The organism is Janibacter corallicola NBRC 107790 (genome assembly GCF_001570965.1).
GTDB lineage: Bacteria > Actinomycetota > Actinomycetes > Actinomycetales > Dermatophilaceae > Janibacter > Janibacter corallicola.
Window position 1 is genome coordinate 56,116 of sequence record NZ_BCSR01000004.1, and the last position, 54,810, is coordinate 110,925.

Consider the following 54,810-nt stretch of genomic DNA (forward strand, 5'->3'; position numbering starts at 1 on the left):
GCTCGATCGCGCGCAGCAGCGTGGACTTGCCGTGGTAGCCGCCCCCGACGATGGCGGTGACGCCCTCGGGCACGCCCATGCCGGTCACCGTGCGACCGCTCGGCAGACCGAACTCGACGCGCATCGACTCCGGGCTCTCGAAGGGCACCGCGCCACGGGTCATCGGCAGGTCGGAGTCCCCGGAGCGCCGCGGCAGGATCGCGCCGTCGCCGACGAAGGCCACGAGGCCCGCCTCCCGCAGCCGCTCACGCAGGTGGAGCTGGTCGCGGTGGAGGATGACGTGCTCGCGCAGCACCGCCGGGTCGAGCGCCTCGTGCCGCAGCGCCTCCTCGGCGATCGCCGGGAGCACGCGGGTGAGCAGCCGGGCCGCCTGCCGGCCGCGCACCCGCCGACCGGAGGCGGGCAGTCCCACGGCCAGGCGTGCCTCGACCCGATCGGGGGCGATGAGGACGTGGGTGCGCTCGAGGACCTCCTGGCCGGGCCGACCGATGCTAACGATCCCGCCGTTGCCCGTGCCCGAGGGCTCCGGCGCGAGGCGGGTGGCTGCGGCCGCGAAGGCCCGGGTGAGGAAGTCGGCCGTCGCCACCCTGCCGGCGTGGTCGGCGACGAGGTCCTCGGGCAGGCCGGCGGCATCGCGGCCGATGACCACCCGCACGAGCGAGGGCGGCGCGAAGGGGTCGGTCTGGACGTGGTCGACGACGAGCCGGCAACGGCCGAGGTCGTGGCTGCCGGCGATCCGCTTGTAGGAGCCGAAGCCGCGCCCGTCGACGGACTCCAGGAGGGTCGTGAGGTCGTGGTGCTCTGGCATCCCGACCATTCTCACTCCCCGGTCGGCTCACCACCGATTCGCCGGGTGGCCGCCAGGAGCAGCGGCACCGAACCCTCGACGTCGAGGTCCTCGAAGGCGACGAGGCCGACGCTCGCCTCCGGACCCGACGGCAGGCGGAGGGGGGCGGCCACACCGACCGCTCCGCGCTGCAGCTCGCCACGGGTGACGCTCACGCCGTCCCGGCGGGCCGCGGTCACGGCGGCGGGCTCGTCGTCGGTGGCGGGGCGCCCGGCGAGGATCGCGATGCCCGCGGCCCCCCGCCCGAGCGGGTGCCGGCTACCGACCCGGTAGCCGACGCGCAGCACGTGGGCGCCGCTCGGGTCGATCGACAGGGCCGCGACGGCCTCCTCCCCCTCGGCGACGGAGAGGTGGGCGGTGGCACCGGTGTCGTCGGCGAGCTCCTGCAGCACCGGGGTCGCCAGGGAGAGGACCCCGGGCAGGTATCCGGCGGCGAGCGCCGGCACCCCGGCCCCGAGGAAGACGCGCCCCTCGGCGTCGCGGGTGAGCAGCGAGTGCTCGACGAGGGTCGAGACGATCCGGTAGGCGATGGCCCGGGCGATCCCGAGCTCGCCGGCCAGCTCGGCCACGGTCGTGCCGCCGGGCCGGCTCCCGATGACGACGAGGGCCCGGACGCCGCGGTCGAGGGTCTGCAAGGTACTCATGGTGTCTCGATAATAGTGCGTAGGTGTACGGTATGAGTAACCGCAAAGCCGCGAGGAGTGTCATGCCCTACTACCGCTCCGCGGGAACCGTCCCGCCGAAACGTCACACCCAGCACCGGGCCCCGGACGGGACCCTGTACTTCGAGGAGCTCATGGGTGAGGAGGGCTTCTCCTCCGACTCCTCGCTGCTCTACCACCGCACCATTCCCTCGACGATCCGCGAGTACCGCGTGTGGGAGCTGCCCGACCAGGGCCGCACGCCGAACCACCCACTCGTGCCGATCCACCTCTCGACGCACGCCCTCTTCCCCGACGGGACGAGCGGCATCGACGCCGTCACCGGGCGGCGGGTGCTCCTGGGCAATGCCGACGTGCGGCTGTCCTATGTCCTCGCGGACACGACGAGCCCCTACTACCGCAACGCGATCGGCGACGAGTGCCTGTACTTCGAGGACGGGGAGGCCGTCGTCGAGACCGTCTTCGGCGACATCGAGGCGGCCACCGGCGACTACGTCATCGTCCCGCGGGCCACGACCCACCGCATCGTCCCGAAGCGCCCCAGCCGCGTCTACGCCATCGAGGGCAACAGCCACATCACCCCGCCGAAGCGCTACCTCTCCCGCTTCGGCCAGCTGCTCGAGCACGCCCCCTACTGCGAGCGCGACCTGCGGGGCCCCTCGGAGCCGCGCGTCGTCGAGGGCACCGACGTCGAGGTCTTCATCAAGCACCGCGGCAACGGCCCGGGCGGCGTCGTCGGCACGGTGCACGTGCTGCCGCACCACCCCTTCGACGTCGTCGGCTGGGACGGGTGCCTCTACCCCTTCGCCTTCAACGTCGAGGACTTCATGCCGATCACCGGCAAGGTGCACCAGCCGCCGCCGGTCCACCAGGTCTTCGAAGGAAACAACTTCGTCATCTGCAACTTCGTGCCGCGCAAGGTCGACTACCACGAGCTCTCGATCCCGGTGCCCTACTACCACTCGAACGTCGACTCCGACGAGGTGATGTTCTACTGCGGCGGCGACTACGAGGCGCGCAAGGGCTCCGGCATCGGACAGGGCTCGATCAGCCTGCACCCGGGCGGCCACCCGCACGGTCCGCAGCCGGGCGCCTACGAGCGCTCGATCGGTGCGGAGTACTTCGACGAGCTCGCGGTCATGGTCGACACCTTCCGCCCGCTCGAGATCGGCGAGGGCGGCCGGGCCGCCGACGACGGGGTCTACGCCTACTCCTGGGACCGTGCCTCCGCCGACGACAGGGGGGCTGCCGACCGATGAGCGCCCTGACGCCCGAGCACCCGCTGCTGGCCGGCCTGTGCGACGACGCCGCGGTCTTCCCTCCCGGCAACCTCCCTCTCGCGGAGGCGGTTCCGGCCCATCTGGACCACGCGTTGGGAGCCCACGCCGCCCTCGTCGGCCCCTTCGTCCTCGCGGCGAAGGATCTCCCGTCGCTCGCCGACATCACCGCCGGCCTGCCCGAGGCGGGCCTCGAGCTGGCACTCACCTCACCCCTGCCCGACCTCGCCGGCGCCCTCGAGCACGCCGGCACGCTGCCTGCCGTCCGGGTGGTGGCCCTCGAGATCGCGCTGCCGGAGGACGCCGCCCCCGGCGAGGTCGTGCCGACGCTGGACACCGTGCTCGCCGGCCGCGAGCGCCTCTCCGTCGCCGTCGAGGTGCCGCGCGACGGGCGCCGGGCCGAGGTCATCGCGGCCCTGGCCGGCACCCCGTACACCGCGAAGCTGCGCACCGGTGGCGTGCGTGCCGAGCTCTACCCCGACGAGGCGGAGCTGGCCGCGGCCGTCGCCGCGCTCGTCGCCGCCGGCGTGCCCTTCAAGGCCACGGCCGGGCTGCACCACGCGCTGCGCAACACCGACCCGGACACCGGCTTCGAGCAGCACGGGTACCTGAACCTGCTCGCCGCGACCGGTGCCGCCCTGACCGGGGCCGACGCCGACGAGCTCGCCCGGCTGCTCGGCGAACGTGACGGTGCCACCGTCACCGAGCGGGTGCGCGCGCTCGAGCCGGGAGTGCGCGAAACGTTCCGCTCCTTCGGCACCTGCTCCATCACCGACCCGACCACCGAGCTGGTCGACCTCGGACTCCTGACCCCCGACGCGAAGAAGGACCTGCCATGAGAACCCTGTCCGTGCCCGACGAGCACCTCTTCGGCCTGCACAACCTCCCCTACGGCGTCTACTCCACCGCCGACTCGGCCCCGCGCGTCGCGGTCCGCTACGGCGACCACGTGATCGACCTGGCGGTGCTGCTCGGGGACGAGGACACCTTCGCCCGCGGGTCGCTCAACACCTTCATGGCGCAGGGACACGACCGGTGGGTCGCGGTGCGCGAGGCGATCACACGCGCCCTTCGCTCGGAGGTGCCGGACGAGGCGGTGCACGCCCTGGCCGAGGTGACCCTGCACCTGCCCGTCGAGGTCGCCGACTACGTGGACTTCTACGCCAGCGAGCACCATGCCTCCAACCTCGGCCGGCTCTTCCGGCCGGACAACCCCAGCCCGCTCATGCCGAACTGGAAGCACCTGCCGGTCGGGTACCACGGCCGCGCGTCCTCCATCGTCGTCTCCGGCACCGACATCGTGCGGCCGAGTGGGCAGCGCAAGGGGCCGCAGGACGAGGCGCCGGTCTTCGGGCCGTCGACCCGGCTGGACATCGAGGCGGAGGTCGGCTTCGTCGTCGGCACCGGCAACACGATGGGTGATCAGATCGGCGTCGGGCAGGCCGAGGAACACCTCTTCGGCGTCGTCCTCTTCAACGACTGGTCCGCGCGGGACATCCAGGCGTGGGAGTACGTGCCGCTCGGGCCGAACCTCGGCAAGTCCTTCGCCTCGACGATCTCCCCGTGGGTCGTGCCGATGCTCGCGCTGGAGGGGGCCCGCGTCGACACCCCCACGCAGGACCCGAGGCCGATGGAGTACCTGCGGGGCGGCCCGTCGGCGGGGCTGGACATCGACCTCGAGGTCAGCTGGAACGGTCAGGTCGTCTCGCGCCCGCCGTACCGGGAGATGTACTGGTCGCCGGCGCAGATGCTCGCCCACCTGACCGTGAACGGCGCGCCCGCCCGCACCGGTGACGTCTTCGCCTCGGGCACCGTCTCGGGCCCGGCAAAGGAGCAGCGGGGCGCCTTCATCGAACTCACCTGGGGCGGAGCGGAGCCGGTGACCGTGGCCGGTGAGGAGCGCACCTTCCTTCAGGACGGCGACGAGGTCGTCCTCTCCGCCACCGCCCCTGCTCCCGGCGGCAAGCGCCTGGGCTTCGGCGAGGCCCGCGGGACGATCCTCCCCTCGCGCGACTGAGCGACGCGTCGGGCTGAGCAATCGGACTGCGGGTCGACGTCAGGGCGACGAGATCATGGGCCCGCGAGGACCATCCACCTGCTACTTTCGGTCCGCTTGCTCACGCTCAGGCACGCGCGAAGCCGACCACCACGTCGAGGCACTCGCTCGGCGCCTCCCAGAGGTTCCCGTGCTCGCGGCCCTCGATGACCACGCGGCGGGCGCCCGGGATCTGCTGGGCGAGAGCCTCGCTCATCGAAGGGGGCACCAGCCCGTCGCGGGAGCCGTGCACGAGCAGCGTGGGCACCGTGATCCGCGCCACGACGCGATCGGTCTCCCAGCGGTCCGGGACGAGGCGGCGCGGGAAGACCCGCACCACCTGGCGCACCATCGCCGTCATCGAGGTGAAGGGTGAGATGAGCACCAGCCGCCCCTGACCGTCGTCCCCGGACAGCACCCCCTCGGCGGCGAGCTGGGCCGCCACCGCGGAGCCGAGCGACTCCCCGACGAGCACCGTCTCCGACCGCCCCAGCCCCCCGTCGAAGAGGTGCGCCAGCCCGTCCCGAGCAGCGGCGAGGATGGACGGTTGGCTGATGCGTTCACGTCCGGCCGGACCGTAGCCGGGGTACTCGACCGCGGCGAATCCCAGCCCGACGGAGGCGAAGAGCCGCGCCAGCGGACCGATCGACGCCAGGTCAGAGCCGTTGCCGTGCAGGTAGGCGACGGTGCGCGCGCCCTCCGGCGCCGGCCGGTGCAGGAGGTGGGCACCTCCCTTCGCCCGCTCGATGTGCAGGCCCTCGGCTCCGGGCCACCTCGGCACCGGGTAGATCAGTCGACGCAGCATCTACAGCTCCGGCACGTCCTCGAGCTCCCGACCGTCACCCGGGTCGGGGCTCGGCAGCACGTCCTCGCCCTCGGCCAGGAAGACCTCGTGCCCGTCCTCCCGCAGGCGTCGCGTGGCCTCGAGCAGCATCCGGCGCGCGATCCCGGAGATGGAGTGCACCCCGGTCATGTCCAGGGCCAGGCGGCGTTCGTGCGGCGGGTGCTCGGTGAGCCGGGTGACCACGCGCTCGGCGCCGGTGAAGCCGATCGTCCCGGCGAGGTGGTAGATCCGCACCGCCTCCTCCCCCTCGCCGAGGACGGTCGTGGAGTGGATGACCGAGCGGGCCGGCGGGGCCACCCGCATCAGGTGCAGACCGAGGTCCTTGGAGAGCCGCTCGAAGGCAGCGACCCCGCGCACGCTGTTGCCGTGCCGGTCCAGCCGCGGCGAGAAGGTCGAGATCCCGACCTGCCCGGGCAGCGCGCCGATGATCCCGCCCCCGACGCCGCTCTTGGCCGGGATGCCGACCGAGGAGACCCAGTCGCCGGCGGAGTCGTACATGCCGCAGGTGAGCATGACCGAGAGCAGGTGCCGGACCTGGTCCCCGTCGAAGACCCGCTTGCCCGTCACCGGCTGCACGCCCGCGTTGGCCAGCGTCGCCGCCATGACCGCGAGGTCGCGGGCGGTGACGAGCACCGAACACTGCCGCGAGTAGGCGTCGACGACGTCCTCGGCGGAGTCGGTGATGATGCCGTGGCTGCGCAGCATGTGGGCGATGGCCAGGTTGCGATCGCTCGCGGCCATCTCGGAGTGCCAGACCTGCTCGTCGACCGAGAGCTCGCGCCCGGCCAAGTCGGAGAGCAGCTGGATGATCTGCTCGACGCGCCCCTGCGGGCTGGTCGTGTCATCGCCGACGAGGGTGTGGGCGGTGATCGCCCCGGCATTGATCATCGGGTTCAGCGGCCGTCCGGAGCCCTCCTCGAGGGAGATCTCGTCGAAAGGCTCGCCGGAGGGCTCGACGTCGATCTTCTCCAGCACGTGGGAGAGGCCGCGCTCCCGCACCGCCAGCCCGTAGGCGAAGGCCTTCGAGATGGACTGGATCGTGAACTCCCGCTCCGCGTCACCGACGGCGTAGACCTCGCCGTCCACGGTGGCCACCGCCAGGCCGAAGCGGTCCGGGTCGACCTTGGCCAGCTCGGGGATGTACGAGGCCGGCTCGCCCCGCAGGTTCGGTGCGCAGGCGGTCACGACCTCGTCGAGGTAGTCGGGGACCGGGTTCTCCATGGCTGCGATCCTCGCATGCCGCCTCGCCGGCCGATCAGGACGAAGGGGGGACGCTCAGGCGAGCGGCATGCACACCTCGGTCACCAGGTCCTCCGGCGCGATCGTTGTCGGGTCGGAGAGGTACCGGTTGGAGCCGAGCACCTCGATCGGGTCATCGCGGCCGTTGCGGGGTGCCGGCGTGAGCCTCTTGTCTCGCACGAACTCGTCGATACGGGCGTGCGCCTCGGTGATCAGGCTGTAGGGCCCTTCGACCCGGGCCATGACGACCCGCTGCTCGGGGACCTCGTGGACCTCGACGGGCTCGGTCGCGGAGGTGCCGGTCGGCACCGGCACCCACACCGAGATGTCCGGGTCGGACTCGCGGTAGTCGGGGTCGTGCTCGAGCGCGCCGCCCGGGCCGATCGGGGCGATCCCCTGCTGACCGAGCAAGGGCATCAGTTGGCCCCACAGCACCCCTTCCTGGTCGTAGGCGGGGATCACTCCGCGGAGCGCGACGATGGTACGTGCGGGGACGACCTCGGCGGTGACGGTGATGGGCATGGCGGATCCTTCCTGATCCAGGAGCTGGTCGATGAGGGCCAGTCGCTCCCGGGCGGCACGCAGCTCATTCCCGAGGGACTCCCGTTGCAGGACCAGGGCCTGCCGGTAGCTCTCGGTGCCGCGCGCGGAGAGGAGGACCGATATGGCCGAGACGGTGAAGCCGACGTCGCGCAGCCGTCGCACGTGCGCGGCCTCGGCGAGCTGCTCCTCGGCGTAGCGGCGGTAGCCACTCGTCGGGTCGACCTCGGCGGGCACGAGGACGCCGTGCTCGCCGTAGTGGCGCAGCATCCGCACGCTGAGGCGACTCCTGGAGGAGAACTCCCCGATCGACATGAGCCTGACGGTCCCGGTCATGGGGACCACCCTGTCGCCTCACACCGTGTGAGGGTCAATACGGGCCCTTCGTCTCGCCGAAGGGGGGCCCACCGGATCAGGCGTGCGCCGCCTCCACGAAGAGGGTGGCCTCCAGCTCCTTGACCGCGGCGCGCAGGTCCTCGATCCACTCCAGCACCTTCGCGCCGCTGGTCCCGCGCGGCAGCTGGGCGAGCCTGAGCATGCGACACGGCCGACCATCGGGGTCGTGGACGGTGGCGACGAGCATGCCGACGTCGTACTCCTGCTCGGCCACGATGTCCCGCATCCGATAGCTCACCGAGACCTCGGCGATGGACTGCTTGATCTCCCGCTGGGTCGTCGGGGTGACCCGGTCGTCCGCGTAGCGGTGTGTCGCGGCATGCAGCTCCCGGTACGGGTCGAGCTTGCCGGACGGCAGGAAGGACATGAGGTACCCGTGCTCGCGTGCGAACTCCAACCGGTCCCGGAAGGTGGCGCGGGTCTCGTCGTCGATGGCCCCCTTCGCCAGCCACTCCTCCTGGGCCTCCTTGGACAGCTCGGCGACCCACACGTCCGCGATCGGTGGGATGATCGGTACCCGGGTGCCCAGCCCGTCACGCGGGTTGACACCGTCACCGACGGCGGTGGCGACCGCGGCGAGCTCGACCTGGTCGACGACCGTGAGCAGCGATGCCTCGCACCGGTGTTTCGTCGCGATCGAGGCGAGCAGGTGACGGCCGCGGCTCGCCTGCTGCACGGCCCCGATGATGTCGTTGTCGTGGTCGATGCGCGCCAGCAGCGGGGGGACCGCGAAACCGCCGTAGCCGCCCTGGAAGAAGATCAGCGGGGCCTTGGGATTGTTGACCGCCATGTCGTCGATGGCGCAGAGGGCGATGTAGTGGTCGCCCGCGTCGATGACCCGGTCCAGGTGCACGTCGAGCCAGGCGAGCGAGCCGTGCAGCATCGGCGCACCGGAGGAACAGGGGGACCAGTTGATCCCCGCGAGCTTGTCGTGCCGGCGACTGGCGATCGTGCGCCCGATCGCTTCCTGCTCGTCCGTGAGGACGTTGATGCACAGGCTCTCGCACTCGCGGAGCCTGGCGAAGGTGTACGAGGAACACATCGGGAGGAAGGCCACGAGTGGTGGCTCCATCGAGACCGACGTGAAGGTCCCGACGATCATCGCCAGGGCCTCGCCATCCGGATGCACGCCCGTCACGATGACGACACCCGTCGGGTAGTGGCCCATGACCTCGCGAAACGTCGAGGGTTCAAAACAGGTGGCTGCAGCCATTGAGCCTGCCTCCTTCTCGTGGCTTCATTGCCCGTCCACGCCCCCTGCCGGCGCGGTGGATCGCCCAGAAACTAGGCAACAAAAGACTGCGTCGACAGTGGAGAAACCTTTACTTGATTGCGTGATGGTGAAGCGGCAATCTGAGGGCGATCGCAGAAGGAGGGTCCAACGGTGGACCGTGGCAGGACATGTGTCGGCGGGTTGCTGGACGACCTGGAGGAGGTCCATTCGGGACGACGGGGGGCGGGCGAGCTCGTCGCCGCCGCGCAGCAACGCATCGAGACGCACGACTCGCAGGTCCGGGCCTGGGCCCAGTTGTCGCAGAACGCGTCCCGTGACGCCGAGGCGGTGGACGCCCGGACCGACTCGCCACCGCTGAGGGGCGCCGTCGTCGGCGTCAAGGACATCATCGACGTCGCCGGCCTGCCGACCCGCTGCGGATCCCCCGCGACGACGTCGCCGGACCCCGCGGCGGCCAGCGCCACGATCGTCCGCCGGATCGAGGAGCTCGGTGCGGTGTCGCTCGGCAAGACGGAGACGACCGAGTACGCGTACTTCGCTCCTGCACCGACCATCAACCCGGTCGCCCCGGACCGCACCCCCGGTGGGTCCTCCAGCGGCTCGGCTGCGGCCGTGGCCGCGGGGATGGTGCCGCTGGCCCTGGGGTCACAGACCGCGGGTTCGACGACGCGACCAGCGTCCTACTGCGGCGTGGTCGGGATGGTCCTCGCGCACGGCTCGGTCGACCTCGCAGGCATCGCCGGGCTGAGCCCCTCGCTGGACTCGCTGGGCCTGCTCACCCGCACCGTCTCCGACGTCGCCCACGTGCACCAGCTCCTGGTGGGGTCGGGAGCACCCGCCGACCCGTCCGGGCGCACCCCGGTCCACGTCTGGCGCGGCCACGACCTGGCGGTCGGGACGTCCATGTCCGCAGCGGTCGAGGCAGCGGCGGCGGGGCTCTCCGACGAGGGGTGTCCGGTCACCGAGCTGGACTGGGACGACCACGTCTTCACCCTCGTGCGGGACCACCCGATCGTCATGGCCCACGAGGCCGCCGCATCCCGGCCCGACCTGCTCCAGCGCTCGTCGGACATCAGCCTCCAGCTCACCCAGCTGCTCGAGCAGGGACGCGGGATCGGCGAGGAGACCTACCAGCAGGCGCTCGTGCGCTGCGCCACGTCGCGGAGCCGCCTCGAGCAGTTCCTCGACGAGAACGGAGGAGTCATCATCGGGCCGGCTGCGCAGGGCCCGGCGCCCGAGAGGTCGACCGGCACCGGCTCCCCCGAGCTCAGTCGTCCCTGGCAGGCGATGGGCCTGCCCGTCGTCACCGTGCCGGGCGCCCGCACCGCCGAGGGACTGCCCCTTGGCATCCAGGTCGTCGGGATCCCCGGGCAGGAGTCCCGGATCTTCGCCGTCGCCCGGACACTCGAGCGCGTCCTGGCACAGACATCGACGACCACACCGTCGGGAAAGGCGTGACATGGAGACCCTGATCGAGAACGACCACATGTTCCTCGTCTGCTACGAGGACACCTTCGGCTACGGCTGGCGACACGTGGACCTCTTCGTCCACGACGAGCAGGGGCGCGAGGTCAACTGGGTCCACTGGGCTGTCGACGCCGACGGCCCGGAGGCGGCAGATGCCTCCATCGCCCGGGTGGAGCCCACCCTGCGCCGCACCACCGACTGGCAGCACGCCGTGAGCGCCGCTGGCATGAACTACTGGACGGCGGACGCCGCGTGGGCCACGTGAGCCCCGATGGGTCCGGCGACCCCGATCCCGATGACGTCCCCGACACCGTCGTGTACGTCATCGACGACGACGCGGCCGTGTGCGAGTCGGTCTCGTGGCTCCTGGGGAGCATCGACATCACGCCCGAGGTGCACCACCGGGCGGACACCTTCCTCGAGGCCTACGACGGGTCGCACCCGGCCTGCCTGATCCTCGACATGCGGATGCCGCGGATGAGCGGCGCCCGGCTGCAGACGGAGCTGAACGAGAGCGCCCCTCATGCGGCGATCATCTTCGTCTCCGCCCACGGGGACATCAAGATGTCGGTGACCGCGATGCAGGAGGGCGCGCTGCACTTCCTCGAGAAGCCCTACGAGCCCCAGCAGCTGCTCGACCTCGTGCAGGAGGGGATCGTCGTCGCGCGGGAGCAGTTCGTCGAGCACGCCACCCGCCTCGACGTCCAGCGGCGGATCGACTCCCTGACCCGGCGGGAGAAGGAGATCCTGCAGCTGGTCATCGAGGGCCTGCCGAGCCAGAACATCGCTCGCCAGCTCGGGATGAGCGTGAAGACCGTCGACGTCCACCGGGCCCGCATCAAGGCCAAGACCGGCGCCGACAGCATCAACACCCTGGTCCGGGACGTCCTGCGGTACCACGCCACCGTCTGATGCCGGTGACGTGAGGCTCAGTAGTAGTCGAGCCGCAGCAGCGGCGAGGTGCACCGCGAGACGCAGACGGTGATCAGCTCACCGGACTCCTTCTCACTCTTGGTGAGCACGCTGTCGCGGTGGTCGACATCCCCTTCGAGGACCTCCATGATGCACGTGCCGCAGATTCCCTCCTGGCACGAGGTGTCGACGTCCGCGCCCCCTTCGCGCAGGACCTCGACGATGGTGCGGTCCGCGGGCACGTGGAAGGTCTCGCCCTCGAGCTCGACGTCGAAGGCGGAGTCCTCGCCGGTGGTCTCCTGCTCCGCAGGGCGGAAGTTCTCCTTGTGGACGCGTTCCTCGTCCACGTACTCCAGGGCCACGTGCATGACCATGTCCATGAAGGGCTCGGGGCCACACATGTACAGGTGGGTGTCCTCCGGGAGGTCCGCGAGCGCCTCCCGCAGCAGGGCGTCGTGCTCCTCGAGTGGTGTCCCCAGGTGCGGGTGCAGCTTCTGCGGGCACTTCTCCTGCAGCAGTCCGAGGAAGGCGGCCTCCTCGGAGCTGCGCGCGAAGTAGTGCAGGTCGAAGTCGCCGTCGTGCACATCGAGGTACCTGGCGATGCTCAGCATCGGCGTGATCCCGATCCCGGCGGCCATGAGCACGTGGTGCTTGGCCTCGGGCACGATCTGCAGCAGGTTGCGCGGGCTGCTGATCTGGATGACGTCCCCGACCTGCAGTGCGTGCAGCGCCTCGGACCCACCGCGCGAGTGTGGCTCACACTTGACCGCGACCGTGTACGAGTCCGGGTCCTCGGGCCGGCTGCACAACGAGTACTGCCGCGTGATGGCCGTCGGGCCCACGACGTCGACGTGGGCCCCGGCCTCGTACACGCCGAGCGGCTCGCCGTCGACGCGCACGAGGCGCAGTGACTTCACCTGCGCCGACTCCTCGATGATCTCCGCGACGCGGACATCGATGAGACTCATGCCTATTCCCTCCCGAGGGTGCTGCGCTCAGCGCAGGTACAGACCACCGTTGATGTCCCAGCAGGCGCCGGTGACGAAGCCCGCGTTCTCCTGCGCGAACAACGACACCGTGTCCGCGATGAACGAGGCGTCACCGAGGCGGCCGACGGGGATCGAGGACACCACGGCGGCCAGCTTGTCCTCGGGGACCGTGTCGTGCACGACCGGCAGGTCGTGCGGGCCCGGCGAGATCGCGTTGACCGTGACCCCGGAGGCGGCCAGCTGCCGCGCGAAGACCTTCGTCAGGGTGATGATCCCGCCCTTGGAGGTCGCGTAGTGGGCGCCGGTTGCCGTCCCACCGTTCTCCCCCGCGAGCGAGGCCATGTTGATGATGCGTCCGTGGCCCTGCTCTGCCATGGCGACGCCGAAGACCTGGCACCCGAAGAAGACGCTGCCGCTGTTGACGGACAGCACTCCGAGGAACTCCTCGGCGTCGAGGGTCATCGTGTCCGCGGCCCGGGTGAGGGCGGCGTTGTTGACGAGCACGGTCGGCTCGCCCCACGCGTCCCGCAGGTGCTCCAGTGCCGCCTCGAAGTCCGGCTTTCGGGAGACGTCGAGCCTGCGGAAGTCACTGGTGGTGCCGTCGGGCGAGAGGTCCTCGGCCAGCCGGTGGCCGGCCGCCTCGTCGACGTCGGTGACGAGCACGCGGAAGCCGTCGCGGTGCAGGCGCCGGCTGATCGCCTCACCCATGCCGCCCGCGGCGCCGGTCACGACGGCGACGGGCGCCCCCTTCGACACTGACTCGGTCATGGCCACCCCTTCAGAGCAGGAATCCCGCGGCGGGCACGTGCTCGTCGCTGTTGAGCAGGCGGACGACCTTCTCCGCGATCCGGTCGCCGGACTCGTCCAGCACGATGCGGTGGGTCACCGTCGCACCGAGCGTGAGGGTGTTGCCCCGCTTGTACGCCACGAGGACCTGGACCGAGCGAAGGGAGACGTGCGAGTCGTCGACGTCCGTCACCGTGAAGCGGGAGACGGTCCGGACAGTTCGGGCGGCCGCGACCGCCGACTGCGAGTAGCCCCCGACCATGCGCTCCACGCGCATCCGGCGCATCCGCGCGTCGTCGTAGACCATGTTGAGCGAGGACGCGTGGTCATCACCCTCCTGGTCGATCGGGATGACGTACATCGCGTCGTCGGTGTACAGCTTCTCCCACGTCTCGTACTGCTTGTCGTCGAGCAGCTCGGCCTCGTGCCAGACCAGCTCGATCGCCCGGGCGACCCGGGTGTCCGTCAGCACCGCCTCAGTCATCGCTCATCATCTTCTTCCACATCGCGTAGGCACCGCGCATGCCCGTCTCGTCGGTGACCTGGGACGTGCGCTGCCCGTCCACGTCGGTCTCCCTCTCGAGCCCGCGGTTGAGCAGGATCGGCATGTCGGGGTCGCCGGCGGCACCCATCTGGACCCGCTCCCACCCCTCCGAGTCGTCCGGGCTCCCGAAACCGAAGGGCCCCTGGAAGTGCTCGTGGATGCGCAGCCGCTCCTGGTTGACCACCTCGGGGCCCCCGTCCATTCCGAGGGACATGTGCCAGATCTCGGTCTCGTCGACGGAGATCGGAACGAGCACCCGCAGGAAGGAGATCGACATCGAGACATTGGGAAAGGTGTTGAGGTTGAACCCCGCACCGTGGATCGAGCGGACGAAGCGCCGGATCTGCTCCTCGGAGTACTCCCCGCTCTCCCGCAGCTCGGCGACGACGTGGTCGAAGCGCGGCTGCAGCGGGGCGCCGTCGTCGACGTCCAGGTCCGAGTTGCCCGGCGCCATGATCGCGACCGCGTGACCGTTGCCCAGGTCGTGGGTCACGGCCTCCGGGTCGTTCATGAAGGACATCATGTCCGCGGTCTCGGCGTCGACGGAGGCCATCCACGACTTGTGCACCATCGGGAAGTGGTATCCGTCGGTGGTGTTCTCCAGCTGGATCTTCCAGTTGCCCCTGAAGCGGAACTTGTGGATCCCGGTGACCTTCGTCGGGTAACCGTTGCTCTGCTTGAAGAAGCGCTCCATCCACGGCTTCGCGTCACCGAGGAAGTCCTCGAGCGGTTCGGCGTCCTCGTTGAAGGTCGCGAAGATCATGCCCAGGTAGCTCTCCGTGCGCAGCCGGTGGAGCGGGAAGTCGCTCTTCTCGACGACACCCTCGTACCCCTCGGGGTAGGGGATCCCGCGCAGTCGGCCGTCCAGGGCGTAGGACCAGTTGTGGTATGGGCAGGTGAACCCGTTGGCCTTGCCCTTGGGCAGGTCGCACACCGTGGAGCCGCGGTGACGACACCGGTTGACCAGGGTGTGGAACTGGTGCTTGCGATCGCGAGAGACGATGACCGGCTGCTGCCCGACCCGGGTGGTCTTGAAGGATCCCTTCTCCGGCAGCTCGCTCTCGTGCGCGACCCACACCCAGGTGCGGTAGAAGATCTTCTCCATCTCCTCCGCGAAGATCTCCGGGTCCGTGTACGCACGACCGGCGATGCGGTCGCCCTCCAGCAGGCTCGCGTAGTCGCTCCTGGCGGTCTCGGCGATGGTCATGACTTCACACTCCTTCTGTACGGCACCGGCTCAGACGTCGTCTCGGATCGTGAGGGCACGGCCCATGCGGGCCTCGATCTTGGCGTAACGCCACAGCGCGTGCTCCTCGTCGACCATCGTCGTGCGGAAGAGGTTGCAGGCGGCCTTGACCGTCTCCTGGTCGCGGACGTCGGCGAGGACGTAGCAGGTCCAGGGCCAGCCGTCGCTCGGGCCGACGACGTGGGCGTCGTCGTCCATGTTCCCGAGGACGGTGACGCCGTCCATGTCCTCCATGTCGCGCAGCATCCCGGCGAAGGCGGTCCAGACGGTGCCGATCTGCGCCTTGGGCAGGTCGAAGAAGTTCTGGTTGATGCCCATGCAGAAGAGCACGCGCAGCGGGTCAGCCATGGTCAGTCCTTTCGTGCGATCACGGTCAGTGGTCAGGGGAAGCTCGGGATGCCGGCCTCGGCGCCGAGGAGCAGGGCGCCGGAGGCCTCGTAGGTCCCGCCCTGGAGCATCGCGTGCTGCGGCGGCACGAGGGCGTCGCGCAGGTAGCGCTGCAACGGGTGCTTGTTGTAGATCGCCCCGGTCCCCGCGAGGTCGAAGGCGGCCAGCACGACCGCGCGGCTCTCGTGGGCCGCGTGGGACGTCGCGAGGCGGAGCAGCACCTTCTGCTCATCGCTCACCGCGTCGCCGGCGAGCACGGTCTGCCAGGCCTCGTCGGTCGTCTCGTAGAACCAGGCACGCGCCGAGCGCAGTCGGGCCTCGGCCCTGGCCAGACCGAGCTGGAAGGTGCCGGTCGTGCCCCGGCGGTTCCCGCCGGTGATGCTCGTGCGCTGGCTGCCGACCTCACGGACGTAGTCGAGGGCGCCGCGGGCGGCACCGACGCCGGTGACCGCGAGCACCTGCGCCGCGTAGGCCAGGGCGGGGTACCGGTAGAGGGGCTCGTCCACGTTGGACTCACCGCCGCGGATGAAGGTGCGCTCGTGCGGGACGAAGACACCGTCGAGCTTGATGTCGTTCGAGCCCGTGGCACGCATCCCGGAGACGTCCCAGTTCTCGATGATCTCGGCCTCGTCCGGGAAGATCACCGCGTTGCGCGGCCGCGGATCGCTGGGGTCCTTCAGACCGACCCCCAGGATGTCCGCGCCGGCGGAACCGCTGGCGAACTGCCACCGACCGGTGCAGCGGAAGCCCCCTTCGACGACCTCGGCCTCGAGCATGGGGAAGAGCGCACCGGCGTAGACGACGTCGGGGCCGTCGGCGTAGAGCTCGGCCTGGACCTCGAGCGGCAGCGCCGTGAGGTACGTGAGCGAGGACCCGAAGCTCGCGACCCACCCGGTGGCCGGATCGACCGCCGAGATCTGCTCGATGCGGTCCAGGAAGTCGGTCGGCGCCATCGGCTCGCCGCCGAATGTGCTCGGCGTCGATGCCCGGTAGATCCCCGCCCGCTTCAGGAGACGGACGTAGTCACGGGGAACATGACCCTGGTCGGTGAACTCGTCCCTGCGGTCCCGCAGGACGTCGAGTGCTTCCTGAAAGGCCTTCTCTCGCGCCGGGCCAGCGGGCTCGGCGAGCGCGTACTGTGCGGCCACCAGCGTCTCCGTTTCGTGTGCAACTTTGAACGAACACGCTCAACGTAGGTTCGGGCCGAACTCCGCCGCCATTGGTAGTTCCTCGGTTCCCGGTAAGGGAAACACCTAGGGACGTGGTGGCCCATCGGTGCAAGCATGTCGCCGACGAGTGAGGTGGCAACGGTGTTTCCGACCGGCAAGGACTTCGAGCAGATGACGCTGCACACCTCCACTGGTGTGCTCATCCACGAGGCGGTCTCGAAGAACATCCTGTGGGCCAACCCGTCCGCCTGCCGGATGTTCGGCTTCTCGCTCGAGGAGCTCAAGCCGCTCAAGGCCCACCACATGAGCGGCCAGGAGAAGCAGTACCGCCGGGCGCTGGGGGTCGCCTGGCTCGAGGACGCCGTCGTCCACGGCCGCAGTCGCCGGCAGTGGATGTACCGGCGACGTGACGGGCAGGAGTTCCTCACCGACGCGGTCGCCGTGCGGATCGAGCTCGAGGACGGCCCGGCCGTCATGGTCCAGTTCCGCGAGATCGCCGAGGAGGTCGAGGTCCGCGAGGAGCTCCAGCGGGCCACGAGTTACCTGCAGCGCATCCTCACCTATGCCTCCGCGGGTGTCATCCTGCTGGACGAGGAGTGCCGCATCGTCGACACCTCGCCGATGGCCGCCCGGCTCTTCGGGGCGCCCAAGGAGGCCGTGCTCGGCTGCCCCCTCGACGACGTCGTCACCGTGTCCCCGCCGCTGGACGACTCCTCAGTCATCGCCGCGCTCACCGAGCACTCCCGCACGACCGAGCTGCGGTTGCGGCCCCGGGCCGGCGAGGAGCCGCCCTGGCTCTCGGGGCAGCTCGAGACGATTGCCCACGACGGCATCGAGTCCCGGGTCCTCGTGGTCCGGGACATCTCCGCCAAGGTCAGGATGGAGCAGGAGGCGGCCCGTCGGGACGCCGAGCTGCAGCGGGTGAGCCGGGAGAACGCCATGGGGGACATGGCGATGACGATCGCCCACGAGCTCGGGCAGCCCCTCGCCGCGAGCAACAACTTCCTCAAGGGCGCGGTCGCACGGATGGACGCACCGGAGCCGCAGGACGCCGCGGTCCGCTACGGGATCGACCACGCGCTGCTGCAGCTGACGCGCGCGTCCGAGATCGTCGCGAGCGTCAAGCGCTACGTGCAGCGGACCGAGACCCCCTCCGCGGCGGTGGACCTGACCGACATCGTCCGCGAGGGGCTGTACTTCGCCCAGATCTCCGCGACCGAGCAGAGCGTCGTCCTCGACGCCGACCTCGCCACGTCCCCGCTGCAGGTCACTGGCGAGCGCGTCCTCCTGGGCCAGGTCCTGCTCAATCTGCTGACCAACGCCATCCGGGAGGTCACGCCGCTCTCCGCCGACCGGCGGCGCATCCGCATTTTCACCCGTGAAGAGGACGGATACGCCTGCTGCAGCGTCGTGGACGAAGGGAGGGGGATGCCCACCGAGCCGGACGGCACCGCACCGAGTGGTTTCGTCCGCAGCTCCGGCGGTGCAGGCATCGGCCTGATGCTGTGCGAGCGGATCATCGAGCGTCATCGAGGGGAGATCGAGTTCGCGCCCAACTACCCCTTCGGGCCCGACCGGGAAGCCCGGGGGACGCGCGCCACGATCCGGATCCCGCTCGACCGCTCCTGACGGCGCGGGGAGCGCGCCGTCCGTCCTACGCTACGGTCCCGCCCTCGACCTCAGTCCTGCATGAGGACCGAGGTGGCGGGCATGTCGTGGACGACCCCCTTCGGCAGCTCGGCGATGAGCACGTTCTCGGTCCGGGTGCGGGTGATCAGCCACCGATCGCCCTCGCGCCGGAAGGCGTTGTTCAGCCGGCTGGAGCGCACCCGGGTGGTGCCGTCCGCGAAGACCCAGGGCTGCATGTGGATCCACTGCCCCTCCGCGGTCTCCTCGTCGACATGGATCTGCTCGGCCGTCAGGTAGTGCGCGTTGAGCAGCAGCGCCGGGTCCTGCTTCTCACCCCAGAACCGCTCGAAGTGGGCCCGGATCGCCGAGGCTCCCTCGGCGCGGCCGAACTGGCCCTCGTAGTACTCGCCGACGCCCTCCCAGACCGCCTCGGGGGCGTACAGCTCCATGATGCGGTCGATCCGCTCGGAGTCGTCCGCGATGCCCGGCTCGGGGCACGGCGTATCGCACAGGAACATGTACCGGGCCTGCACCCGCCGGATCTCGGCTTCGGCCTCGAGCACACCGATCCGGCGCTCGAGTGCGCCCACCCTGGCGGTCAGCTCGTCATCTCTCATGCGGCATCTCCTTTCACGAGCCCATGAAGCCGGGCAGGAACAGCACGACGTCCGGGAAGACGGCCAGGATCGTGATGACGACCAGGTCGGAGACGATCCAGGGCAGCACCGACCGGTAGAGCAGCGACATCTTCAGGTGCGGCGCCACTCCCTTCATGACGAACAGGCTCATCCCGAACGGCGGTGTCGTGTTGGCGATCTGCAGGTTGATCAGCAGCAGGACGCTGAACCACACCGGGTCCCACCCGAAGGCGGTGACGATGGGCATGAACAGCGGTGCGGTCACGAGCATGATCGAGACCTGGTCGATGAAGGCGCCGAGGACGAGCAGGACGACCATGATCACCAGGAGCATCAGGAAGGTGCCCGACACGGTGCCGGTCACGGCGCTCACGAGACCACTCGTGGCACCCGAGAAGCTCATCAGCTGCGCGTAGAGGGTCGACCCGAGGACGATCGCGAAGATCATCGTGGTCGTGCGGACCGTACCGACGGCGGAGTCGTAGAGCCCCTGCCAGGTCAGCCTGCGGGTCACGACCCCGAGGAGCAACGCGGCCACTGCGCCGATGGCCGCGGCCTCGGTGGGTGTGGCGACCCCGAGGAAGATCGTGCCGAGCACCGCCACCACGATGACGCCGGGGCCGAGGGCCCGGCGCACCCCGGCGCCCAGCGCCGTGGCGAGACTGCGCTTGGGTGAGTCCTCGGCCTGGCCGTCGGCCCCGCGCCGGCTCCACACCCAGATGATGCACACGTAACCGACGGTCATCATCAGGCCGGGGACGATCCCGGCGATGAGCAAGGGGCCGATCGGCACCTGGGCGACCCCACCCCAGAGGATCGCGAGCGCGCTCGGCGGGAGGACCATCGCCAGGCCGCCCGCCGCCAGGATCGACCCGACGGCCAGCCGCTGGTCGTAGCCGCGCCGCTCCATGTCCGGCAGGAGGGTGCGCCCGAAGAGCGCGGTGTTGGCAAGTGTGGATCCCGAGAGCAGGCCGAATGCGGCACCCCCACCCACCGCGACCATGGCAAGCCGACCAGGCATGCGCCGCATGGCGATGGAGAGCTCGTCCAGCGCCTCCTGGGCCACCTGACTTCGGAACATGAGCTCACCCATGAGGATGAACAGCGGGATCGCGGTGAACGTGAAGGTCGTGACGCTGCCGAGGATGCTCAGGCCGATCTGGTTCAGGGCGGCGTTGACGTCGCCGTACACCACGAGCGCCCCCAACGCACCGGTCCCCAACATGGCGAAGGCCACCGGGACCCGCAGGATCAGCAGGATCAGCAGGACGGCCAGGAAGGAGCCGAGGAAGGCGTACCAGGACATGTCGAGCATCAGTCATTGCCCTTTCGGACGACACGGACGTCGACGACGACCTTGCGGATGAGGACCACGAGGACGAGCAGGAAGCAGATGACGGCCACCCCGCTGACCCACTGGCGCGGGATGTCGAGCTCCCCGCTCAGGGTCGTGCCGGTCATCAGGTCCGTGCGGAAGACCTCCGACAGGGCGTAGATGACCATCACCGTCACGAGGATCTGCACGGCGTCGACGAAGAGCTCGAGGCGGCCCACCCGCTTCTCGCCCAAGGCGGAGTCGATGATCTCGAGGCGCACGTGCTCATCGCGGTAGGACAGCCCCGCCGCCCCGAGGACGACGACCACGAGCATCGACAGCGAGGCCAGCTCGATGAGCCCGAGGACTCCGTGGCCGGTGTAGCGCAGGATCACACCCACGGCCACACCGACCATCAGGATGAGGACGACGGCGGCACCGACAGCCTCGGGGATCTTCGCCGGCAGCCAGTCGGGATTGGCCAGTGCCTCCTGCTCCGCCTCCGAGTGGTGCAGGTGTGACGCCGCGAGGACGTCCTCCTCCCCCGCCTCGGGTCCGTCGTCGCGATCGGGGCCGGTGCGTTCAGAGTCGGCCATGGTTCACTTCTTGGGCTTGATGCTCGTCCCCCCGGGGACGACGCTGCTCAGGTCCTTGGCGTACTGCGCCTGGAACTTCTCGCGAATCTTCTCGGCCTCGGGACCCTTGGAGGAGATGCGCTTCCAGTCCAGCGCGTCCCATGCGTCGACATAGGCGATGGACAGGATCTTCTCCTCGTCCTTGCCCTTGAAGGTGATGGGCTCCACGCCTGCCTTCTGCCACTCCGCGGTCTCCTTGGCCGCCACGTCACCGAAGTGGTCGAAGATCTTCGGCTCGAGCTCGACCATCGTGTCGGTGATGGCCTGCTGGGTCTCCTCGTCGAGGGACTTCCACTTCGCGTCGTTGATGACCGTGTTGGCCAGCGAGTCGTAGAAGCGCGGCTCGACGTAGTACTTGGCCACCTTGGGGATGCCCAGGTCCTTGGCCCCCACGGACGTCCAGGCGGATCCGTCGATGACCCCGCGCTCGAGGGCCGTGTAGATCTCCCCGCCCGGCAGGTCCACCGGCGTGCCACCGAGAGACTCGACCATGTTGGAGGTCGCCGACGAGGTTCGGATCGAGAGCCCCTTGAAGCTGGGGTTGGTCAGCTCCTTCTTCGTGAAGAGCACCTGCGGGATGCCCGAGATGCTGTGCCCGACGTAGTGCAGGCCGGCGTCCTCGTGGACCTGTTCCCACAGGTCGGAGATGCCCTCCTTGCGCTCCTCCTCCGGGGTGAAGGGGGAGAAGCGCTGCAGCTCGAGGGCGGGAACCTGCTGGACGTAGTAGTCCCCCGGCAGGGCCGCCCCGTCGATGGCGCCGGACTGGACCCCCTCGATCATCTGGTTGGGCTCCATCGTCTCCGGACCGCCCTTGTACTTGATCGTGATCCAGGGCGCCTTCTTCTCCAGCTCGTCGGCGAACCTGAAGAATCCTGCGTTGAGCGGGTGGTCCTTCGCGAAGGACGTGACGAAGGACAACTCGACGTTCTGGTGACCGTTCGTGGAGCCGCCGGCTGATTCACCACACGCGGCGGCGGTGGTGGCGAGGGCGGCAATACTGGTTACCGCGAGGATCCTCTTCATGAGATACTCCTTTGTTCCCATTTCGTGCAGGAGGGGGCGTTTCCCGAAAACCCCGGCGTGCATGGATTCAGGGCACCGACTTGTGACTTTCGGGAGATTATCGACTGCCGAGTTTCCTCGGTATCAGGGATTCCTTTAGCGCTGCGCGGCCCGCGTCGCGATGCCGTCCGGCATCGCGGGACCGAGGAGCTCCTGCGCGCGCAGCAGGCGGATGAGGACGTCCGCCCGGTAGGTCTCGCGCTCCGCGGCCGGGTACTCGTGGAAGCCGCGTCCGTCCTGCAGTCCGTTGCGGCCGTCCAGGTTGCGCTCGACGATGTCCGGCACCGCGTACCGGTACTCGTCGACGTGCTCGGCGAGGTAACGGCCGGCGTGGTGCAGGGTGTCGTTGCCGCCGAAGTCGACGAACTCGAGCACGCCCATGCTCGCGAAGCGGAACCCGAGCCCGAAGCGGGTCGCGGTGTCGATGTCCTCAGGGGTCGCCACGCCTTCGTCCACGAGCCGGGCCGCCTCGTTCATGATGAGGGCCTGCAGCCGGGGGACGATGTAGCCCGGGGTGGGCCCGCAGACGACAGGGACCTTGCCGATGGCCTCCAGGTGCGCGCGGACGTCGGCGACGACCGCGGGGTCCGTGCCGGGGTGGACACTCAGCTCGACGAGCGGCACGACGAAGGCCGGGTTGAGCCAGTGGGCGTTGAGGAAGCGCCCTGGCGTCTGCAGCATCCCGGACAGCTCCGTGACGAGCATGGCCGAGGTCGTTGACCCGACCGGCGTGTGCGGGGTGGTGTGCTCGCTGATCAGGGCGAAGGCGGCCCGCTTGGCCTCCTCGGTCTCGGGGACGGCCTCGTAGACGAGTCCGGCCCGCGAGAGCACCTCGGGCGCCTGCTCCGGTCGGGCGACGGTGAGGAGGGAGGCGCAGTGCTCGAGGCACTCCGGGGCGAGGGCACCCAGATCCACGAGCCGGGCGAGGTCACCCCGCACGTCGGCGGCGACGGCCGCGGCGAAGGCGGTCGCGCCGTCGGCGTCGCGCTCCTTGATGTCCAGGAGGGTCACCGGGACCTCGCCGAGCACGTGCGCGATGGCGATCCCCCGGCCCATGCGTCCGCCCCCGACGGAGACGACAGGCCCGAGGGTGCTCATCGCCGGCCCTCGGAGAGCAGGGAGGTCAGCTGATCGCGCGTGAGCCCTGCCAGGCCGAGGGATCCCAGCGTCCGCCCGCTCTGACGCAGGTCCTCGCCGACAACCGCGCCGGCGAGCGCCAGCAGCCCGGACGCGACGGGGACGTCAACCCCTGCCCACGCGGCGACCGAGACGAGGAAGGCCAGGCCGAGTGCGGTGTCCTCGCGCATGTAACGGTGCTCGTGCAGGTCGATCTTCTCGCGCCAGTCGCCGCTGTCGACGAGCTTGGCGTGCGAAGAGGTGTCGCCGTACATCCACTGGTCGTTCTCGTAGTGGTCCGCCAGTGGGAAGTGCGGGGTGCCGTAGCCGAGCGCCTCACGAACCCGGATCCGCTCGTGGTCCAGGGCCGTCGTGACGGCCCGGATCGACGGCTGCGTGCCCTCGTTGTGGATGTCCCAGGCAGGGAAGTGCTCCAGCGGGCCGGCATTCATCAGGATCAGCGGTGGGTGGATGATCGGCCCGGCGTTCATCAGTGCCCCGGACAGCGCGTCCTCGCAGCGCTCGACCGAGGGGAAGGCCTTGCCGATGACCTCCAGCGCGCGGTCGGTGTCGGCCGCGGGGTAGACGCCAGTGGGCAGCCGGGTCGCACGCGCCGAGATGTTGATGACCGTGTCGCCGTGCTTGCGCGCCAGCCAGGGCAGGGTGCCGGTCTCGGCCCACGCCACCGTGGCAGTGTTCCCCGACTCGCGCACGATCTCGCTCATGACCCAGGAGCCGAAGGTGCCCGGGGGAAGGAAGACGACCTGGCCGTCGACCAGGTGGGGAGCCATCTCGGCGGCGATGTCCCGCTGCGCCACCGCCGGCGAGGGGATCAGGACGAGATCGGCACCGGCGAGCGCCTCGGCGATGTCGGTGCAGGCTCCGGCGATCGTGACCTCGCGGCTCCCGTCCTCGTCCTTGAGGGTGAGGACGGGCCTCTCCAGCAGTGCGCCGAACTGCTCGGCCGACCGGCGCCACAGCCGTACCTCATGGCCCTGCTCACCCAAGTCCGCAGCGGCCGCGTAGCAGCCGTGCCCACCACCCAGCACTGCAATTTTCACGTCAATGTCCGATCTTCGGATGTCAGGTCGAAACAACGCTTTCGAGCCTATTCAGCGGAAAATGGACAATTCAACGGAAAAGGACTCATGATGTCCTTTATCGCAATAGGGGAAATCCTTATGAACGGGGTCCGGTCATCCCCGCTGGAACCCCACTCGAAGTCCGCGAGCGCCGCTACGCGTGGGCCACTTCTGGACACTGAGCGAGGTTCGGCGAAGGGGGCCGCCGCCGAGTCCGTGGGCTAACCTCCCCACGAGACCGACCACGGAGGAGATCTTGGGACAGCGCACCGCCGCGGCCACCTGCTCACTGCTGGTCCTCACCGGCTGTGGCCTCGTCGGCGAACCCGACCCGGTCCCACTCACGATCGTCTCCAGCGACTGGAGCGGCTGGGTCGAGGGCCAGGGATCAAGCGAGGGCTCGCGCGACGTCGAGGCCACCGAGGGCGAGAGCATCGACCTCGCCGACGACCTCGAGGTCACCTTCACCGAGGTCGAGGAGGACTCGGTGCGGATCCGGACCAGTCAGCACATGTCACCGACGAGCGAGGACGGCGGCCTCGACCTGAACTCCACGCAGACCGACTTCACCGTCGAGCGCGGGGAGACGCTCGAGATCGTCACGCCCACCATGGACTCCGGCACGACCTACGAGTTCAGCTTCACGGAGTGAGCCTTCAGAAGATCGACTCGACCCACTCCGGGTGGTCGACGAAGGGGTTCCGGTTGCCCTGCCAGTTCTCGAAGATCCGCTCGTTGCGCCGCTGCTCGAAGTCACTGGGCGGGTCCGCCTCGTTCCACTGCTTGAGCGTGGACAGCTTGCCGAGGTAGGGCTCCGAACCGTTGTCCACCTGGTCGTTGACCTCGAGGTCGGGGAAGCCGTCACCCCCTTCGTAGCGCACCGCCATGTAGAACACCATCCGCGCGACATCACCCTTGACCTCGTCCCGCGGCTCCCACGAGTCCTCGTCGTGGTAACTGCCGGTGGCCTCGTCGTGCGGCTCCCCGCCGTTGTCGAAGTCGAGGTTGCCCCGCGAGGAGTTGACCGTGGTGTCGGTGGGCCGCAGGTGGTGCAGGTCGGTGCCCGGCCCCATCGTCGTGCCGAAGTCGCCGTGACTCTTCGCCCAGACGTGCTCACGATTCCAGTTGTCCACTCCCCCACCGTTGTTCGACTTCGGCGAGGACTCACCGGAGTAGAGGAGGATGACGTCGTTCGTGCTCTGCGGGTCCTCGTCGACGTCCTTGATGCCCTCCCACACCTCGTCGTAGGAGAGGACCGTCTGGTTGCTGATGATCGTGTGCAGCTCGTCGCGCAGCGCCTCCCCCGTGAGCCCCTCGGTGCCGTCGTAGTAGCTGCCCGGCTCGGGATCGCCCGGCTCGCCGGGGTCGCCCGGGTCGCTGCCGTCGGAGACCCGGGCGATCCCGGAGGTCCCGGTCAGCCCGCCGTGGGCGAAGTAGCTCGACAGCTCACCGGTGACCTCGACCTCCTGGCCGAGGAGGTCGGGATTGGTGCTGAGCCCCCACTGCTCCCGCAGCCCGTCGGGCACCTGCACGTAGAGCATCCGGGCGGTGTCGGTCTCGTCCGGGTCGGTCGCGATCGCGACGGCGTAGTCGCTCGGGAAGTCGCCGGTGACGACCCTCTCGCTCGAGACCGGCTGGCCGACGATGTACCCCCGCACCGCCTGAGTCGAACCGTCCTGCTGGTCCAGCGCCTCCGCGACGGTGAGCGGTGTCGCGGCGGAGGCCGATTGCACCGAGACCGAGCCGGTCGGCTGGTCGACGGCCTGCGAAGGGAGCGTCGGCAGGGCGAGGAGGCCGGCAGCGGCGGAGACGCCGATCAGTCGACGGAGGGTGCGGGACATGGGTGGACCTCACAGGTGGACGACGGGGTTCACCCCCATGCTCGTGACCGCCGCCACCTCCCGGGTGAACTCCGGGTCAGGGGAGGGTCGGGATTTCTCCCGCACTCCCCCTTCGCGCCACTGGACCGATCTCAGATCGTCGCGGCGTCGATGACGAAGCGGTACCGCACGTCGGAGGCGACGACGCGGTCCCAGGCCTCGTTGACCTTCTCCGCGGGGATGACCTCGACCTGGGCGCCGATGCCCTTCTCGGCGCAGAAGTCGAGCATCTCCTGGGTCGCGGGGATGCCGCCGATGTTGGACCCGGAGAGGGACTTGCCGCCCATGATCAGCGAGAACGCCGGCACCTCGAAGGGCTCGACCGGTGCACCGACGTTGACGAAGGTGCCCTCCGGGGCGAGCATCGCCATGTACTGCCGGATTGGTAGCTCCGCGCTGACGGTGGAGAGGATGAGGTCGAACTCTCCGCGCAGGTCGGTGAACGTCGACTCCTCGCTCGTCGCCCGGTACTCGCTGGCGCCGAGCGCGAGGCCGTCCTCCTGCTTCTTCAACGACTGGGACAGCACGGTGACCTCGGCGCCGAGGGCGACGGCCAGCTGGACGCCCATGTGCCCCAGGCCGCCGAGACCGACGACGGCGACCTTCGAGCCGGGACCGACCCCCCAGCGGCGCAGCGGCGACCACGTCGTGATGCCGGCGCACAGCAGCGGCGCGGCGACGTCGAGCCCGATCCCCTCCGGGATCCGCAGCACGAAGTCCGCGTCGACGACGACGTGGGTGGAGTAGCCGCCCTGGGTGATCGAGCCGTCGCGGTCCTTCGCCGCGTACGTGCCGATCTGGTCGGGGCAGTACTGCTCGTTCCCCGCACGGCACTGCTCGCACTCACCGCAGGAGTTCACGAGGCAACCGACGCCGACCCGGTCACCCACGGCGTGCGTGGTCACGGCGGAGCCGACCTCGGCGACGGTGCCGGCGATCTCGTGGCCCACGACGAGCGGGTAGGGCACGTCGCCCCACTCCGCACGCGCGGTGTGGATGTCGCTGTGGCACACCCCGGCATAGGCGATCTCGATGAGGACGTCGTTCTCGCCGACGTCGCGACGCTCGATCGTCGTCGGGGTCAGGGGTTCGGTGGCGGCGGTGGCCGCCCAGGCCTTCACGGTGCGCATGGGTGCGCTCCTCTCTCGCGGAGTCGACACCAGTCAACTCCGCCACCCCCTTCGCCGCCAAACGAAGGGGGCCCGGGCGGCCACCGAACCGGCTCTCAAGCGGCCTGCCGGTACTCGAAGGCCTCGAGCGTCGTCGTCAGCTCCTTCCGGTTCTCCCGGTAGCGCATGCAGTACTCCGTCGGGTACCAGCCGGACTCCTGCCACGCGTCCGGCTGCTTGATCTCGTGACACCCCTCCTCGATGCTCCCGTCGACCAGACCGGCGTACCAGTCGTGGGTGACCATCGGCTCGTAGAAGGTCACCTCGTCGTCCCACACCCCGTAGATGAATGTGTGGCTGAAGTCCCCGCCGTTGTGCTCGGGCGAGGTGAGGTCGGCCAGGTGGTTGCCCATGGCCGGCTCGACGGCATCGAGGTCCTCGAAGTCCGGGTGCAGGTAGCGTTCGGCCGGCAGGTCCTTGCCCTTCGGGTAGTCGTCGCAGTGCACGAGGACGTTGCACGGACCCGGCCGGATCGCCAGGCGCTCCTCGTTCGGCGTCATGTAGAAGTGCACGTCGAAGTGCGGCTTGTCGTAGACGCCGGGAGGCATGTGCCCCATGGGATTCCAGTTCGCCAGCACGTACTCGAGCGGGGTGTCGACGTTCGCACGGAAGTCCTCCCCGAGATGCAGAGCGTCTTCGTACCCGCCGGAGCACTCCTTCATCGGGTCCTGCGACCCGTCACCGTCCTTGTCGTAGCACCACAGCCCGTCCGTGGGCGGATCCTGCGGCAGGCCTTCGAGCGTCTCCTCCGACATCGCCAGGCCGACTGCGACGGGTGTGCCGTCCTCCTCGACGTGTGAGTACGCGGTCATGGTCCCGTCGCCGCGGACGGTGGACTCCCCGTACTCGGCACACGGCCCCCGGTAGGACAGGGTCGCGCGGATGATGCCGTCGACGGCGACCCCGGGCACCCGAACGGTGTGCGCCCGGTCCGGCTCGTGCTTCGGCACGAGGCAGACCGGCACCTTCGCGCCCCCGCCGGCGGCCCCGCCCTCGTCAGGGGCGGCGCCACCCCCTTCGCTGCTGCCGGCGGACTCCTGCGCGGAGTCACCGGTGGTGAACAGTGTCGGCTGCGCGGTGGCCACGGCCCCCACCGCGACCAGAGCCGTGCAGGACATGACGAGCTTCTTCATGGTTCCCCCCTGGAACCGGGGGGACCCCGTTGTCCCCCCGTAGACAATTCGACCCTGTCTAGTGCCTGCGAAGGGGACCGGCAAAGGCTTTTCTACTCAGGGACTACAGCGAGGCGACCACCATCGTCGCGGCGAAGACGATCCCGGAGACGATGAGGGTGACCGTCGTGAAGCCCATGACGTCACGGATCCGCAGCCGGGCGATCGCAAGCATCGGCAGCGCCCAGAAGGGCTGGATCATGTTCGTCCACTGGTCGCCGTACGAGACGCCCATGACGACGATCGCCGGGTCCACCCCGAGCTGCTTGGCGGCGTCGAGGAAGATCGGCGCCTGGATGGCGAACTGGCCTCCGCCGGAGGGCACGAAGACGTTGATGATGCCGCCCGCGAGGAATGCCCACAGCCCGAGAGTCGTCTCGTTCGAGATCGAGACGAAGAAGTCCGCGAGGATCGTGACCAGTCCGGTCGTGGTCATGATGCCCATGATCCCCGCATACAGCGGGAACTGGACGAGGATCTCGCCGACATTGGCCGCCGCCTTGCTGACGAGCGCGCCGAGCTCGCGGGTGTTGCGCACGAGGAGCAGCACGAGGCACAGGAAGGTCCAGTTGACGATGTCCAGCGTCACCGCCGCCCCTTCCTGCGCGAAGTAGATGACCAGGTAGGCGAGCAGCAGCAAGCCGGTGACGAGGGTGACGACCCGGGAGGTGTCGATCCGCTCGGCGGGTGTGGACTCGTCAGTGGTCTCGATCGGCTCGTTGCCCTGCGCGTCCTCGAGCGAGGCACCCTCGGGCAGCTCGATGACCCGGTCGTCCTTGCCCGGGGCCATGAGCATCATGGCGGTGACGACGAGCACCACCGTGACGGCCGCGCCGGCGATGTTCCACCACGAGAGCACGGTGTCGCTGAGCGGGATGGTCTGACCGATCTGCTTGTCCACGAAGCTGTCCGGCGTCGCCGCCGCCAGCGGCCCCGAGCCGGAGTAGCCCATGTGCCACACGACGAAGCCGGAGTAGCCGGCCGCGACGAGCAGGGGGTAGTGCAGTTTCATGCCGCGGTCCCGCCCCACCCGGGCCACCTCGATCGAGAGCAGTGCGGCGACGACGAGCCCCAGCCCCCAGGTGATGAGGGAGGCGATCGCGGCGCAGAGGGCGACGAAGCCGTAGGCCTGGGCAGGGCTCCTGGGCAGTCGGGCGAGCAGGTCCAGCAGCCGCCGCACCGGGCCGGTGTTGGCCAGCATGTATCCGAGCAGGAGCACGAGCGCCATCTGGGTCATGAAGGTCAGCAGCCCGGTCAGCCCGTCGCCCCAGGCACGCACCACCTCGACGGGCCCGCTGTCGGTGGCCAGCAGCGCGCCCACGCCGACGATGAGCGTGAGGGCCACCGCGAAGACGAAGGCGGTGGGCAGATAGCGTTCGGCCAGCCGCACGAGCGGCCGCGAGAGGGCCCTCAGCATCGAAAGCCTCCTGGGTGGTGGGCGAGGGGACCCGCCACAGGGTAGAGCAGTGAGACCTGCCTCACCGGCAGCACGCCTTCGCGGTCCACGAAGGGAGTTCGCCTCGGCCCCGGCGAGGGGCGCGAGGGATTCCGCCACGCGGGGGGCCGCTTTACCGTTCTGTGACCTTCTGTATTACGGTCTACGGGCCGTCGCATCCTGCGGCGGTCACCGCGAGGGCGCCGAACCCTGCCACTCTCGCGGCCGAAGACAAGATCTGGCAGGGGCGGGGGACCCAACCTCGGCCCACTCCTCTCGGGCCTTGGGGTGAAGTCCTCAGGTCGACGCGGACCGTCCGTGACGACCACCGGACGGGGTGGTCTCCATCCCAACCCGACAGCTAACCCCGCAGGCGCAAGGAGAGAGAATGACTCTGCACTACGCAGGCAAGCACCGGGCCCCGCGCCAGGCGGGTCCGGTCCGCCGCACCGGCACCGGGTTCGCAGCAGCAGCCGCCCTCGGTGTCAGCGCCCCCCTCGCCGTCACCGCCCTGACCGCGGCCCCGGCGATGGCCAACGGCGGCCCCACCGTCCCCCAGTCCAGCAGCACGAGCACGGAGTCCTCGGCCCCCGAGGCAGCTCCTGAGACCACGAGCAACGGCCTCCTGCAGGCCGGTGACACCGGCAGCGCGGTCGAGGAGCTCCAGAGCCAGCTCGGCGTCAGCGTCGACGGCGTCTTCGGCCCCGAGACCCAGGACGCGGTCGAGGATGTCCAGGCCGACAGCGGCATCGCCGTCGACGGCGTCGTCGGCCCCGACACCCGCGCGGCCCTCGCCGACGGCTCGCAGGCTGCCGGTGACGCCGAGAGCACCTCCACGGACTCCGGCGACAGCGGCGCCACGACGGCGTCCGCGGACTCCGGCGAGGCCGAGGTCTCCACCGCTTCGACCTCGACCGCGGGCAGCACGGCGGGCAGCAGCGTCGTCGACACCGCCGAGAGCCTGATCGGCACGGACTACGAGATGGGTGGCAGCACCCCGTCGGAGGGCTTCGACTGCTCGGGCTTCACCCAGTACGTCTTCGGGCAGCACGGCATCGACCTGCCGCGCGAGACCGCGGACCAGCAGGATGCGGCCACCCCGGTCTCGGACCCGCAGCCGGGTGACCTGGTGTTCTTCGGCGATCCCGCCTACCACGTGGGCATCTACGCCGGTGACGGCATGATCGTCGACGCCGGCAACGAGAGCACCGACGTCAGCAAGCGTGCGATCTGGACCGACGACGTGACCTACGGGCGCTTCTGATCCACGTCGCGGACAGCGAGGGGCCCCGACCGGTTGGTCGGGGCCCCTCGTCTGTCCGCACCGATAGGAGGGGGTGCCACGACTCAGGGTCTGAGCCTGCGAAGACCCAAGTGGCGCCGCCTGCCCACCGTGCGGACGCACCCGAGGTCAGCGAGCGGCGGGCTGGCGCCAAGGGCCGGTGGTCCCGGCCGCATACTCCTGCAACGGCACCCGTCCGTCCGCGAAGGCCTCCAGCACCGGGGTGCAGATGCGCCAGCACTCCTCGGAGATGTCACCACGCACCGAGAGCAGCGGGTCGCCGTCCAGCACCTTGGCCAGGACCTCGCCGTAGGGCTCGACCGTGCTCGGGGCGATGGTCGCGGTCAGCGTCGTGGTCTCGAGCTCCAACTTGTCGCCGGCGGAGTTCGTCGTCAGCGAGACCTCGATCTCCCCGGTGAGCAGGTGGATCGTCACGTGGTTCGGCTCCGCGCGCCCGCCGAGGCCACCCGGCTGGTGCGGCACGGGCCGCAGCCACAGGTCGATGCGCCAGTCGTCGGCGGCCATCGCCTTGCCGCTGCGCAGCCGGAAGGGCACCCCGGCCCACCGCTGGTTGTCCACGAAGACGTCCATCTCCGCGAGGGTCTCGGTCCCCCGGTCGGGGTCGACCCCGGGCTCGTCGACGTAGGACCGCACCGCCTGTCCCTCCACCGTTCCGGCCGTGTACCGCGCCCGGCGAGAGGCCACGGCGGGGTCACCGGCGACCCGGGTGGCGCGAAGGGCGTGGGCCATCAGGTCCCGCATCTCGAGGGCGTCGACGGTCGCGGGCGCCTCCATGACGACGAGCGAGAGCACGAGGAGCAGGTGGCTCTGCAGCATGTCCCGCAACGCGCCCGCGGAGTCGTAGTAACCGGCCCGCCCGACGAGGGCGACGGTCTCGTCGGCCCGGATCTCGACCCGCTCGACGTGCTCGGCGGTCCACAGCGGCTCGAGCACCCGGTTCGCGAAGCGCAACCCGAGCAGCCCGAGGACCTGCGCCTCGCCGAGGAAGTGGTCCATCCGGAAGATCTGCTCCTCCGTGCGGAAGGTCGCGAGCAGCCGATTCAGTCGGCGGGCCGAGTCCAGGTCGGTGCCGAAGGGCTTCTCCAGCGCGAGGTGCAGCCCACCGAGGTCGCGCTCGGCGAGCAAACCGCAGGACTTCTCGGAGATCGCCGGTGGAAGCGCGAAGTAGAGCACCGTCGAGTCCGGGTCCGGGATCTCCTCGAGCAGCCGGTCCAGGTCCTGCCCGTCGGTCACGTCGAGGCGCAGGTAGCGCGTCCCGGAGGCGACCCGCTCGACCGCCTCCGCGGGCGCACCGCCCTCGGCCAGGGCCTCGCGCAGCCGGTCCGGCCAGTCGGGCAGCTCGTCCATCGCACTGCCCCACACCTGCACCCGACGATCCGGCTGGCTCGCGAGCAGCGTGCCCAGGCCGGGCAGCAGCAGGCGCCTGGTCAGGTCCCCCGAGGCACCGAGGATGACGAGGGTGGTGGGACTCGTGGACTCGCTCATGGGGATCTCCTGGTCGACGAAGGGGGACCCTCGGATCCTCCCACCCCTCACCCGCGGGGGTGGCCCCCGCGCACGACCAGGTGCAGCAGTGGCGCGGCGTCCGTCGGCAGCGGCTCCCGGGGGTCGAGCCAGCGCACCTCCTCGATCTCCGCGGCCGGGATGATCTCCGGGGCGCTGCTCCCGCGCAGGTGCGGGTGCTCGAAGACGAAGGCGACCAGCGTCCGACCGGCCTCGTTCGCGGCATCGGTGCGGTGGACCCCCTTCGGCTCCAGCTCCTCCGGGGAGAGGCCCAGGCCCAGCTCTTCGTGGACCTCGCGGAGTGCGCACGCGACGGCGGACTCGCCCCCTTCGGGCTTGCCACCGGGCTGCATGAACATGGAGGTGCCGCGCTTGCGTACGGTGAGGATCCGCCCGTCGGCGTCCCGGAGGGTGACGGCGCTGACCACGATCGGGTCACCGTCCGGGGACGGTGTCACGCGCTCCTCCACGATGGAAATGGACAGTCCACAGATGGCATTTGACCATGACCGAAACGCGGTTCCGTGGAGCGACACCTCCAAATTTTCTGGGTGTCTTCCAAGATTGTGCACACCCTAGCGTTACCTTTTCGCTATACATGCCCTAGTCTCCTATCCGGGTCCTGCACCTGGGACCCGCCGCCGGAGGCGCCGAGTCCTGCCAACTCCGACGGTTCCCCTGAGACATCGGTGGCAGGAGCGGGGGACCCAACCTCGGCCCACAGCGGGCCTCGGGGTGAAGTCCTCATCCGTGACGAGCGGGCGTGGACGGGGTGGTCTCCACCCCAACCCGACAGCTAACCCCGAAGGCGGCAGGAGACCCTCATGTCCGAGTTCCACTCAGGCCGCCATCGCGGCGCGTGCCCCAAGTCCACGACCAACCGGATGGGTAGCGCCCTGGCCATCGCCGCCCTCGGCGTCGGCACCTCCGCCTTCGCCGCCACCTCCGCGTCCGCGGCCCCGACCACCCCGGCGGCTCCGGCCGCACCGGCCGTACCCACCACCCCGGCAGTGAAGTCCGCCCCGACCCTGCCCGCGGCCCCGGCGACCTACTCCGGCTACGTCCGGTACGGCGACCGCGGCAGCGAGGTGCGTGCGGTCCAGCGCGTCGTCGGCGTCAACGTCGACGGCGTCTTCGGCCCGAAGACCCTCGCGGGCGTCAAGCGCTACCAGCGCAGCCACAACCTCGCCGTGGACGGCATCGTCGGCCCGAAGACCGGCACCAAGATGGGGCTGGGCGGCTCCGGGGGCTCGTCCGCCGGATCCACGGGCGGGTCGACCAGCAAGACCAACTTCACCGGCTACATCCGCTACGGCGACCGGGGCAGCGACGTGCGTCAGGTGCAGCGCGTCGTGGGCGTCTCCGCAGACGGCGTGTTCGGTCCGAACACCCTCTCCGCGGTCAAGCGCTGGCAGCGTAGCCACGGCCTGACCGCCGACGGCATCGTCGGCCCGAAGACCGGCAGCGCGATGGGCATCAGCGGCTCCGGTGGCTCCACCGGCGGATCGACCGGCGGGGGAGGCGGCTCCTCCGACCCCGGGTACTCCGCCAGCTCGGTGCTGAGCACGGCCGCCAGCTTGGTGGGCACCCCGTACACCTGGGGTGGGACCTCCCCGTCGACCGGCTTCGACTGCTCGGGATACATCCAGTACGTCTTCGCCCAGCACGGCATCAGCCTGCCCCGCACCGCGGCCGCGCAGCAGGACGCCACCACTCGGGTGTCCAACCCGCGCCCCGGCGACCTCGTCTTCTTCGGCAACCCGGCGTACCACGACGGCATCTACGCCGGCAACGGCATGATGTACGACGCCGGCAACTCCCGCGTCGACACCACCAAGCGAGCCATCTGGACCTCCGACGTCACGTACCACCGCGTGCGCTGAGACGACCGCTCCTGCTGCCGAAGGGGGCTCCGACCACCGAAGGGTCGGGGCCCCCTTCGTCATGCCTCCGGCACCCGGCCAGCACGCCGGCCACGGCCGATCCGCCGCCACGGTTTGAAGACGGACAGCACGGTCGCGACGGAGAGTGCGGTGACGGACACGATCGGCGGGAAGACGAGGTCCCCCACGTCACCCGTAGCGGCGGCGCCGGCCGCCAGCTGCTCGCCGTGGACCACCACCTCGGGCATCATCGGCGCGAGCGCGAGGACGATGAGGACGGTCAGCACGAGCGTGATGACGAGCTTGGCCAGCACCCACCAGTAGCGCACCAGGCCCCAGCGCGTGCCCCAGCCCAGGAGCAGGCCCGTCGCCAGGGTGGCCAGGGCGGCGGTGAGCATCGGTCCGACGACGAAGGTGCCGAGGGACCGGTACGCCAGCCCGGCCGTGGCCGGATCGGCGCTCATCCCGGTGACGACGAGGCCGGCCACGACCACGTCGACACCGAACCACGTCGCCACGGACAGGATGTGGGCCACGAGCACCGCCTTGCGCAGGCGAGGACGCAGCGGCCGCCTGCGGTCCGGTGGACGGGAGGTGGCGCGGGGCTCGGCTGTCGCGGTCATGCCCCCAGAGTCCTCGCGGGCGAGGCGCGGCACGTCCCCTTCGCAGCGCATCCCGAGCTACGTCGGGGGACGTACCCGCCGCTACGCCGTACGCGGGGTGACGACGGCTCCCACCTGGGTCAGAGTGGTCCGAGCGGCACACGACGTGGTGACCACGCCGTGCCATCGGACGAAGGGAGGGACACGTGACCGCAACCGGTGTCCGCGGGTGGCTCCGTCTGGGCGCCCTCCCGCTGGGTCTGGCGCTCCTCGGCCTGCTGACCCTGCCGGTCCTGGGGCACGGGCCCGGGGCCGGCGACCGCCCACCGTGGGTCGAGGACCGTTGGGGGCCTGCCCCGCCCACGGACACCGCCTTCGCAGAGCCGGGCGTCCTCGCCGCGGTGCTCGTCGTCGCCGCCGCGGCGGGCCTGCTGCTACGCCACCGCCGCCCGGAGGTGGCACTGGCGATCACCACCGTGGCGACCGGCACCTACCTCGCCCTCGGCCACCCGTCCGGCCCGATCCTGCTGACTCTCGCCGTCGCCGTCTACGGGGTCGGCCGGCACCTGCCGCTGCGGCCTGCCCTGCTCTGGGCGGGGACCGCACTCCTGCTGCTCCTCCTGCTGCTGCTCCTGCGCACCGAGGACCCCGGCGCGCTGCTGGCGGCGGTGCCGTGGTTCGCCCTTCCCCTCATGGTCGGCACGGTGCGACGGCAGAGTGCCGAGTCCCACGCCCACGCCCGCTCGGAGGCGGACCGGCGTCTCGTCGAGGCCGAGCGCCTGCGCGTCGCCCAGGAGGTGCACGACGTCGTCGGTCACGGGCTGGCCGCGATCCAGATGCAGGCGGACATCGCGCTGCACGTGCGCGAGCACGACCCGGACCAGCCGGTCCGGGCGCTGCAGGCGATCAGCACCGCCAGCGAGGAGGCCCTGACCGAGCTGCGTGCCACCCTCACCGGCGTGCGCTCGGGCGGGACCGCACCGACCCCGGGGCTGGCCGGGGTCGGCGCGCTGCGAGATCGCGTCCGCGCGAGCGGGGTCGAGGTCGACCTGGCGCTCGTCGGGGACGTCGCCGGGCTGCCCCGGCCGATCGACCTGGCGGCCTATCGCATCGTCCAGGAGGCACTGACCAATGTCGTGCGCCACTCCGAGGACCGCGCCGCGCGGGTCCGGATCGCCCGCGAACCGCAGGGCCTGCACATCACCGTGACCAACCGGCACGACCCCGCCGATCCGACCGCACACCGCGCTCGGCCCGGTCGCGACGTCCCCCCGCTGGGCATCGACGGGATGCGCCGACGCGCCCTGCAGCTCGGGGGCCGGCTCACCGCGGGCGAGCAGGAGGGGAGCTTCACCGTGCACGCCTTCCTACCGCTGGAGGAGAACCCATGACCTCGGTCCTGCTCGTCGACGACCAGGAGCTGGTCCGCATGGGCCTGCGCACACTCGTCGAGGCCACGCCCGGGCTCTGCGTCGCCGGCGAGGCGGCCGACGGGATCGCCGCGGTCCGCGAGGCCGCACGGAGCCGGCCCGACGTGGTGCTCATGGACATCCGCATGCCCGGCATCGACGGCCTCGAGGCCACCCGGCGGCTCCTCGCCGACCCGGACCTGACCGGCTCGAAGGTGATCGTGCTGACGACCTTCGAGCTCGACGAGTACGTATTCGAGGCGCTGCGGGCCGGGGCGAGCGGCTTCCTGCTGAAGAACACCCCTCCCGAAGATCTCGTGGAGGCGATCCGCACCGTCGCGCAGGGCGGTGCGCTCCTGGCGCCGTCGGTGACCCGCACCCTCATCCGGGAGTTCGTCGAGCAGCCGCGGGGGAGGCTGACGCCGCACCCGCAGCTGGGCGACCTCACCGACCGCGAGCGCGAGGTGGTCGGTCTCGTCGGACAGGGCCTGAGCAACCAGGAGATCGCCGAGCGGCTCGTCGTGAGTCCGGCGACCGCCAGGACCCACGTGAGCCGCTCGATGATCAAGCTCGGCGCGCGCGACCGGGCCCAACTGGTGGTCTTCGCCTACCAGTCGGGCCTGGTCTGAGCGTTCACTTCTCCCGCAGCACGGCGCGGCGTGCCCGGAACTCCTGCTCCGTGATCGAGCCCTCGGCGAAGCGCTCGGCGAGCACCCGCTCACCGGCCCGCGCACCGTGCTCCGCGCGGCGACGGCGCCGTCCGAGCACCGCGAAGGTGAACACGGCGGCGAAGAGCAGCAGCCAGAAGAGCGGGATGAGGAAGAACGGGAAGGGCGGACCCTCGTGCCAGGGGCCGGCGTGGGTGACCAGGGTGGTCGCGACGGCGTTCATGGTTCTCCTCCGGGAGAAGTTGGTATCGATGACACCGCCAAGACTGCCCCGCGCGACGGGGCGGGTCGTCGGCCCGCAGGCGACATCCCGGCTACGCATCCGGGCGTACCCGACCCGCCTCGACACATACCCCTTGGGGGTATAAAATGACGATCGTCGGGCAGCAGGAGCCGCCCCACCGATCAGAGAGGAACCCACGATGAGCGCAACCACCACCTACACCGTCTCCGGCATGACCTGCCAGCACTGCGTCGCGTCCGTCACCGAGGAGGTCCAGGAGATCCAGGGCGTCGAGGACGTCTCGATCGAGCTCGAGTCCGGCGCCGTGACCGTGACCAGCACCGCCCCGCTCGAGGAGGCCACCGTCCGCGCGGCCGTCGAGGAGGCCGGCTACCAGCTGGCCTGACCCCCTTCGCCCGCCGTCCACCCACCGATGCACAGGAGCCAGCCGTGAGCACCTCCACCCAGACACCCGGCGACGCCGACCTGACCGATGTCGAGCTGGCGATCACGGGGATGACCTGCGCCTCCTGCGCGGGCCGTGTGGAGCGCAAGCTGAACAAGATCGACGGCGTCACGGCGAGCGTCAACTACGCGACGGAGAAGGCGAAGGTCAGCTACGGCTCCGGGGTCACCCCGGACCAACTGGTCGAGACCGTCGAGCACGCCGGCTATGGTGCCGTCCTCCCGACCCCCGAGGGTGCGAAGGGGGAGGCCCCCACCGCCCCCGACGAGGTGGACCTGCTGCGCCAGCGCCTCATCGTCTCGGCGGTCCTCACCGTCCCCGTCATCGCGATGGCGATGATCCCACCGCTGCAGTTCACCAACTGGCAGTGGCTCTCGCTCACCCTGGCCGCGCCGGTCGTCGTGTGGGGGGCGCTGCCCTTCCACAAGGCGGCGTGGACCAACCTCAAGCACGGCGCGACGACGATGGACACCCTCGTGTCCATGGGTACGCTCGCCGCGCTGTCCTGGTCGTTGTACGCGCTGTTCTTCGGCACCGCGGGCGAGCCGGGGATGACCCACCCCTTCGAGCTGACGGTCGCGCCCGGCGACGGCTCCGGCAACATCTACCTCGAGGCCGCTGCGGGGGTGACGACCTTCATCCTCGCGGGGCGCTGGTTCGAGAAGCGCTCCAAGCGCCAAGCCGGGGCCGCCCTGCGCGCCCTGCTCGAGATGGGCGCGAAGGAGGTCACCGTCCTCGACGGCACGACCGAGCGGACCATCCCCGTCGAGGACCTCGCCGCAGGCATGCACTTCGTCGTGCGTCCCGGCGAGAAGGTCGCCACCGACGGCATCATCGAGCACGGCAACTCGGCGGTGGACACCTCGATGCTCACCGGTGAGTCGGTGCCCGTCGAGGTGGGCGTGGGCGACGAGGTCGTCGGTGCCACGGTCAACGCGGAGGGACGGCTCGTCGTGCGCGCCACGCGCGTCGGCTCCGACACCCAGCTGGCGCAGATGGCCCGCATGGTCGAGGACGCGCAGAACGGCAAGGCCGAGGCGCAGCGCCTCGCCGACCGGATCTCCGGGATCTTCGTGCCGATCGTGCTCGTGCTCTCGCTGCTGACCCTCCTGGGCTGGCTCGTCGCTGGCGCGGGTCCGTCGATGGCCTTCACCGCCGCGGTGGCGGTCCTGATCATCGCCTGCCCCTGCGCGCTCGGTCTGGCGACCCCGACGGCCCTGATGGTCGGCACCGGCCGGGGCGCCCAGCTGGGCATCCTCATCAAGGGGCCGGAGGTCCTCGAGTCCACCCGCACCGTCGACACCGTCGTGCTCGACAAGACGGGCACCGTCACGACCGGCTCGATGACGCTGCGCGAGGTGGTCGCGGCCGAGGGCGAGGACGAGGCCGAGGTGCTCCGCATGGCGGGTGCGCTCGAGGCGGCGTCCGAGCACCCCATCGCCCGCGCGATCGCCTCCGGCAGCAGGGAGCGGGTCGGTGACCTGCCGGCCGTGGACGGCTTCGCGAACGTCGAGGGGCTCGGCGTCCAGGGGACCGTCCTCGGGGACGGGCAGAGCACATCGGTCATCGTCGGCCGTCCGGCCCTGCTCGCCGACTGGTCGATGCCCCTGGACCCGGCACTGCAGGAGGCGATGACCCGCGCCCAGCGAGGCGGCGGCACCGCGGTGGCCGTCGGCTGGGACGGTGTCGCCCGCGGCATCGTGGTCGTCGCCGACGCCATCAAGGACACCTCCGCACAGGCGGTCGCCGAGCTGCGTGGCCTCGGGTTGCGACCGATCCTGCTCACCGGGGACAACGAGGTCGTGGCCCGCGCGGTGGCCGACGAGGTCGGGATCGATCCCGCCGACGTCATCGCCGATGTCATGCCCGCCGACAAGGTCGCCGAGATCGAGCGGCTGCAGGGCGAGGGCGCGGTCGTCGCGATGGTCGGGGACGGCGTCAACGACGCCGCGGCCCTGGCCACCGCGGACCTCGGCCTGGCGATGGGCACCGGCACCGACGTCGCGATCGAGGCGAGCGACCTGACCCTCGTGCGCGGCGACCTGCGCGCCGCCGTCGACGCGATCCGTCTCGCGCGGCGCACCCTCGGCACGATCAAGGGCAACCTCTTCTGGGCCTTCGCCTACAACGTCGCCGCGATCCCGCTCGCGATGGCGGGGATGCTGAACCCGATGGTCGCCGGTGCCGCGATGGCCTTCTCCTCGGTCTTCGTCGTGAGCAACAGTCTCCGGTTGCGCGGCTTCCGCCCCCACTACGCTGGGGGCCATGGAGACGACGGGCGCTGACGGGGTCCTGACCATCGACGGGGGCGACCTCTCCTGCGCACGCCTGCTCGTCCTGCTGCGGTCCCGGGTGGCCGAGCTCGCCGAGGGCTCGATCGTCCACCTGAGCACGACCGACCCGGTCGCCCCGATCGACCTGCCCGCCTGGTGCCGGCTGACGGGGCACACCTACCTCGGGCCGGTCGCGCAGGGCCCGCCCCCGTCCTACGCCGTGCGCGTCACCGCCGCTCCCGTCCCGACGAAGGAGGACCGGCCATGGCATCCGAGGTGAGCCCCTCCTCCAACGGGCTGCCGGCGGAGATCGTCGACGGGATGCGGATGATCCGTGAGGACTTCACCCGATTCCTGCTCGGCTACCAGTTCGCCATGCAGGAGATCACCACGAAGCTGGAGATCCTGCGCGACGAGTTCGCCGAGCTGCACAGCGACAACCCGATCGAGCACATCTCCACCCGGCTGAAGAGCCCGGAGAGCATCGTCGCCAAGGCCAAGCGCCAGGACGTGGGGCTGACGACGGCCGCCATCGGTGAGCACGTCACCGACATCGCAGGCATCCGGGTCGTGTGCCCCTTCGTCGCGGACGTCGAGCGGCTCGTCGAGGCCCTGACCAACCAGCCGGACATCACGGTGCGCACGCTCAAGGACTACATCCGCAACCCGAAGCCGAACGGCTACCGATCGCTGCACGCCATCCTCGAGGTCCCGGTCTACCTCTCCTCCGGGCCGGTCCGGGTGCCGGTGGAGGTGCAGTTCCGCACCGTCGCGATGGACTTCTGGGCGAGCACCGAGCACAAGATCTTCTACAAGTACGAAGGGGACGTGCCTCCCGACCTGCGCCGCAGGATCACCGAGGCGGCCGCGACCGCGGCCCAGCTGGACGAGGAGATGGCCGAGCTCTACCGCACCGTGCACGGGCGCCCCGCGGGGGCGGCCGACGGCCAGTACCCGGTCACGCCACCGATCTCGGACGACGTCCTGCGCCGCCTCACCGAGGACTGATCAGGCCGGCCTCTGCCCGGTCTGCGCCTGCGCCCAGTCCCGCCACGTCGGCCCGCGCAGGTCGGCATCGGGACCGGGCAGCACGGAACCGCCCGACATGCTCGCGGCGGCGGGCACCGCGACGACGTGCACGTCGTCGCCGCGAAGCCGGCACCACTCCCGGACCAGCTCCACCAGTTGCTCGGGCTGGGGGCCACCGAGCCGGCGGTCGCCCCCTTCGGCCTCGGTGGCCATCTCCAGCAGGGTTCGCGCGACCTCCGCGGAGGCCACCGGCTGGGTGGGCATGTCCATGATGTCGGCGCGTCCGCCGCCGCGGGAACGCTCCAACACCTGCCCGGGGAACTCGTGGAACTGCGTCGCCCGCAGCACCCGCGGGCCCGGCGCCTGCGCCAGCGTCGCGCGCTCGTGGGCCAGTGTCGCGCGGTACCAGGGAAAGTCCTGGCTCTCCTCGATGCCGACTATCGAGAGCACCACGGTACGGGGCACCCCGGCCTCCCGCGCGGCTCGGGCCAGGGTGGTCGAGACGGTGGTGAAGAAGTCGGTCGCCGCGGCCTCGTCCATGCCATCGGGGCGGGTGACGTCGATGATCGTCGACACCCCGTCGAGCCGGTCGCCGATGCTGTCCGGGTCGGTGAGATCGACTCCCGCGGAACGGTTCAGCGCGACCACCTCGTGGCCCGCCTCCCTCGCGAGCGACGCCACCTGCGATCCGATGAGGCCGCTCGCCCCGGCGACCGCCAGCCTGAGTCCCGCCGATCCGTCCATGGTCATGACCGTACGCCCGGCCCCGGGGTGGCAGGCTGGCCCCCATGGCAACGGAGCATTTCGACGAGAAGGCCGCGACGTGGGACGACGACGGCGACAAGGAGCGCCAGTCCGGCGAGATCGCGAGGGGCATCACCGCCGCCGCCTCACCTGCCGGCGGGGACCGGCTCCTGGAGTACGGGGCGGGGACCGGGCTGGTCACCCAGGCGCTGCTGGAGGCGACGCCCGGGCTGCTCGTGACGCTCGCGGACAACTCCACCGGGATGCGTGAGGCGATCGGGAACAAGGTCGAGGCCGGTGCCCTGCCGCCCGACACCCGGGTCTGGGACCTGGACCTGGAGAGCGACCCGGTGCCGGAGGACCGCTTCGAGCTCATCGTCACCTCGATGGTCATGCACCACGTCAAGGAGCTCGAGACCGTGCTGCGCGGTTTCGCCACGATGCTCGAGCCGGGTGGCCACCTGTGCATCGCCGACCTGGACCACGAGGACGGCTCCTTCCACGACCACGACTTCGAGGGGCACCACGGCTTCCACCGCAGCGAGGTCGAGGCCTCCCTGACGGCCGCGGGCCTGGTCGAGGTGCACATCGGCGACGGCACCAGCATCGAGCGCGAGGACGGGACCTACCCGGTCTTCCTCGCCGTGGCGACCCGCCCGAGCGACTGACGAGCGCCCCGTGCACATCGACCCGACCTCCGGCGACGCGCCCTTCGCGCAGCTGCGCAGCCAGATCCTCGCGGACATCTCCGGAGGCGCGCTGGCCCCGGGGGACCGGTTGCCCCCGGTCCGGCGGCTCGCCAGCGAGCTCGGCATCGCGGCGAACACCGTCGCCCGGGCCTACCGGGAGCTCGAGGAGGACGGGGTCCTCGAGGGACGCGGTCGGTCCGGGACGTTCGTGCGCTCCACGGTCACCGCCGGCCGGGCGGCTCCCGCTGCCGCCTCCGCTCGCGAGGCCGCCCAGCGCTACGCGGAGACGACCCGTTCCCTCGGCATCGGGCCCGAGGCCGCCCTGGCGCTCGTCCGCGAGGCGCTCGAGCCCTGAGCGGCCCGTGCATGAACCACCTCGCTCCGGGTAGGCATCCTTCAGGACCCCGGACGGACGAGGAGGCACGGCTCATGCAACGGCGGCGGACGGTCCGCGTCACCGAGCACGTCCACCCGGTGCGGGAGCGCAGCGGGACCACCCGCACCAATGCGGTGGTCTTCGGCCTCCTGTTCGTCCTGTTCGGCGTGCTCGGCTTCGTCCCGGGCGCGGTCTCCGACTTCGGTGCCCTGCAGTTCGTCGGGAACCCGGGGGGCGTCGTGCTGCTGGGGCTCTTCGAGGTCTCGATCCTGCACAACCTGGTGCACGTGCTCATCGGGGCCTGCGGTCTGGTGATGTCCCGCAGGCCGCTCTCCGCGGCCGCCTTCCTGACCGGCACCGGCATCTTCCTCGTGGCGATGGGCGTCTACGGGTTCTGGGTCTCCTCACCGTTCGACGTCAACTTCATCCCGCTGAGCTCCGTCGACAGCACGCTGCACCTCCTCCTCGGCATCGTCTTGCTCGCCCTCGGCCTGTACGGCCGGTGGCACCTCCCGATCGGCGACGACCCGGCGCTGCCGCACGAGGCCTCCGAGGACCCCCGCGCCTGATCACGGTCCGCCCGGCGCGGACCGGAGTAGCATGGGGTGTGCGCCCCGGGCCTCCCGGTGGAGGTCGCGGCAGACCTTGAGGAGGTCAACGATGACCATCACAGAGCGTGTCGTTCCCGTGGTCGACCGCCGTGGGGCCACCAAGTCCGTGGCCCTCTTCTTCAGCGTGGTCCTGCTTGCCGTCGGCGTCCTGGGGTTCGTCCCCGGAGCGACGGCCCATCTGGATCAGATCCAGTTCCTCGGCGACGCCAGCGGGGCGATGCTCTTCGGCGTCTTCCAGGTCTCGATCCTGCTGAACCTGATCCATGTGCTCCTCGGAGTCGCCGGCATCTTCGCCTCCCGGGCGGGGCTGGCCTCCGTGGTCCACCTCATCCTCGGCGGGATCGTGCTGCTCGCGATCTGCGCCTACGGGGTGATGATCCTGCCGAACACCTCGATCGACGTCTTCGCGGTCAACGGCGCCGACGGATGGCTCCACCTCGTGCTCGGTCTCGGCATGCTGGTCTCCGGCCTGTACGGCCAGCGCCACCTGCCGATGGACCAGGAGCGTCCGGTGGTGCCGCCGCTGGTCGAGTGACCTTCAGCCCAGGGAGTCGGCCAGCGAGATGCTCGTGTCGCGGGTCTTCTCGTTCGCACTGCGACCGAGCCAGGCACGCAGCGAGTCCGTGGCGTCCCAGTCGTTGGTGTGCATGCCGGCGACGACGACGCCGTCCTTGATCCACAGCGCGTTCAGCACCCGGGACCCACGGTCGCCCCGGATGACCACCTCGTCGAACCCGTCCGGGCCGACGTGGCCGACATACTCCATCCCGAGGTCGTACTGGTCGGTGAAGAAGTACGGCTGCCGCGTGTAGGCCTCCTCGCTGCCGAGCATGCTCCGGGCGGCGTGGCGGCCCTGCTGGATCGCGGTGTCCCAGTGCTCGATCCGGACCCGGCCGAGCGTCGGGTGGTCGTGGTTGGCGACGTCCCCCGCGGCGAAGACGTGCGGGTCGCTCGTGCGCAGGCGCGCGTCGACGAGGACTCCGTCGTCCACCTCCAGACCAGCAGCCTGTGCGAGCGCTGTCTCGGGGACGGCGCCGATGGCGACGAGGACGATGTCCGCGACGACCTCGGTGCCGTCGGAGAGGGAGGCGCGGGCGCCCCCTTCGCTCCCGTGCTCGATGGACTCGACCGTCGTGCTCGTGCGCAGGTCGACCCCGTGCTCGCGGTGGAGCCCGACGAACACGTCGGACATCTCCTCCCCCATCGGTCCGGCGAGGGGCTTGGCCGCCGCCTCGACGACGGTGACCGTGCCACCGGCCTGTCGGGCGGCGGAGGCGACCTCGAGCCCGATCCAGCCGGCCCCGATGACCAGCATGCGGCCGGAGAGATTCTTCCGCAGCGCCTCGGACTCCTCGATCGTGCGCAGGTAGGCGAAGGGGGCCCCGGACGCATCGACCATCGGCAGGTGGCGCGAGGTGGCACCGGTCGCGACCAGCAGCTGGTCGTAGGTGATGGCACGCCCGTCGACGGTGATGGTCCGCGCGCCGGTGTCGAGCCCGGTGACCTCCGTCCCGGTGATCAGCTCGACCCGCTGCTGCTCGTACCACTCGGCGTCCTTGACCGCTGCGTCCGCGGCGGTGGCGCTCCCCAGCAGGATGTCCTTGGACAGGGGCGGGCGCTCGTACGGTGCGTGGGGTTCGGCACCGACGAGGACGATGGCACCGTCATACCCCTGATCCCGCAGCTCGGCGGCGGCGCTGGCGCCGGCGAGCCCACCACCGATGATGACGATGTTCTGGGGGCTGTTCTGACTCATGGTGTGCTCCTTGTGAGGTCGAGGAACTCCGCCCGGCTGCGTGGACCGCTCCGCAGTGTCATGCCGGTGTGCTCCAGATCACGATACCGACGCCACGGGCCCCTGACCGCACCTCGCCTGATCGGTGACAGTTGTTGTCACCGGAGGGGGGCACGCTGGAGGGCATGACACAGGTTCCAGACTTCCGATCCGACCTCGACACCGCCCAGGAGTGGGTGGCCGGCCTCATGGACGTCGTCCGGGCCGACCAGCTCGGTGACCCGACCCCGTGCACCGACTTCGACGTTCAGGCGCTGCTGGAGCACCAGAACGCCATCCCCGGCAAGATCGCCGCCGTCGCCGGTGGCGACAACCCCCGGGACCTACCCTTCCGGGTGGAGGTCGCCACCGACACCCTCGCCGAGGACTACCGTGCCCGCACCCGCGCGGCCATGACCGCCTGGGACGACGACGACCTGCTCACGGCGACCCTGACCGCGCCGTGGGGACCTGCCCCCGGGGGCATCGCCGTCGGGGGCTTCCTCATGGAGACCCTCGCGCACGGCTGGGACCTGGCCGTCGCCACCGGTCAGGACGCGGAGGCGGACCCGGCGCTCGTCGCGAAGGCACAGTCGGTCGCCGAGCAGGCCCTCACCGAGGACTCCCGCGGCTCGGGGATGCCCTTCGGCCACCGGGTGGAACCCCGCGAGGGGGCCGGGCCGACCGAGCGCTTCGCCGCCTTCCTCGGGCGCTCCCGTCCCTGACCCCGGCGTCAGGGCGCGAGCTGGCAGCGCCACCTCGCGGGCATGGTCTCGTCCGCCAGCGCCATGGCCACCGACTCCTGGGTCTGCGGGTCCAGCTGCTCGACCGCGGCCCGGTAGATGATGGCCTCCTCCTTCTGGTTGTGCGCGTCCAGCTGCTCGCCGAGACGGCCACAGGCCTCACGCAGGGCGTCGAGGTCGGGTGACGCGGCGTCCAGCAGCCGGTCGATGGTCTCGAGCGTGCCCCAGAGCTCACCGTGCTCGCGGAGCATCACGAGCACCGGCGGGATGAGTCCGATCTCGCGCAACGGCGGGAAGAGCCACTGCTCCTCGAGGTAGATGTGCTGGCGCAACTCGCCGGCCGAGTCACGATAGGAGGTCGCGCGGACCTCCCCTGCCTCCAGGCTGGCGACGAAGTCGGCGAGCCGGGTGTCGATGCTGCGGTGCTCGACCTCGAGCTCCTCGGCGATGGTCATGCCGTCACCCCTCCTGCGCCGGATGGGATGCGACGAGCGCGGTGTCGCCGTCGATGGTCCCCATCTTCGCCGCACCCCCGGGCGATCCGAGGGCTTCGTCCTTGCCGGGCAGGGCATCCTCGAAGAAGCGGGCGTTGTCGGCGAGGTAGGGAGTGAACTCCTCCGGGAGGTCGTCCTCGTAGTAGATCGCCTCGACGGGGCAGACCGGCTCACAGGCACCGCAGTCAACGCACTCGTCCGGATGGATGTAGAGACTGCGCTTGCCCTCGTAGATGCAGTCGACGGGACACTCCTCCACGCAGGACAGGTCCTTGACGTCGATGCACGGCTCGGCAATGACGTAGGTCATCACGACCTCCTCATATTTATTACGGAACCTCTAGTAACAATATGGCAGGTCGGGTGCCGGGGCCAGCACGGGGCCCGGCGGATCCGGGGGTCACTCCTTCGCGAGGAACTCCACCAGCGCGGAGTTGAACTCACCCGCGTGGCTGACGTTGCAGCCGTGCGGAGCGCCCTCGAGCAGGATGAGCTCGCTCTGCGCGACGGCCTCGTGGGTGCGCTTGCCGGACCCCTCGAAGGGGACGGTCTCGTCGCTGTCCCCGTGCACCACCAGGGTCGGCACGGTGACCTCACGCAGGTCGTCCCGGAAGTCCGTGGTCCCGAAGGCCTCCATGCAGTCCACGGCCGCGGTCTCGCCGGACTGGTGGCAGAGCGCGACGGCCTCCTGCCGCTCCTGCTCGGTGACCTTGAGCGTGTCACCGACGGAGAAGAACCGGGTCATAAACTCGTCGAAGAAGGTGTCGCGGTCGTCCTTCAGGCCCGTCTCCATCTTCTGGGCCTCCACGAGCGGGAGGGGACCGTCGGGGTTGTCCTCGCTCTGCACCAGGTACGGCGGCACCGCCGCCGCGAAGACCACGCTCCGCAGCCGGTCCTCACCGTGACGGGAGACGTAGCGCGCGACCTCACCACCGCCCATGGAGAACCCGACGAGGGTGACGTCCCACAGGTCCAGCTCCGTGAGGACCCCGTGGAGGTCGTCGGCGAGCGTGTCGTAGTCGTACCCCTTGTCCGGCTTGTCGCTGCGGCCGAACCCACGACGGTCGTAGGTGATCACCCGGTGCCCCGCGTCCCGCAACGGCGCCAGTTGCTCGCGCCATGCCTCCCCGGAGAGCGGCCAGCCGTGGATGAGCACCACCGGTGCCCCGGTGCCGCCGGAGTCCTCGACGTGCAACGTGGTCGAACTGAACAGGCCCTTCTTCGCCTTCACCTCGGTCATGACCAAGCGCTACCCGCGGGCGAAGAAATCAATCATCAGCACATCCGGCGAGTGCGCCGACGCCACCCGGGTAGCGCACCAGTGGCAGTTCCCGCCGCGAGGAAGGGGATCGGGATGTCCAGCGCATCGGGCGCACTCGCCAGGACCACCGAAGAGCGGGTGGTCTCGGAACGAACGCTGGCACACCGGCGGAGCGCGGGAACCAAGTTCTTCAGCATCATCACCAGCACCGACCACAAGGTGGTCGGCAACCTCTACATGGTGACCACCTTCATCTGGTTCCTCCTCGCCGGGATGATGGCGCTGGTGATGCGTCTCGAGCTGTGGGAGCCGGGCCTGCAGGTGGTGGACAACCCCGAGCAGTACAACGAGATGTTCACCATGCACGGCACGATCATGCTGCTGCTCTTCGGGACCCCCTTCTTCAACGGGATCGCGAACGCCATCGTCCCGTTGCACATCGGGTCGCCGGATGTCGCCTTCCCCCCGGCTGAACATGTTCTCCTACTGGGTCTTCCTCTTCGGGGGGATCATCGCCGGGGCCGGGCTGCTCACCCCCGGAGGGGCGGCCTCCTTCGGCTGGACCTCCTACAGCCCGTTGTCCAGCACCACGTACAGCCCCGGCCTCGGTGGGGACCTGTGGGTCTGGGGTCTGGCCCTCGCGGGATTCGGCACCATCCTGGCCTCGGTCAACCTCATCACGACCATCCTGTGCATGCGGGCGCCCGGCATGACGATGTTCCGGATGCCGATCTTCACGTGGAACACGTTGATCACCTCGATCATGGTGCTCATCGCCTTCCCGGTGCTGGCCGCCGCGCTCATCGCCCTCGGCATCGACCGGCGCTTCGACGGGATGATCTTCGACCCGACCAGCGGGGGCGCCCTGCTGTGGCAGCACCTGTTCTGGTTCTTCGGGCACCCGGAGGTCTACATCCTCGCGCTGCCCTTCTTCGGGATCGTCTCCGAGATCTTCCCGGTCTTCTCGCGCAAGCCGATGTTCGGGTACAAGAGCCTGGTCTTCGCGACCATCGCCATCGCCCTGCTCTCGGTCTCGGTCTGGGCGCACCACATGTTCGCGACCGGTCAGGTCTTCCTGCCCTTCTTCGCGATCATGACGATGGCCATCGCGGTGCCCACGGGCGTGAAGTTCTTCAACTGGATCGGGACCATGTGGCGCGGCAAGCTCGTCTTCAGCACCCCCATGGTCTGGGCCCTCGGCTTCATCGTGACCTTCCTCTTCGGCGGTCTCACCGGCGTGATCCTGGCGAGCCCCGCCCTGGACTTCCACGTGCACGACACGTACTTCGTCGTGGCCCACTTCCACTACGTCCTCTTCGGCACGATCGTCTTCTCCTTCTTCGGCGGCACGTACTTCTGGTGGCCGAAGTGGACCGGGAAGATGCTCGACGAGCGACTCGGCTACGTCCACTTCGCCCTCGTGTTCGTCGGCTTCCACACGACCTTCCTCATCCAGCACTGGCTCGGGGTGCAGGGCATGCCGCGCCGGTATGCGGACTACCTGCCCGAGGACGGGTTCCAGCTGGCGAACCAGATCTCCACGGTCGGCTCGCTCATCCTCGCGGTGAGCTTCCTGCCCTTCTTCTACAACCTGTGGAAGACACACGTCAGCGCGCCGACGGTCGACTCGAACGACCCGTGGGGCTACGGCAACACCCTCGAGTGGGCGACGAGCTGCCCACCTCCCCGGCACAACTTCCACTCGCTGCCACCGATCCGTTCCGAGCGGCCGGTCTTCGACATGAACCACCCGGAGTACGCACCCCAGGCGATCCGCGCGCGGCACGAGGCGGAGCGGCCGCTTCGCTGATTCGTTAGGCGCAAAGGGTGGACCCGGGGACCGGCACCCAGTTACATGGGTGCATGAAGAGCACGATGCAGGACTACCAGCTGACCATCGCCTCCCTCATGCGGCACGGGACGGGCGTCCATCCCGACTCCGAGGTGGTCACCGCCACCGCCGACGGGACCCGCTCGATCTCCTACGCCCAGCTCGGCACCCGCGTCGCACAGCTCGCCCACGGGCTGCGCTCCCTCGGGATCGAGGGCGACCAGCGGGTGGCGACCTTCCAGTGGAACAACGCCGAGCACCTCGAGGCCTACCTGGCGATCCCCTCGATGGGCGCGGTCCTGCACACCCTGAACATCCGCCTCTTCCCCGAACAGCTGGTCTACACGGCCAACCACGCCGAGGACCGGGTGGTCATCGTCGACGACTCCCTCGTCGGGCTGCTCGCGCCGCAGCTGCCGGCCATGGAGACCATCACCCACGTCCTCGTCGCCGGCCCGGACGCCGCCGACGCCGACCTGGACTCCCTTCGCTCCTCCGGCAAGGAGGTGCTCCTCTACGAGGACCTGCTCGCAGCGCAGGAGGAGACCTTCGACTGGCCGGAGCCGGACGAGCACGACGCCGCGGCCATGTGCTACACGAGCGGCACCACCGGCAACCCGAAGGGGGTCGTCTACAGCCACCGCTCCGCCTACCTGCACGCCTTCGCCTCGTGCACCGGCAACGTCGGCGGCCTGACCTTCACCGACCGGGTGCTCCCGATCGTGCCGATGTTCCACGCCAACGCGTGGGGCCTGGCCTATGCCGCGATCATGAGCGGCGCCTCGCTGTGCATGCCCGACCGCTGGCTGCAGGCCGAGCCGCTCGTGCGCTTCATCACCGAGAGCCGACCGACGGTCTCCGGCGCGGTCCCGACGGTGTGGAACGACGTGCTCACCTACCTCGACGACCACCCCGACGTGGAGCTGGACTCCCTGCGCACGATCCTGTGCGGAGGATCGGCCGTGCCGGTCTCCCTGATGCAGGCCCTGCGCGAACGCCACGGCCTCGAGATGGTCCAGGCCTGGGGCATGACCGAGACCTCACCGGTGGCCTCGGTGGCGAACGTCCCGCTCGGGGCCGAGGGCGATGATGCGTGGCGCTACAAGGGCACCGCCGGTCGGCTGCTCTGCGGCGTCGAGGGCCGCATCGTCGGGGACGACGGCACCGTCCTGCCGCGCGACGGGGAAGCGGTCGGCGAGCTCGAGGTCCGGGGCCCGTGGGTGACCGCCGGGTACTACAACACGAGCGATCCCGAGGCGGAGGAGAAGTTCGACGACGGCTGGCTGCGGACCGGCGACGTCGGCACCCTCGACGACCTCGGGTACATCACCCTGACCGACCGCGCGAAGGACGTCATCAAGTCCGGCGGGGAGTGGATCTCCTCGGTCGACCTGGAGAACGCGCTCATGGGGCACGAGGCGGTGCTCGAGGCCGCCGTCGTCGGCATCCCGGACGAGAAGTGGCAGGAGCGCCCACTGGCGAACGTCGTCGTCAGGCAGGGAGCGAGCGTCACCGCCGCGGAGCTGCGCGAGCATCTGGCCAAGGACTTCGCGAAGTGGCAGCTGCCCGACGCCTTCGCCTTCATCGAGGAGGTCCCGCGCACCTCGGTCGGCAAGTTCGACAAAAAGGTGCTGCGTCAGCGGTATCGCGAAGGGGATCCGCGGGTAGAGCCCCGGGCATGACCATGCCAGCGGAAGGCATCGAGACCGCCGAGTTCGACGTCATCGTCCTCGGGGGCGGCCCCGTCGGGGAGAACCTCGCCCAGTATGCGATGGAGGACTCCGACGTCACCGCCGCGATCGTGGAGGGGGAGCGGTTCGGCGGCGAGTGCTCCTACTGGGCGTGCATCCCGAGCAAGGCGCTGCTGCGACCGGCGGCCGTGGCGGACACCAGCGCCCACCTGCAGGGGATGGACCCGGGCAGGCTCGAGCGCGACGACCTGCTCGCACGTCGGGACGCGTGGGTCTCCCACTACGACGACTCCGGGCAGTACGACTGGGTCGAGGGGGCCGGGATCACGCCGGTCCGCGGACACGGGCGACTGGTCGGTGAGCGCGAGGTCGAGGTGGAGGGCGAAGGCGGTGCACTCGGGTCCCACGCTCCGCGTGGGCGGCGCGACGAAGGAGCCTCGAAGGGGGGGACCCGTCGCCTGCGCGCCCGGCGCGCCGTGGTCATCGCGACCGGCAGCGAACCCGTCGTCCCCCCGCCGTACCGCGACGCCCACCCGTGGGGGTCGCGCGACGCCACCGCCGTGACGGAGGTCCCCGACCGGCTGGCGGTCATCGGCGGTGGGGTCGTCGCATGCGAGGCCGCGACGTGGATGGCCGCGCTCGGCGCACACGTGACGATGCTGGTCCGCGGGTCCGGCCTCCTCGCCGGGCAGGAGCCCTTCGTCGGGGAGGTGGTGGCCGACTCCCTTCGCGCGAAGGGGGTGGACGTGCGCCTGTCGACCGAGGCCACGGAGGTCACTCGGCCCGCCGGCGAGGACACCGGCGTCGGCCGGGTGCACGGCGGCCCGGTGACGCTCACGACCGCGGGCGGCACGGTCGAGGCGGACGAGCTGCTCGTCGCCACCGGCCGTCGCCCCCGCCTCGGTGACATCGGGCTCGAGGCGGTCGGGCTCTCCCCCGAGGACGTGACCGCCGGACGACGTCCGGAGTGGCTGCACCCGCTCGGTGACGCCGGGGGTGAGGCGCCACTGACGCACTGGGGCAAGTACCGCGCCCGGGTGCTCGGGGGAGGCATCGCGGCGGAGGAGACCGGCCGCCCGGTCGAGCCCGTCCCGACGGACGTGCCCGTGCCACAGGTCGTCTTCACCGACCCGCAGCTCGGGACGGTCGGGCTGACGGAGCAGGCGGCCCGGGACGCGGGCCACGACGTGGCGACGAACGAGGTGCCGTTCTCCGGCGCGGCCGGCGGTGCGCTGCTGCGCGACGACGTCACCGGTCGGGCGTCGATCGTCGTCGACCGGGCCGACGGCGTGCTGCTCGGGGCGACCTTCGTCGGACCGGAGGCGGGTGAGCTCGTGCACGGCGCGACGATCGCGATCGTCGGCACGGTGCCGGTGCACCTGCTGCGGCACGCCGTGCCGTCCTTCCCGTCCGCCTCCGAGCTGTGGCTGCGGCTGCTCGAGGGCCTGTCGAAGGAACTTCGCCGCGCCTAGGGTGGAGTCAGGAGGTGCACCAGTGGCACGCAACGTCGCCCAGAAGCTCATCGCGAACCACCTGGTCGAGGGGGTGATGGAGCCGGGCACCGAGATCGGCCTGTCCGTGGACCAGACCCTCACCCAGGACGCGACCGGCACGATGGTCATGCTCGAGCTGGAGTCCCTCGGCCTGGACCGGGTGCGCACCGAGCTGTCGGTGCAGTACGTCGACCACAACCTGCTGCAGACCGACGAGAAGAACCCCGACGACCACGCCTTCCTGCAATCCGCCGCCGAGCGTTTCGGCGTGTGGTTCTCGAAGGCCGGCAACGGCGTCTCCCACCCCGTCCACCAGGCCCACTTCGGCCGCCCCGGGACCACCCTCATCGGCTCGGACTCCCACACTTGCGCGGCCGGGGCCCTCGGCATGCTCGCCGTCGGCGTCGGTGGCCTCGAGGTGGCCATGGCGATGGCCGGTCAGCCGCTCTACGTCGCGATGCCGCAGGTGTGGGGCGTCGAGCTGACCGGTGAGCTGCCCGACTGGGTGTCGGCCAAGGACGTCGTCCTGGAGATGCTGCGCCGCCACGGCGTCACGGGTGGCGTCGGCCGGGTCATCGAGTACCACGGGCCGGGGCTGGAGCAGCTCACCGCGATGGACCGGCACGTCATCGCCAACATGGGCGCCGAGCTCGGCGCGACGGCCAGCGTCTTCCCTGCCGACGACGCCGCCCTGGACTACCTGGAGGCGGTCGGCCGCTCGAAGGACTTCACCCGACTCGTCGCGGACGAGGGCGCCGAGTACGACCTCACCGAGCACATCGACCTCTCCGGGCTGGAGCCGCTCATCGCCATGCCGTCCTCCCCCGGCAACGTCGTGCCCGTCGCCGAGGCCGCCGGCGAGGAGGTCAGCCAGGTCGTCGTCGGCTCGTCCGCGAACCCGGGCCTGCGCGACTTCGCCGTCGTCGCCGAGATCCTTCAGGGTCGGCAGTCCCACTCCGGCGTCTCGGTCGACATCAACCCCACCTCCCGGGAGGTCCTCGCCGACCTGATCTCCGGGGGGTGGCTCACCTCGCTCGTGGCCTCAGGGGCACGCATCCACCAGTCCGGCTGCCTGGGCTGCATCGGCATGGGGCAGGCGCCGGCGACCGGCCGGAGCTCCCTTCGAACGATGCCGCGCAACTTCCCCGGCCGCTCCGGGAGCGAGGAGGACTCGGTGTGGCTCTGCTCGCCGGAGACCGCCGCGGCCGCGGCACTGACCGGGCGGATCACCGACCCGCGCACCCTGACCGAGAGCCACGACCTCACCTACCCGCGCCCGACCATGCCCGACCGCTACAGCACCGTCGCGGGGATGCTCGAGGAGCCGCTGCCGCCGGAGGAGGCCGAGCGGGTCGAGCTGGTCAAGGGGCCGAACATCTCCACGTTGCCGCAGTTCGATCCGGTCGAGGACGACCTGTCGGTGCCGGTCCTGCTCGTCATGGGCGACGACGTCTCCACCGACGAGATCATGCCGGCCGGCTCCCGGGTACTCCCCTTCCGCAGCAACATCCCGAAGATCTCGCAGTTCTCCTTCAGCCGGATCGACGGGTCCTACGCGCAGCGGACGAAGGGGGCCGAGCACGGCCACGTGGTCCTCGCCGGGGAGAACTACGGGCAGGGGTCCTCCCGGGAGCACGCCGTCATCGGGCCGCGCTATCTCGGCCTGCGCGCGGTCATCGCGGTCTCCTTCGCCCGCATCCACTGGCAGAACCTCACGAACTTCGGGATCGTGCCGCTCGAGCTGGACGACCCCGAGGACCTGCAGGCCGTCTCCGTCGACGACGAGGTCGTCCTGGAGGGGCTGCACGACGCCCTTCGCTCCGGCCGGGGGCTCACCGCGACCATCGGCGGACGAGAGGTCGGCCTGCACCACACGCTCTCCGACCGGCAGGTCGACATGGTGCTCGCCGGTGGGCGCATCCCGTTGACCGCACAGTCGATCTGAGACCCGCACGAGCACTCCGACACCCAACAGGAGGAACAGTCATGCAGGACCTCAGTGGCACGAAGGTGGCCGTCCTGCTCGCCAACTCCGGC

General features: G+C 70.4%; 56 protein-coding genes, 1 pseudogene and 2 riboswitches (2 of these 59 cut by a window edge). Of the genes and pseudogenes, 26 read left to right on the plus strand and 31 right to left on the minus strand.

The genetic code is table 11. From position 1 onward, the window contains the following. Positions 1–808, minus strand: partial view of an ABC-ATPase domain-containing protein gene (locus JCO01S_RS02985; protein WP_068250688.1) — the 5' end (the start) only. It extends 899 nt beyond the left edge of the window; the window shows 808 of its 1,707 coding nt (coding positions 1–808); its start codon is at positions 806–808; its stop codon lies off the left edge, out of view. An 11-nt stretch (positions 809–819) separates the two neighbouring features. After that, a complete protein-coding gene (locus tag JCO01S_RS02990; protein ID WP_068250471.1) occupies positions 820–1,491 on the minus strand; it encodes an IclR family transcriptional regulator in 672 nt (223 codons plus the stop codon). A gap of 62 nt (positions 1,492–1,553) precedes the next feature. On the opposite strand from JCO01S_RS02990, the gene JCO01S_RS02995 reads away from it, so the two are divergent. The 3 genes from JCO01S_RS02995 to fahA are packed head-to-tail and all read left to right on the plus strand — an operon-like array spanning position 1,554 to position 4,803. Then, a complete protein-coding gene (locus JCO01S_RS02995) occupies positions 1,554–2,768 on the plus strand; it encodes a homogentisate 1,2-dioxygenase (protein ID WP_068250474.1) in 1,215 nt (404 codons plus the stop codon). Next, positions 2,765–3,625, plus strand: a complete 861-nt coding sequence (locus JCO01S_RS03000) for a hypothetical protein (protein WP_068250477.1) — start codon at positions 2,765–2,767, stop codon at positions 3,623–3,625. Before JCO01S_RS02995 ends, JCO01S_RS03000 begins: the two co-directional genes overlap by 4 nt. Next, the gene (gene fahA, locus JCO01S_RS03005; protein WP_068250480.1) at positions 3,622–4,803 is read left to right on the plus strand and encodes a fumarylacetoacetase; all 1,182 of its coding nucleotides are present in this window, start codon (positions 3,622–3,624) and stop codon (positions 4,801–4,803) included. The genes JCO01S_RS03000 and fahA overlap by 4 nt, the downstream gene beginning before the upstream one ends. A 106-nt stretch (positions 4,804–4,909) precedes the next feature. Here the strand turns inward: fahA and JCO01S_RS03010 are convergent, their stop codons facing one another. The 4 genes from JCO01S_RS03010 to JCO01S_RS03025 form a co-directional block, all read right to left on the minus strand. Continuing rightward, the gene (locus JCO01S_RS03010) at positions 4,910–5,626 is read right to left on the minus strand and encodes an alpha/beta hydrolase (protein ID WP_068250483.1); all 717 of its coding nucleotides are present in this window, start codon (positions 5,624–5,626) and stop codon (positions 4,910–4,912) included. Continuing rightward, positions 5,627–6,886 (minus strand): glutaminase, encoded by a 1,260-nt coding sequence (locus tag JCO01S_RS03015; RefSeq protein WP_068250486.1) that lies wholly within the window; start codon positions 6,884–6,886, stop codon positions 5,627–5,629. It abuts the gene before it with no gap. Positions 6,887–6,940: 54 nt separating this feature from the next. Then, positions 6,941–7,780: a MerR family transcriptional regulator gene (locus tag JCO01S_RS03020; protein WP_068250489.1), complete on the minus strand. Its 840-nt coding sequence runs from the start codon at positions 7,778–7,780 to the stop codon at positions 6,941–6,943. 76 nt (positions 7,781–7,856) lie between these two features. Then, positions 7,857–9,053 carry a flavin reductase family protein gene (locus JCO01S_RS03025; protein ID WP_068250493.1) on the minus strand — a complete coding sequence of 399 codons (1,197 nt, stop codon included), beginning with the start codon at positions 9,051–9,053 and terminating at the stop codon, positions 7,857–7,859. 171 nt (positions 9,054–9,224) lie between these two features. Between JCO01S_RS03025 and JCO01S_RS03030 the strand changes: the two genes are divergently transcribed. Genes JCO01S_RS03030 through JCO01S_RS03040 form a run of 3 tightly spaced genes read left to right on the plus strand, consistent with a single transcriptional unit; the run spans position 9,225 to position 11,453 of the window. Continuing rightward, positions 9,225–10,532, plus strand: coding sequence for an amidase (locus JCO01S_RS03030; RefSeq protein WP_218002209.1), 1,308 nt, complete (start codon positions 9,225–9,227; stop codon positions 10,530–10,532). A gap of 1 nt (position 10,533) precedes the next feature. Further along, positions 10,534–10,806, plus strand: a complete 273-nt coding sequence (locus JCO01S_RS03035) for a hypothetical protein (RefSeq protein ID WP_068250498.1) — start codon at positions 10,534–10,536, stop codon at positions 10,804–10,806. Beyond that, on the plus strand, positions 10,803–11,453 hold the full coding sequence (locus tag JCO01S_RS03040) for a response regulator transcription factor (RefSeq protein ID WP_068250691.1): 651 nt from the start codon (positions 10,803–10,805) through the stop codon (positions 11,451–11,453). Before JCO01S_RS03035 ends, JCO01S_RS03040 begins: the two co-directional genes overlap by 4 nt. Positions 11,454–11,470: 17 nt before the next feature. Here the strand turns inward: JCO01S_RS03040 and JCO01S_RS03045 are convergent, their stop codons facing one another. From JCO01S_RS03045 to JCO01S_RS03070, 6 genes are read right to left on the minus strand one after another with little or no spacing between them, the layout of a single operon-like run. After that, positions 11,471–12,421: a PDR/VanB family oxidoreductase gene (locus tag JCO01S_RS03045; RefSeq protein ID WP_068250501.1), complete on the minus strand. Its 951-nt coding sequence runs from the start codon at positions 12,419–12,421 to the stop codon at positions 11,471–11,473. 27 nt (positions 12,422–12,448) lie between these two features. Beyond that, a complete protein-coding gene (locus tag JCO01S_RS03050) occupies positions 12,449–13,210 on the minus strand; it encodes an SDR family NAD(P)-dependent oxidoreductase (protein WP_068250694.1) in 762 nt (253 codons plus the stop codon). A 10-nt stretch (positions 13,211–13,220) separates the two neighbouring features. Further along, positions 13,221–13,712 (minus strand): aromatic-ring-hydroxylating dioxygenase subunit beta, encoded by a 492-nt coding sequence (locus JCO01S_RS03055; protein WP_068250504.1) that lies wholly within the window; start codon positions 13,710–13,712, stop codon positions 13,221–13,223. Continuing rightward, positions 13,705–14,979, minus strand: coding sequence for an aromatic ring-hydroxylating oxygenase subunit alpha (locus JCO01S_RS03060; protein WP_068250507.1), 1,275 nt, complete (start codon positions 14,977–14,979; stop codon positions 13,705–13,707). Before JCO01S_RS03060 ends, JCO01S_RS03055 begins: the two co-directional genes overlap by 8 nt. Before the next feature lie 30 nt (positions 14,980–15,009). Then, positions 15,010–15,366 carry a hypothetical protein gene (locus JCO01S_RS03065; protein ID WP_068250510.1) on the minus strand — a complete coding sequence of 119 codons (357 nt, stop codon included), beginning with the start codon at positions 15,364–15,366 and terminating at the stop codon, positions 15,010–15,012. A gap of 32 nt (positions 15,367–15,398) precedes the next feature. Beyond that, positions 15,399–16,553, minus strand: a complete 1,155-nt coding sequence (locus tag JCO01S_RS03070; RefSeq protein WP_218002210.1) for an acyl-CoA dehydrogenase family protein — start codon at positions 16,551–16,553, stop codon at positions 15,399–15,401. A gap of 162 nt (positions 16,554–16,715) precedes the next feature. On the opposite strand from JCO01S_RS03070, the gene JCO01S_RS03075 reads away from it, so the two are divergent. Further along, complete coding sequence (locus tag JCO01S_RS03075; protein ID WP_157074455.1) at positions 16,716–18,203, plus strand: ATP-binding protein; 1,488 nt, start codon at positions 16,716–16,718, stop codon at positions 18,201–18,203. 50 nt (positions 18,204–18,253) lie between these two features. On the opposite strand, the gene JCO01S_RS03080 is transcribed toward JCO01S_RS03075, so the two are convergent. The 6 genes from JCO01S_RS03080 to JCO01S_RS03105 form a co-directional block, all read right to left on the minus strand. Next, positions 18,254–18,820, minus strand: coding sequence for a nuclear transport factor 2 family protein (locus JCO01S_RS03080; RefSeq protein ID WP_068250518.1), 567 nt, complete (start codon positions 18,818–18,820; stop codon positions 18,254–18,256). Between the two features lie 13 nt (positions 18,821–18,833). Next, positions 18,834–20,156, minus strand: coding sequence for a TRAP transporter large permease (locus JCO01S_RS03085; RefSeq protein WP_218002211.1), 1,323 nt, complete (start codon positions 20,154–20,156; stop codon positions 18,834–18,836). Then, positions 20,156–20,752 (minus strand): TRAP transporter small permease, encoded by a 597-nt coding sequence (locus tag JCO01S_RS03090; protein ID WP_068250521.1) that lies wholly within the window; start codon positions 20,750–20,752, stop codon positions 20,156–20,158. The genes JCO01S_RS03085 and JCO01S_RS03090 overlap by 1 nt, the downstream gene beginning before the upstream one ends. A gap of 3 nt (positions 20,753–20,755) precedes the next feature. Next, positions 20,756–21,814, minus strand: coding sequence for a TRAP transporter substrate-binding protein DctP (dctP, locus tag JCO01S_RS03095; RefSeq protein ID WP_084342578.1), 1,059 nt, complete (start codon positions 21,812–21,814; stop codon positions 20,756–20,758). Positions 21,815–21,949: 135 nt separating this feature from the next. Further along, positions 21,950–22,951: a 3-hydroxyacyl-CoA dehydrogenase NAD-binding domain-containing protein gene (locus JCO01S_RS03100; protein WP_068250524.1), complete on the minus strand. Its 1,002-nt coding sequence runs from the start codon at positions 22,949–22,951 to the stop codon at positions 21,950–21,952. Beyond that, a complete protein-coding gene (locus tag JCO01S_RS03105; RefSeq protein WP_068250528.1) occupies positions 22,948–24,030 on the minus strand; it encodes an NAD/NADP-dependent octopine/nopaline dehydrogenase family protein in 1,083 nt (360 codons plus the stop codon). Before JCO01S_RS03105 ends, JCO01S_RS03100 begins: the two co-directional genes overlap by 4 nt. A gap of 277 nt (positions 24,031–24,307) precedes the next feature. Between JCO01S_RS03105 and JCO01S_RS03110 the strand changes: the two genes are divergently transcribed. Continuing rightward, positions 24,308–24,703, plus strand: coding sequence for a carbon storage regulator (locus JCO01S_RS03110; protein WP_068250531.1), 396 nt, complete (start codon positions 24,308–24,310; stop codon positions 24,701–24,703). 4 nt (positions 24,704–24,707) lie between these two features. Here JCO01S_RS03110 and JCO01S_RS03115 read toward each other — a convergent pair whose 3' ends face one another. The 4 genes from JCO01S_RS03115 to JCO01S_RS03130 all read right to left on the minus strand — a co-directional run bounded on the left by JCO01S_RS03115 (position 24,708) and on the right by JCO01S_RS03130 (position 29,689). Then, complete coding sequence (locus tag JCO01S_RS03115; RefSeq protein ID WP_068250534.1) at positions 24,708–25,892, minus strand: endonuclease; 1,185 nt, start codon at positions 25,890–25,892, stop codon at positions 24,708–24,710. 131 nt (positions 25,893–26,023) lie between these two features. Next, entirely contained in the window at positions 26,024–27,061 is a 1,038-nt protein-coding gene (locus JCO01S_RS03120) for an NAD(P)-dependent alcohol dehydrogenase (protein ID WP_068250537.1), read from the minus strand. 95 nt (positions 27,062–27,156) lie between these two features. Further along, on the minus strand, positions 27,157–28,233 hold the full coding sequence (locus JCO01S_RS03125) for a hypothetical protein (protein ID WP_068250540.1): 1,077 nt from the start codon (positions 28,231–28,233) through the stop codon (positions 27,157–27,159). A gap of 103 nt (positions 28,234–28,336) precedes the next feature. Next, complete coding sequence (locus JCO01S_RS03130) at positions 28,337–29,689, minus strand: short-chain fatty acid transporter (protein WP_068250543.1); 1,353 nt, start codon at positions 29,687–29,689, stop codon at positions 28,337–28,339. A gap of 231 nt (positions 29,690–29,920) precedes the next feature. Continuing rightward, positions 29,921–30,099, plus strand: a riboswitch (cyclic di-AMP (ydaO/yuaA leader). On the opposite strand from JCO01S_RS03130, the gene JCO01S_RS03135 reads away from it, so the two are divergent. Next, positions 30,096–30,971 (plus strand): C40 family peptidase, encoded by an 876-nt coding sequence (locus JCO01S_RS03135; RefSeq protein WP_068250545.1) that lies wholly within the window; start codon positions 30,096–30,098, stop codon positions 30,969–30,971. (Overlaps the previous riboswitch by 4 nt.) A 147-nt stretch (positions 30,972–31,118) precedes the next feature. Here the strand turns inward: JCO01S_RS03135 and JCO01S_RS03140 are convergent, their stop codons facing one another. Further along, complete coding sequence (locus JCO01S_RS03140) at positions 31,119–32,495, minus strand: glucose-6-phosphate dehydrogenase (protein WP_068250551.1); 1,377 nt, start codon at positions 32,493–32,495, stop codon at positions 31,119–31,121. 47 nt (positions 32,496–32,542) lie between these two features. Continuing rightward, positions 32,543–32,971, minus strand: coding sequence for an NUDIX hydrolase (locus tag JCO01S_RS03145; RefSeq protein ID WP_068250553.1), 429 nt, complete (start codon positions 32,969–32,971; stop codon positions 32,543–32,545). A gap of 200 nt (positions 32,972–33,171) precedes the next feature. After that, a riboswitch (cyclic di-AMP (ydaO/yuaA leader) is annotated at positions 33,172–33,324 on the plus strand. A gap of 13 nt (positions 33,325–33,337) precedes the next feature. Between JCO01S_RS03145 and JCO01S_RS03150 the strand changes: the two genes are divergently transcribed. Continuing rightward, the gene (locus JCO01S_RS03150) at positions 33,338–34,396 is read left to right on the plus strand and encodes a C40 family peptidase (RefSeq protein ID WP_068250556.1); all 1,059 of its coding nucleotides are present in this window, start codon (positions 33,338–33,340) and stop codon (positions 34,394–34,396) included. Between the two features lie 59 nt (positions 34,397–34,455). Here JCO01S_RS03150 and JCO01S_RS03155 read toward each other — a convergent pair whose 3' ends face one another. Further along, complete coding sequence (locus tag JCO01S_RS03155; RefSeq protein ID WP_068250559.1) at positions 34,456–35,019, minus strand: hypothetical protein; 564 nt, start codon at positions 35,017–35,019, stop codon at positions 34,456–34,458. A 185-nt stretch (positions 35,020–35,204) separates the two neighbouring features. Between JCO01S_RS03155 and JCO01S_RS03160 the strand changes: the two genes are divergently transcribed. Further along, positions 35,205–36,389, plus strand: a complete 1,185-nt coding sequence (locus JCO01S_RS03160; RefSeq protein WP_068250562.1) for a sensor histidine kinase — start codon at positions 35,205–35,207, stop codon at positions 36,387–36,389. Beyond that, positions 36,386–37,036 (plus strand): response regulator transcription factor, encoded by a 651-nt coding sequence (locus tag JCO01S_RS03165; protein ID WP_068250565.1) that lies wholly within the window; start codon positions 36,386–36,388, stop codon positions 37,034–37,036. The genes JCO01S_RS03160 and JCO01S_RS03165 overlap by 4 nt, the downstream gene beginning before the upstream one ends. A gap of 4 nt (positions 37,037–37,040) precedes the next feature. Here JCO01S_RS03165 and JCO01S_RS03170 read toward each other — a convergent pair whose 3' ends face one another. Next, positions 37,041–37,298 carry an SHOCT domain-containing protein gene (locus tag JCO01S_RS03170; protein ID WP_068250568.1) on the minus strand — a complete coding sequence of 86 codons (258 nt, stop codon included), beginning with the start codon at positions 37,296–37,298 and terminating at the stop codon, positions 37,041–37,043. 199 nt (positions 37,299–37,497) lie between these two features. On the opposite strand from JCO01S_RS03170, the gene JCO01S_RS03175 reads away from it, so the two are divergent. From JCO01S_RS03175 to JCO01S_RS03190, 4 genes are all read left to right on the plus strand, one after another. After that, positions 37,498–37,704 (plus strand): heavy-metal-associated domain-containing protein, encoded by a 207-nt coding sequence (locus JCO01S_RS03175; protein ID WP_068250571.1) that lies wholly within the window; start codon positions 37,498–37,500, stop codon positions 37,702–37,704. Positions 37,705–37,814: 110 nt separating this feature from the next. Then, on the plus strand, positions 37,815–40,049 hold the full coding sequence (locus tag JCO01S_RS03180) for a heavy metal translocating P-type ATPase (protein ID WP_084342586.1): 2,235 nt from the start codon (positions 37,815–37,817) through the stop codon (positions 40,047–40,049). Then, positions 40,030–40,317 (plus strand): sulfurtransferase TusA family protein, encoded by a 288-nt coding sequence (locus JCO01S_RS03185; RefSeq protein ID WP_068250577.1) that lies wholly within the window; start codon positions 40,030–40,032, stop codon positions 40,315–40,317. The genes JCO01S_RS03180 and JCO01S_RS03185 overlap by 20 nt, the downstream gene beginning before the upstream one ends. Beyond that, entirely contained in the window at positions 40,302–41,045 is a 744-nt protein-coding gene (locus JCO01S_RS03190; RefSeq protein WP_068250579.1) for a GTP pyrophosphokinase, read from the plus strand. Before JCO01S_RS03185 ends, JCO01S_RS03190 begins: the two co-directional genes overlap by 16 nt. On the opposite strand, the gene JCO01S_RS03195 is transcribed toward JCO01S_RS03190, so the two are convergent. After that, positions 41,046–41,810, minus strand: coding sequence for an SDR family oxidoreductase (locus JCO01S_RS03195; RefSeq protein ID WP_068250585.1), 765 nt, complete (start codon positions 41,808–41,810; stop codon positions 41,046–41,048). Between the two features lie 44 nt (positions 41,811–41,854). On the opposite strand from JCO01S_RS03195, the gene JCO01S_RS03200 reads away from it, so the two are divergent. From JCO01S_RS03200 to JCO01S_RS03215, 4 genes are all read left to right on the plus strand, one after another. Then, positions 41,855–42,478, plus strand: coding sequence for a class I SAM-dependent DNA methyltransferase (locus JCO01S_RS03200; protein ID WP_068250588.1), 624 nt, complete (start codon positions 41,855–41,857; stop codon positions 42,476–42,478). Between the two features lie 10 nt (positions 42,479–42,488). Beyond that, positions 42,489–42,854 carry a GntR family transcriptional regulator gene (locus JCO01S_RS03205; RefSeq protein ID WP_068250591.1) on the plus strand — a complete coding sequence of 122 codons (366 nt, stop codon included), beginning with the start codon at positions 42,489–42,491 and terminating at the stop codon, positions 42,852–42,854. Positions 42,855–42,928: 74 nt separating this feature from the next. Beyond that, a complete protein-coding gene (locus JCO01S_RS03210; protein WP_068250594.1) occupies positions 42,929–43,444 on the plus strand; it encodes a DUF4383 domain-containing protein in 516 nt (171 codons plus the stop codon). A gap of 91 nt (positions 43,445–43,535) precedes the next feature. Then, complete coding sequence (locus tag JCO01S_RS03215) at positions 43,536–44,021, plus strand: DUF4383 domain-containing protein (RefSeq protein ID WP_084342580.1); 486 nt, start codon at positions 43,536–43,538, stop codon at positions 44,019–44,021. Positions 44,022–44,024: 3 nt separating this feature from the next. Here JCO01S_RS03215 and JCO01S_RS03220 read toward each other — a convergent pair whose 3' ends face one another. Beyond that, positions 44,025–45,242: an NAD(P)/FAD-dependent oxidoreductase gene (locus JCO01S_RS03220; protein ID WP_068250597.1), complete on the minus strand. Its 1,218-nt coding sequence runs from the start codon at positions 45,240–45,242 to the stop codon at positions 44,025–44,027. 164 nt (positions 45,243–45,406) lie between these two features. On the opposite strand from JCO01S_RS03220, the gene JCO01S_RS03225 reads away from it, so the two are divergent. Beyond that, entirely contained in the window at positions 45,407–45,985 is a 579-nt protein-coding gene (locus JCO01S_RS03225) for a TIGR03086 family metal-binding protein (RefSeq protein ID WP_068250602.1), read from the plus strand. Between the two features lie 8 nt (positions 45,986–45,993). On the opposite strand, the gene JCO01S_RS03230 is transcribed toward JCO01S_RS03225, so the two are convergent. The 3 genes from JCO01S_RS03230 to JCO01S_RS03240 form a co-directional block, all read right to left on the minus strand. Next, positions 45,994–46,458 carry a hemerythrin domain-containing protein gene (locus tag JCO01S_RS03230; RefSeq protein ID WP_068250605.1) on the minus strand — a complete coding sequence of 155 codons (465 nt, stop codon included), beginning with the start codon at positions 46,456–46,458 and terminating at the stop codon, positions 45,994–45,996. 4 nt (positions 46,459–46,462) lie between these two features. Then, positions 46,463–46,807 (minus strand): ferredoxin, encoded by a 345-nt coding sequence (fdxA, locus tag JCO01S_RS03235; protein ID WP_068250608.1) that lies wholly within the window; start codon positions 46,805–46,807, stop codon positions 46,463–46,465. 90 nt (positions 46,808–46,897) lie between these two features. Continuing rightward, positions 46,898–47,737: an alpha/beta fold hydrolase gene (locus JCO01S_RS03240; RefSeq protein ID WP_068250611.1), complete on the minus strand. Its 840-nt coding sequence runs from the start codon at positions 47,735–47,737 to the stop codon at positions 46,898–46,900. A 114-nt stretch (positions 47,738–47,851) separates the two neighbouring features. Between JCO01S_RS03240 and ctaD the strand changes: the two are divergent. The 5 genes and pseudogenes from ctaD to JCO01S_RS03265 form a co-directional block, all read left to right on the plus strand. Further along, a pseudogene (gene ctaD / locus JCO01S_RS03245) lies at positions 47,852–49,568 on the plus strand (aa3-type cytochrome oxidase subunit I). Positions 49,569–49,621: 53 nt separating this feature from the next. After that, on the plus strand, positions 49,622–51,271 hold the full coding sequence (locus JCO01S_RS03250) for a fatty acid--CoA ligase (RefSeq protein WP_068250614.1): 1,650 nt from the start codon (positions 49,622–49,624) through the stop codon (positions 51,269–51,271). Next, the gene (locus JCO01S_RS03255) at positions 51,268–52,752 is read left to right on the plus strand and encodes a dihydrolipoyl dehydrogenase family protein (protein WP_068250617.1); all 1,485 of its coding nucleotides are present in this window, start codon (positions 51,268–51,270) and stop codon (positions 52,750–52,752) included. Before JCO01S_RS03250 ends, JCO01S_RS03255 begins: the two co-directional genes overlap by 4 nt. Positions 52,753–52,774: 22 nt before the next feature. Continuing rightward, entirely contained in the window at positions 52,775–54,718 is a 1,944-nt protein-coding gene (locus JCO01S_RS03260) for an aconitate hydratase (protein ID WP_068250625.1), read from the plus strand. A 41-nt stretch (positions 54,719–54,759) separates the two neighbouring features. Further along, positions 54,760–54,810: the 5' end (the start) of a type 1 glutamine amidotransferase domain-containing protein gene (locus JCO01S_RS03265; RefSeq protein WP_068250628.1), read on the plus strand. It continues 501 nt past the right edge of the window; the window shows 51 of its 552 coding nt (coding positions 1–51); the start codon lies at positions 54,760–54,762; its stop codon lies beyond the right edge, outside the window.

What these genes read in the sequence shown, in the direction of transcription:
- JCO01S_RS02990 (WP_068250471.1), bottom strand. Translation starts at nt 1,491, where the DNA reads ATGAGTACCTTGCAGACCCTCGACCGCGGCGTCCGGGCCCTCGTCGTC.
- JCO01S_RS02995 (WP_068250474.1), top strand. Translation starts at nt 1,554, where the DNA reads ATGCCCTACTACCGCTCCGCGGGAACCGTCCCGCCGAAACGTCACACC.
- JCO01S_RS03000 (WP_068250477.1), top strand. Translation starts at nt 2,765, where the DNA reads ATGAGCGCCCTGACGCCCGAGCACCCGCTGCTGGCCGGCCTGTGCGAC.
- fahA (WP_068250480.1), top strand. Translation starts at nt 3,622, where the DNA reads ATGAGAACCCTGTCCGTGCCCGACGAGCACCTCTTCGGCCTGCACAAC.
- JCO01S_RS03010 (WP_068250483.1), bottom strand. Translation starts at nt 5,626, where the DNA reads ATGCTGCGTCGACTGATCTACCCGGTGCCGAGGTGGCCCGGAGCCGAG.
- JCO01S_RS03015 (WP_068250486.1), bottom strand. Translation starts at nt 6,886, where the DNA reads ATGGAGAACCCGGTCCCCGACTACCTCGACGAGGTCGTGACCGCCTGC.
- JCO01S_RS03020 (WP_068250489.1), bottom strand. Translation starts at nt 7,780, where the DNA reads ATGACCGGGACCGTCAGGCTCATGTCGATCGGGGAGTTCTCCTCCAGG.
- JCO01S_RS03025 (WP_068250493.1), bottom strand. Translation starts at nt 9,053, where the DNA reads ATGGCTGCAGCCACCTGTTTTGAACCCTCGACGTTTCGCGAGGTCATG.
- JCO01S_RS03035 (WP_068250498.1), top strand. Translation starts at nt 10,534, where the DNA reads ATGGAGACCCTGATCGAGAACGACCACATGTTCCTCGTCTGCTACGAG.
- JCO01S_RS03045 (WP_068250501.1), bottom strand. Translation starts at nt 12,421, where the DNA reads ATGAGTCTCATCGATGTCCGCGTCGCGGAGATCATCGAGGAGTCGGCG.
- JCO01S_RS03050 (WP_068250694.1), bottom strand. Translation starts at nt 13,210, where the DNA reads ATGACCGAGTCAGTGTCGAAGGGGGCGCCCGTCGCCGTCGTGACCGGC.
- JCO01S_RS03055 (WP_068250504.1), bottom strand. Translation starts at nt 13,712, where the DNA reads ATGACTGAGGCGGTGCTGACGGACACCCGGGTCGCCCGGGCGATCGAG.
- JCO01S_RS03060 (WP_068250507.1), bottom strand. Translation starts at nt 14,979, where the DNA reads ATGACCATCGCCGAGACCGCCAGGAGCGACTACGCGAGCCTGCTGGAG.
- JCO01S_RS03065 (WP_068250510.1), bottom strand. Translation starts at nt 15,366, where the DNA reads ATGGCTGACCCGCTGCGCGTGCTCTTCTGCATGGGCATCAACCAGAAC.
- JCO01S_RS03080 (WP_068250518.1), bottom strand. Translation starts at nt 18,820, where the DNA reads ATGAGAGATGACGAGCTGACCGCCAGGGTGGGCGCACTCGAGCGCCGG.
- JCO01S_RS03085 (WP_218002211.1), bottom strand. Translation starts at nt 20,156, where the DNA reads ATGCTCGACATGTCCTGGTACGCCTTCCTCGGCTCCTTCCTGGCCGTC.
- JCO01S_RS03090 (WP_068250521.1), bottom strand. Translation starts at nt 20,752, where the DNA reads ATGGCCGACTCTGAACGCACCGGCCCCGATCGCGACGACGGACCCGAG.
- dctP (WP_084342578.1), bottom strand. Translation starts at nt 21,814, where the DNA reads ATGAAGAGGATCCTCGCGGTAACCAGTATTGCCGCCCTCGCCACCACC.
- JCO01S_RS03100 (WP_068250524.1), bottom strand. Translation starts at nt 22,951, where the DNA reads ATGAGCACCCTCGGGCCTGTCGTCTCCGTCGGGGGCGGACGCATGGGC.
- JCO01S_RS03115 (WP_068250534.1), bottom strand. Translation starts at nt 25,892, where the DNA reads ATGTCCCGCACCCTCCGTCGACTGATCGGCGTCTCCGCCGCTGCCGGC.
- JCO01S_RS03120 (WP_068250537.1), bottom strand. Translation starts at nt 27,061, where the DNA reads ATGCGCACCGTGAAGGCCTGGGCGGCCACCGCCGCCACCGAACCCCTG.
- JCO01S_RS03125 (WP_068250540.1), bottom strand. Translation starts at nt 28,233, where the DNA reads ATGAAGAAGCTCGTCATGTCCTGCACGGCTCTGGTCGCGGTGGGGGCC.
- JCO01S_RS03130 (WP_068250543.1), bottom strand. Translation starts at nt 29,689, where the DNA reads ATGCTGAGGGCCCTCTCGCGGCCGCTCGTGCGGCTGGCCGAACGCTAT.
- JCO01S_RS03135 (WP_068250545.1), top strand. Translation starts at nt 30,096, where the DNA reads ATGACTCTGCACTACGCAGGCAAGCACCGGGCCCCGCGCCAGGCGGGT.
- JCO01S_RS03140 (WP_068250551.1), bottom strand. Translation starts at nt 32,495, where the DNA reads ATGAGCGAGTCCACGAGTCCCACCACCCTCGTCATCCTCGGTGCCTCG.
- JCO01S_RS03150 (WP_068250556.1), top strand. Translation starts at nt 33,338, where the DNA reads ATGTCCGAGTTCCACTCAGGCCGCCATCGCGGCGCGTGCCCCAAGTCC.
- JCO01S_RS03155 (WP_068250559.1), bottom strand. Translation starts at nt 35,019, where the DNA reads ATGACCGCGACAGCCGAGCCCCGCGCCACCTCCCGTCCACCGGACCGC.
- JCO01S_RS03165 (WP_068250565.1), top strand. Translation starts at nt 36,386, where the DNA reads ATGACCTCGGTCCTGCTCGTCGACGACCAGGAGCTGGTCCGCATGGGC.
- JCO01S_RS03170 (WP_068250568.1), bottom strand. Translation starts at nt 37,298, where the DNA reads ATGAACGCCGTCGCGACCACCCTGGTCACCCACGCCGGCCCCTGGCAC.
- JCO01S_RS03175 (WP_068250571.1), top strand. Translation starts at nt 37,498, where the DNA reads ATGAGCGCAACCACCACCTACACCGTCTCCGGCATGACCTGCCAGCAC.
- JCO01S_RS03180 (WP_084342586.1), top strand. Translation starts at nt 37,815, where the DNA reads ATGACCTGCGCCTCCTGCGCGGGCCGTGTGGAGCGCAAGCTGAACAAG.
- JCO01S_RS03185 (WP_068250577.1), top strand. Translation starts at nt 40,030, where the DNA reads ATGGAGACGACGGGCGCTGACGGGGTCCTGACCATCGACGGGGGCGAC.
- JCO01S_RS03190 (WP_068250579.1), top strand. Translation starts at nt 40,302, where the DNA reads ATGGCATCCGAGGTGAGCCCCTCCTCCAACGGGCTGCCGGCGGAGATC.
- JCO01S_RS03195 (WP_068250585.1), bottom strand. Translation starts at nt 41,810, where the DNA reads ATGGACGGATCGGCGGGACTCAGGCTGGCGGTCGCCGGGGCGAGCGGC.
- JCO01S_RS03200 (WP_068250588.1), top strand. Translation starts at nt 41,855, where the DNA reads ATGGCAACGGAGCATTTCGACGAGAAGGCCGCGACGTGGGACGACGAC.
- JCO01S_RS03210 (WP_068250594.1), top strand. Translation starts at nt 42,929, where the DNA reads ATGCAACGGCGGCGGACGGTCCGCGTCACCGAGCACGTCCACCCGGTG.
- JCO01S_RS03215 (WP_084342580.1), top strand. Translation starts at nt 43,536, where the DNA reads ATGACCATCACAGAGCGTGTCGTTCCCGTGGTCGACCGCCGTGGGGCC.
- JCO01S_RS03220 (WP_068250597.1), bottom strand. Translation starts at nt 45,242, where the DNA reads ATGAGTCAGAACAGCCCCCAGAACATCGTCATCATCGGTGGTGGGCTC.
- JCO01S_RS03225 (WP_068250602.1), top strand. Translation starts at nt 45,407, where the DNA reads ATGACACAGGTTCCAGACTTCCGATCCGACCTCGACACCGCCCAGGAG.
- JCO01S_RS03230 (WP_068250605.1), bottom strand. Translation starts at nt 46,458, where the DNA reads ATGACCATCGCCGAGGAGCTCGAGGTCGAGCACCGCAGCATCGACACC.
- fdxA (WP_068250608.1), bottom strand. Translation starts at nt 46,807, where the DNA reads ATGACCTACGTCATTGCCGAGCCGTGCATCGACGTCAAGGACCTGTCC.
- JCO01S_RS03240 (WP_068250611.1), bottom strand. Translation starts at nt 47,737, where the DNA reads ATGACCGAGGTGAAGGCGAAGAAGGGCCTGTTCAGTTCGACCACGTTG.
- JCO01S_RS03250 (WP_068250614.1), top strand. Translation starts at nt 49,622, where the DNA reads ATGAAGAGCACGATGCAGGACTACCAGCTGACCATCGCCTCCCTCATG.
- JCO01S_RS03255 (WP_068250617.1), top strand. Translation starts at nt 51,268, where the DNA reads ATGACCATGCCAGCGGAAGGCATCGAGACCGCCGAGTTCGACGTCATC.